50 protein-coding genes (2 of these 50 running past the window's edge) are annotated in these 57,115 nt (G+C 66.9%); 30 read left to right on the forward strand and 20 right to left on the reverse strand.

Annotated features, from left to right (window positions below; translation table 11 throughout):
* The 3 genes in view from AC07PE_RS14075 to AC07PE_RS14085 are tightly spaced (at most 12 nt apart) and all read right to left on the reverse strand, a layout consistent with a single transcriptional unit that may run on beyond the window.
* On the reverse strand, positions 1-661 hold the 5' portion of the coding sequence (locus AC07PE_RS14075) for a LytR/AlgR family response regulator transcription factor (RefSeq protein WP_498765394.1). It extends 128 nt beyond the left edge of the window; the window shows 661 of its 789 coding nt (coding positions 1-661); its start codon is at positions 659-661; its stop codon lies off the left edge, out of view.
* Entirely contained in the window at positions 658-1,548 is an 891-nt protein-coding gene (locus tag AC07PE_RS14080) for a sensor histidine kinase (protein WP_498765396.1), read from the reverse strand. The genes AC07PE_RS14075 and AC07PE_RS14080 overlap by 4 nt, the downstream gene beginning before the upstream one ends.
* 12 nt (positions 1,549-1,560) lie before the next feature.
* Positions 1,561-1,815 (reverse strand): hypothetical protein, encoded by a 255-nt coding sequence (locus AC07PE_RS14085; protein ID WP_498765398.1) that lies wholly within the window; start codon positions 1,813-1,815, stop codon positions 1,561-1,563.
* Positions 1,816-1,981: 166 nt separating this feature from the next.
* Here AC07PE_RS14085 and AC07PE_RS14090 point away from each other — a divergent pair, with 166 nt between their 5' ends.
* The 5 genes from AC07PE_RS14090 to AC07PE_RS14110 all read left to right on the forward strand — a co-directional run bounded on the left by AC07PE_RS14090 (position 1,982) and on the right by AC07PE_RS14110 (position 4,837).
* Complete coding sequence (locus AC07PE_RS14090; RefSeq protein WP_498765400.1) at positions 1,982-2,518, forward strand: DinB family protein; 537 nt, start codon at positions 1,982-1,984, stop codon at positions 2,516-2,518.
* Positions 2,515-3,207: a helix-turn-helix transcriptional regulator gene (locus tag AC07PE_RS14095; RefSeq protein ID WP_498765402.1), complete on the forward strand. Its 693-nt coding sequence runs from the start codon at positions 2,515-2,517 to the stop codon at positions 3,205-3,207. Before AC07PE_RS14090 ends, AC07PE_RS14095 begins: the two co-directional genes overlap by 4 nt.
* Before the next feature lie 60 nt (positions 3,208-3,267).
* A complete protein-coding gene (locus AC07PE_RS14100) occupies positions 3,268-3,885 on the forward strand; it encodes a glutathione S-transferase family protein (RefSeq protein WP_498765404.1) in 618 nt (205 codons plus the stop codon).
* Between the two features lie 111 nt (positions 3,886-3,996).
* Complete coding sequence (locus AC07PE_RS14105) at positions 3,997-4,395, forward strand: VOC family protein (protein ID WP_498765406.1); 399 nt, start codon at positions 3,997-3,999, stop codon at positions 4,393-4,395.
* Positions 4,396-4,429: 34 nt separating this feature from the next.
* Complete coding sequence (locus AC07PE_RS14110) at positions 4,430-4,837, forward strand: VOC family protein (protein ID WP_498765408.1); 408 nt, start codon at positions 4,430-4,432, stop codon at positions 4,835-4,837.
* Here the strand turns inward: AC07PE_RS14110 and AC07PE_RS14115 are convergent.
* The 3 genes from AC07PE_RS14115 to AC07PE_RS14125 are packed head-to-tail and all read right to left on the reverse strand — an operon-like array spanning position 4,819 to position 7,540.
* Positions 4,819-5,373 (reverse strand): GNAT family N-acetyltransferase, encoded by a 555-nt coding sequence (locus AC07PE_RS14115; protein ID WP_498765410.1) that lies wholly within the window; start codon positions 5,371-5,373, stop codon positions 4,819-4,821. The two genes, AC07PE_RS14110 and AC07PE_RS14115, sit on opposite strands and share 19 nt — an antisense overlap.
* A complete protein-coding gene (locus AC07PE_RS14120; protein WP_498765412.1) occupies positions 5,366-6,046 on the reverse strand; it encodes a TetR/AcrR family transcriptional regulator in 681 nt (226 codons plus the stop codon). Before AC07PE_RS14120 ends, AC07PE_RS14115 begins: the two co-directional genes overlap by 8 nt.
* Positions 6,047-6,055: 9 nt before the next feature.
* Complete coding sequence (locus AC07PE_RS14125; protein ID WP_498765414.1) at positions 6,056-7,540, reverse strand: aminotransferase-like domain-containing protein; 1,485 nt, start codon at positions 7,538-7,540, stop codon at positions 6,056-6,058.
* A 168-nt stretch (positions 7,541-7,708) separates the two neighbouring features.
* Here AC07PE_RS14125 and aptA point away from each other — a divergent pair, with 168 nt between their 5' ends.
* The 11 genes from aptA to AC07PE_RS14180 all read left to right on the forward strand — a co-directional run bounded on the left by aptA (position 7,709) and on the right by AC07PE_RS14180 (position 24,880).
* The gene (gene aptA, locus AC07PE_RS14130; protein ID WP_498765416.1) at positions 7,709-9,025 is read left to right on the forward strand and encodes an omega-aminotransferase AptA; all 1,317 of its coding nucleotides are present in this window, start codon (positions 7,709-7,711) and stop codon (positions 9,023-9,025) included.
* Between the two features lie 12 nt (positions 9,026-9,037).
* Positions 9,038-10,534: a CoA-acylating methylmalonate-semialdehyde dehydrogenase gene (locus tag AC07PE_RS14135; RefSeq protein WP_498765418.1), complete on the forward strand. Its 1,497-nt coding sequence runs from the start codon at positions 9,038-9,040 to the stop codon at positions 10,532-10,534.
* 54 nt (positions 10,535-10,588) lie between these two features.
* Positions 10,589-11,962 carry an NAD(P)-dependent oxidoreductase gene (locus tag AC07PE_RS14140; RefSeq protein WP_498765420.1) on the forward strand — a complete coding sequence of 458 codons (1,374 nt, stop codon included), beginning with the start codon at positions 10,589-10,591 and terminating at the stop codon, positions 11,960-11,962.
* Positions 11,950-13,221, forward strand: coding sequence for an NAD-dependent dihydropyrimidine dehydrogenase subunit PreA (preA, locus tag AC07PE_RS14145; RefSeq protein WP_498765422.1), 1,272 nt, complete (start codon positions 11,950-11,952; stop codon positions 13,219-13,221). The genes AC07PE_RS14140 and preA overlap by 13 nt, the downstream gene beginning before the upstream one ends.
* Before the next feature lie 90 nt (positions 13,222-13,311).
* On the forward strand, positions 13,312-14,799 hold the full coding sequence (locus tag AC07PE_RS14150; protein WP_498765424.1) for an NCS1 family nucleobase:cation symporter-1: 1,488 nt from the start codon (positions 13,312-13,314) through the stop codon (positions 14,797-14,799).
* Positions 14,800-14,845: 46 nt separating this feature from the next.
* The gene (gene hydA / locus AC07PE_RS14155) at positions 14,846-16,246 is read left to right on the forward strand and encodes a dihydropyrimidinase (RefSeq protein WP_498765426.1); all 1,401 of its coding nucleotides are present in this window, start codon (positions 14,846-14,848) and stop codon (positions 16,244-16,246) included.
* 12 nt (positions 16,247-16,258) lie between these two features.
* Positions 16,259-17,500 carry a Zn-dependent hydrolase gene (locus AC07PE_RS14160; RefSeq protein WP_498765428.1) on the forward strand — a complete coding sequence of 414 codons (1,242 nt, stop codon included), beginning with the start codon at positions 16,259-16,261 and terminating at the stop codon, positions 17,498-17,500.
* 149 nt (positions 17,501-17,649) lie between these two features.
* Positions 17,650-19,632: an MHYT domain-containing protein gene (locus tag AC07PE_RS14165; protein ID WP_498765430.1), complete on the forward strand. Its 1,983-nt coding sequence runs from the start codon at positions 17,650-17,652 to the stop codon at positions 19,630-19,632.
* Positions 19,633-19,776: 144 nt separating this feature from the next.
* Positions 19,777-21,852: a hybrid sensor histidine kinase/response regulator gene (locus tag AC07PE_RS14170; RefSeq protein WP_498765432.1), complete on the forward strand. Its 2,076-nt coding sequence runs from the start codon at positions 19,777-19,779 to the stop codon at positions 21,850-21,852.
* A 103-nt stretch (positions 21,853-21,955) separates the two neighbouring features.
* Positions 21,956-23,533: a S53 family peptidase gene (locus AC07PE_RS14175; protein ID WP_498765434.1), complete on the forward strand. Its 1,578-nt coding sequence runs from the start codon at positions 21,956-21,958 to the stop codon at positions 23,531-23,533.
* A gap of 57 nt (positions 23,534-23,590) precedes the next feature.
* Positions 23,591-24,880: an NRAMP family divalent metal transporter gene (locus tag AC07PE_RS14180; RefSeq protein WP_498765436.1), complete on the forward strand. Its 1,290-nt coding sequence runs from the start codon at positions 23,591-23,593 to the stop codon at positions 24,878-24,880.
* A 9-nt stretch (positions 24,881-24,889) separates the two neighbouring features.
* Here the strand turns inward: AC07PE_RS14180 and AC07PE_RS14185 are convergent, their stop codons facing one another.
* The 8 genes from AC07PE_RS14185 to AC07PE_RS14220 all read right to left on the reverse strand — a co-directional run bounded on the left by AC07PE_RS14185 (position 24,890) and on the right by AC07PE_RS14220 (position 33,465).
* Positions 24,890-26,095: an ammonium transporter gene (locus tag AC07PE_RS14185; protein ID WP_498765438.1), complete on the reverse strand. Its 1,206-nt coding sequence runs from the start codon at positions 26,093-26,095 to the stop codon at positions 24,890-24,892.
* A gap of 176 nt (positions 26,096-26,271) precedes the next feature.
* On the reverse strand, positions 26,272-27,417 hold the full coding sequence (locus AC07PE_RS14190; protein WP_498765440.1) for a TIGR03118 family protein: 1,146 nt from the start codon (positions 27,415-27,417) through the stop codon (positions 26,272-26,274).
* 72 nt (positions 27,418-27,489) lie between these two features.
* Complete coding sequence (locus AC07PE_RS14195; RefSeq protein ID WP_498765442.1) at positions 27,490-28,188, reverse strand: TorF family putative porin; 699 nt, start codon at positions 28,186-28,188, stop codon at positions 27,490-27,492.
* Positions 28,146-29,456, reverse strand: a complete 1,311-nt coding sequence (locus AC07PE_RS14200) for a S8 family serine peptidase (protein WP_498765444.1) — start codon at positions 29,454-29,456, stop codon at positions 28,146-28,148. Before AC07PE_RS14200 ends, AC07PE_RS14195 begins: the two co-directional genes overlap by 43 nt.
* The gene (locus AC07PE_RS14205) at positions 29,453-30,112 is read right to left on the reverse strand and encodes a zf-HC2 domain-containing protein (protein ID WP_498765446.1); all 660 of its coding nucleotides are present in this window, start codon (positions 30,110-30,112) and stop codon (positions 29,453-29,455) included. Before AC07PE_RS14205 ends, AC07PE_RS14200 begins: the two co-directional genes overlap by 4 nt.
* Positions 30,109-30,669 (reverse strand): RNA polymerase sigma factor, encoded by a 561-nt coding sequence (locus AC07PE_RS14210; protein WP_498765448.1) that lies wholly within the window; start codon positions 30,667-30,669, stop codon positions 30,109-30,111. The genes AC07PE_RS14205 and AC07PE_RS14210 overlap by 4 nt, the downstream gene beginning before the upstream one ends.
* 54 nt (positions 30,670-30,723) lie before the next feature.
* Positions 30,724-32,469, reverse strand: coding sequence for an allantoate amidohydrolase (locus AC07PE_RS14215; RefSeq protein ID WP_498765450.1), 1,746 nt, complete (start codon positions 32,467-32,469; stop codon positions 30,724-30,726).
* 54 nt (positions 32,470-32,523) lie between these two features.
* On the reverse strand, positions 32,524-33,465 hold the full coding sequence (locus AC07PE_RS14220; protein WP_498765452.1) for a LysR substrate-binding domain-containing protein: 942 nt from the start codon (positions 33,463-33,465) through the stop codon (positions 32,524-32,526).
* A gap of 122 nt (positions 33,466-33,587) precedes the next feature.
* On the opposite strand from AC07PE_RS14220, the gene AC07PE_RS14225 reads away from it, so the two are divergent.
* From AC07PE_RS14225 to AC07PE_RS14235, 3 genes are all read left to right on the forward strand, one after another.
* The gene (locus AC07PE_RS14225) at positions 33,588-34,820 is read left to right on the forward strand and encodes a urate hydroxylase PuuD (protein WP_498765453.1); all 1,233 of its coding nucleotides are present in this window, start codon (positions 33,588-33,590) and stop codon (positions 34,818-34,820) included.
* A gap of 7 nt (positions 34,821-34,827) precedes the next feature.
* Complete coding sequence (locus tag AC07PE_RS14230; protein WP_498765455.1) at positions 34,828-36,060, forward strand: ArgE/DapE family deacylase; 1,233 nt, start codon at positions 34,828-34,830, stop codon at positions 36,058-36,060.
* 95 nt (positions 36,061-36,155) lie between these two features.
* The gene (locus tag AC07PE_RS14235) at positions 36,156-36,677 is read left to right on the forward strand and encodes a DUF2726 domain-containing protein (RefSeq protein ID WP_498765457.1); all 522 of its coding nucleotides are present in this window, start codon (positions 36,156-36,158) and stop codon (positions 36,675-36,677) included.
* A gap of 3 nt (positions 36,678-36,680) precedes the next feature.
* On the opposite strand, the gene AC07PE_RS14240 is transcribed toward AC07PE_RS14235, so the two are convergent.
* The 4 genes from AC07PE_RS14240 to AC07PE_RS14255 form a co-directional block, all read right to left on the reverse strand.
* Positions 36,681-38,885, reverse strand: coding sequence for an RIFT barrel domain-containing protein (locus tag AC07PE_RS14240; protein ID WP_498765459.1), 2,205 nt, complete (start codon positions 38,883-38,885; stop codon positions 36,681-36,683).
* Positions 38,886-38,940: 55 nt separating this feature from the next.
* A complete protein-coding gene (locus tag AC07PE_RS14245; RefSeq protein ID WP_498765461.1) occupies positions 38,941-41,346 on the reverse strand; it encodes a S9 family peptidase in 2,406 nt (801 codons plus the stop codon).
* Positions 41,347-41,518: 172 nt separating this feature from the next.
* Positions 41,519-41,662: a hypothetical protein gene (locus AC07PE_RS14250; protein ID WP_498765463.1), complete on the reverse strand. Its 144-nt coding sequence runs from the start codon at positions 41,660-41,662 to the stop codon at positions 41,519-41,521.
* Between the two features lie 14 nt (positions 41,663-41,676).
* Entirely contained in the window at positions 41,677-41,940 is a 264-nt protein-coding gene (locus AC07PE_RS14255) for a hypothetical protein (protein ID WP_498765465.1), read from the reverse strand.
* A 212-nt stretch (positions 41,941-42,152) separates the two neighbouring features.
* On the opposite strand from AC07PE_RS14255, the gene AC07PE_RS14260 reads away from it, so the two are divergent.
* The 8 genes from AC07PE_RS14260 (at position 42,153) to AC07PE_RS14295 (ending at position 52,994) form a co-directional block, all read left to right on the forward strand.
* Positions 42,153-42,785 carry an ANTAR domain-containing response regulator gene (locus AC07PE_RS14260; protein ID WP_498765467.1) on the forward strand — a complete coding sequence of 211 codons (633 nt, stop codon included), beginning with the start codon at positions 42,153-42,155 and terminating at the stop codon, positions 42,783-42,785.
* Complete coding sequence (locus tag AC07PE_RS14265) at positions 42,782-43,945, forward strand: CmpA/NrtA family ABC transporter substrate-binding protein (protein ID WP_498765469.1); 1,164 nt, start codon at positions 42,782-42,784, stop codon at positions 43,943-43,945. The genes AC07PE_RS14260 and AC07PE_RS14265 overlap by 4 nt, the downstream gene beginning before the upstream one ends.
* 195 nt (positions 43,946-44,140) lie before the next feature.
* On the forward strand, positions 44,141-45,433 hold the full coding sequence (locus AC07PE_RS14270; protein WP_498765471.1) for an MFS transporter: 1,293 nt from the start codon (positions 44,141-44,143) through the stop codon (positions 45,431-45,433).
* Between the two features lie 12 nt (positions 45,434-45,445).
* On the forward strand, positions 45,446-47,974 hold the full coding sequence (gene nirB, locus AC07PE_RS14275) for a nitrite reductase large subunit NirB (protein WP_498765473.1): 2,529 nt from the start codon (positions 45,446-45,448) through the stop codon (positions 47,972-47,974).
* Positions 47,975-47,991: 17 nt separating this feature from the next.
* Complete coding sequence (nirD, locus tag AC07PE_RS14280; RefSeq protein ID WP_498765475.1) at positions 47,992-48,339, forward strand: nitrite reductase small subunit NirD; 348 nt, start codon at positions 47,992-47,994, stop codon at positions 48,337-48,339.
* 2 nt (positions 48,340-48,341) lie between these two features.
* The gene (locus tag AC07PE_RS14285; protein WP_498765478.1) at positions 48,342-49,559 is read left to right on the forward strand and encodes an NAD(P)/FAD-dependent oxidoreductase; all 1,218 of its coding nucleotides are present in this window, start codon (positions 48,342-48,344) and stop codon (positions 49,557-49,559) included.
* A 12-nt stretch (positions 49,560-49,571) separates the two neighbouring features.
* Positions 49,572-52,253: a molybdopterin-dependent oxidoreductase gene (locus tag AC07PE_RS14290; protein ID WP_498765480.1), complete on the forward strand. Its 2,682-nt coding sequence runs from the start codon at positions 49,572-49,574 to the stop codon at positions 52,251-52,253.
* A gap of 102 nt (positions 52,254-52,355) precedes the next feature.
* A complete protein-coding gene (locus AC07PE_RS14295) occupies positions 52,356-52,994 on the forward strand; it encodes a head GIN domain-containing protein (protein WP_498765482.1) in 639 nt (212 codons plus the stop codon).
* 6 nt (positions 52,995-53,000) lie between these two features.
* Here the strand turns inward: AC07PE_RS14295 and AC07PE_RS14300 are convergent, their stop codons facing one another.
* The gene (locus tag AC07PE_RS14300; RefSeq protein ID WP_498766063.1) at positions 53,001-53,945 is read right to left on the reverse strand and encodes a LysR family transcriptional regulator; all 945 of its coding nucleotides are present in this window, start codon (positions 53,943-53,945) and stop codon (positions 53,001-53,003) included.
* Between the two features lie 95 nt (positions 53,946-54,040).
* On the opposite strand from AC07PE_RS14300, the gene AC07PE_RS14305 reads away from it, so the two are divergent.
* The gene (locus tag AC07PE_RS14305; RefSeq protein WP_498765484.1) at positions 54,041-55,240 is read left to right on the forward strand and encodes an MFS transporter; all 1,200 of its coding nucleotides are present in this window, start codon (positions 54,041-54,043) and stop codon (positions 55,238-55,240) included.
* Here the strand turns inward: AC07PE_RS14305 and AC07PE_RS14310 are convergent, their stop codons facing one another.
* Positions 55,241-55,891: a glutathione S-transferase family protein gene (locus AC07PE_RS14310; RefSeq protein ID WP_498765486.1), complete on the reverse strand. Its 651-nt coding sequence runs from the start codon at positions 55,889-55,891 to the stop codon at positions 55,241-55,243.
* A 469-nt stretch (positions 55,892-56,360) separates the two neighbouring features.
* Between AC07PE_RS14310 and AC07PE_RS14315 the strand changes: the two genes are divergently transcribed.
* On the forward strand, positions 56,361-57,047 hold the full coding sequence (locus AC07PE_RS14315) for a dual OB domain-containing protein (RefSeq protein ID WP_498765488.1): 687 nt from the start codon (positions 56,361-56,363) through the stop codon (positions 57,045-57,047).
* A gap of 33 nt (positions 57,048-57,080) precedes the next feature.
* Positions 57,081-57,115: the beginning of a DUF488 domain-containing protein gene (locus AC07PE_RS14320; RefSeq protein ID WP_498765490.1), read on the forward strand. Its footprint extends 415 nt past the window's final position; only the first 35 of its 450 coding nucleotides appear in the window; its start codon is at positions 57,081-57,083; its stop codon lies off the right edge, out of view.

A 57,115-nucleotide genomic window follows, 5' to 3' on the forward strand; every position in this document is an offset into this window, starting at 1 on the left:
GGGTCGAGCGGTGGATGCGCCAGAACTCGTCCGGGTCGAGCTCCTCGGCCAGCTCCTTCAGGGTTTTGCGGATCAGGAATTCGGCGCTGGCCGTCTGCACCCGCGTGTACTTCTCGTCCGACTGGAAGAACAGCACCTCGCGCGTGCTCACCATGCGCAGGCTGGCGCCGACCTGGGCCTGGATCCAGCGCAGGTAGCCGGTCTTCGGTTTTTCGCTTCCCTTTTTTTCCAGGAGCGAGGTCAGCTTCGCCAGCTGCTGGCCGATGTCCGGCTGCGCGGGCGCGGGCGTTTTTATGCGGCTGCGCAGGCGTTCACAGGTGGTGGCCAGCCGCTCCGCGCTCACCGGCTTCAACAGATAGTCGAGTGCGCCCTGTTCGAAGGCGTCCAGCGCGTACTGGTCGTAGGCGGTGGCGAACACGATGTGCGAACGCCGGTACAGCTGGCGCGCCGCCTCGATGCCGTTCAGGCCCGGCATGCGGATGTCGAGGAAGGCGATGTCGGGCTGGTGCTGTTCGCCGAGGGCCACGGCTTCGACGCCGTTCGCGGCCTCGGCGACGATGCGCAGTTCGGGCCAGACCACGGCCAGGCGCGCGCGCAGCAGGTCGCGCATCGGCGCTTCGTCGTCGGCGATCATGGCGGTGAGGACGCCATCCTTCATCATGCGGTCTCCATCATCTTGTAGGGCAGTTTGATCAGGGCGCAGGCGCCGCCGGCGGGCGGGGTGTGGATTATCAGCTCGGCGTCCGCGCCGTACAGCAGCTGCAGGCGTTCGCGGATGTTGGCCAGGCCGATGCCGTCGTCCGCATGCGGGTCGATGCCAATGCCGTCGTCGCAGACCTCGACGTGCAGCGTGGCGCCGTCGACATAGGCGCGCACGGTGACGGTGCCGCCTTCGATCTTCGGCTCCAGGCCGTGCTTGATCGAGTTCTCGATCAGGGTCTGCAGCATCATGGGCGGGAAGGGCGCGCTGCCGAGGAAGACCGGCACCTCGAAGCGCACGTTCAGGCGTTCCTTCATCCGCGCCTGCATGATGGACAGGTAGGCCTTCGACAGCTCGACCTGCTTGCCCAGCGTGCCGCCGTCGCGGGCGCGCATCTGCGGCAGGGTCGAGCGCAGGTATTCGATCAGGTGGGCATGCACGCGCGCGGCTTCCTGCGGGTCGGTCTCGATCAGCTGGCCGATCAGGGCCAGGGTATTGAACAGGAAGTGCGGCTCGACCTGGGCCTGCAGGGCCGCCATCTGCGCTTCCATCAGGCGCCGTTCCAGCGTGGCGACATTGGCCTGCATGGTGGCTTCCTTCGCCACCAGCTCGGCCTTGCGCTTGCCGCCGGCCAGGACCTTGACGCCGAAGGAGATCAGCACGTACCAGAAGGCCGGTTCGGGCATGTTCAGGATGATGCAGAACACCACCGCCAGGAACCAGGTCAGGAACAGCTGGCGCCAGTCGACCACTGCGAGCCAGTCGAAGAAGCGCCACCACAGCTTGCTGGCTTCGTTGAAGGCGTCGCGCAGGAAGTCGAGCCCGTGATTGATCTGGCTGGCGCGCATGATACGAACTCCTTATTGCTCTCGCACGGTGCGGCGGCGGTCGATGACGAAGGCGCCGGCCACGACCTTCACGCCCATGAAGAGGATGAACAGGAACAGGGCCAGCGGCAGGATGCTGATCACAAACGCCAGCAGGATGCAGCAGGCGATCATGGCCGGCAGCGGCATGGCGGCGATGCTGCGCGCGCCGCGGCGGCAGGCGCGCACGATGTCGCGGGCGACGTCTTCCATGCTGTCCCAGAAGGTGCGGAAATTGGCGCTTTTCATGAGGTGGTACTCCTGTTTCGTTATGCGATGGAGTTACTTTAATGGCGCAATCCGCCGGCTTCTACCGGTGTCCGACGAAGTGCAGGAAACGTGGGATGGCCGGTCATGCAGACAGATAAATGGAATGCTATTGTAATATTGCAAACCGCCAATTTTTCACCGCGCCATGCCTACCAACGCCTATTTTTCCCGGCTCGCCAGCTACAACCAATGGATGAACAGGAAGCTGTACGAGGCGGCGGCTGCCTTGCCGGAAGAAGAGCTGCACCGCGACCGCGGCGCCTTCTTCGGCTCGATCTTTGGCACGCTGAACCATATCGCGATCGGCGATATCCTCTGGTTCAAACGGATAGACCGCTACCTGCCTGGCCTGGTTTCACTCGAGTGCGTGGAACAGCTGCCGCAGCCGGGCTTCCCCAATACGCCGCTGCGCCCGACCCTGGCCGGGCTGGCCGAGCTCAGGGCCGTGCTCGATGAAGCGATCGTCGCCTTCTGCGCCGAAGTGGCCCCCGCCCGGCTGGGCGAAGCCTTCGAGTGGACGTCGACCAAGGGCGGCAGCAACAGGAAAATCCTGGGCCAGGTCCTGCAGCACGTCTTCAATCACCAGACCCACCATCGCGGCCAGGCGACGACCCTGTTTTCGCAGATGGGCATCGATGTCGGCGCGACCGACCTGCTCCTGCTGCTGCCGGACGCGCCATGAGCCGCACCGGCCGCCTGTTCCAGCTGATGGACGCCCTGCGCGGCAACCGCCGCCCGGTCACGGCCGCCCAGCTGGCCGAGAAACTCGGCGTCTCCGAACGCACGATCTACCGCGACATCCAGGCCCTGGCCCAGCTCGGCGCGCCGGTCGACGGCTCGGCCGGCGTCGGCTACATGCTGCGCACCGGCTTCTTCCTGCCGCCGCTGATTTTCGACGCCGACGAGCTGGAAGCGCTGGTGCTGGGCGCGCGCTGGGTGCGCCACCAGGGCGATGCGTCCCTGAGCGAGGCCGCCGAGCGCGCGCTGGCCAAGATCGCCACCGCCACCCCGCGTGACCTGCGCGACCACATGGCGGAGATGAGCCTGTGGGTGCCGGCAGGGCCGCAGCCGTCTGCGCCGGAACCCTTCGTGCAGCCGGCGCGCGAAGCGATCCGGCGCCAGTGCAAGCTGCGCATCGCCTACCGCGACGAAAAGGACGCTGCTTCGGAACGGGTGGTATGGCCCTTCGCGCTGGCCTTCTTCCAGGAGCGCCGCGTGATGGCCGCCTGGTGCGAGCTGCGCGATGCGATCCGCCACTTCCGCATCGACCGCATCGTCAACGCCGAGATGGGCGAGGAGCGCTATCCGACGCCGCGCCATGCGCTGCTGAAGCAGTGGCGGGCGCTGCACGGCATCCCGGATCACTCCTGACAGGATCTGTCATAGCGTCTCGCTAACATTGCCAGATTCCTAACCTGAAAGGACCTGGCAATGCAGCTCTACTATCATCCCATCTCGTCCAATGCGCGCCGCGTCCTGCTGGCGGCCGACCACCTCGGCATCCAGCTCGACCTCATCGAAGTCAACCTGATGAACGAGGGCGACCGCCGCCGCCTGGCCGAAGTCAACGACAACAACAAGATCCCGGTGCTGGTGGACGACGGCTTCGTGTTGTGGGAATCCTGCGCGATCATGCAGTACCTGGCCGACAGCAAGGCGGGCCAGACGGTCTACCCGGCCGACCCGCTGGGGCGCGCCGACGTCAACCGCTGGATGTTCTGGGCCTGCCAGCACTTCGCGCCGGCGGTCAGCGTGATCGCCTGGGAAAACGTGTGGAAGAAGATGGTGACCGGCATCGACGCCGACGTCAACGAACTGGCGCGCGGCGCAGCCGACCTGGCGCGGGCGGCCGAGGTGCTGGACAAGCACCTGGCGCGCCGCCGCTGGCTGGTGTGGGACGGCGTGACCCTGGCCGACTATGCGGTGGCAGCGCCGCTGATGTACCGCGAACGGGCGCGCCTGCCACTGGAGGACTATCCGCACCTGCTGGCCTGGTTCGAGCGCGTGCAGGCGCTGCCGGCGTGGCGCAACACCGAAGCGGTCTGGTGATGAGGGTCTGGTAAAAAATATTTTCACAAGCTTGTCGATTTCCCCCATCATCGTTCGTCGTCAGGATGTAGCAGCCGTTTTCTACTCACCTTTCATCAACATGGGGATGTCATGAACAAGCAAATCTTCGTCAACCTGCCGGTGAAGGACCTGGACAAGTCCAAGGCCTTCTTCGGCGCCCTCGGCTACAGCTTCAACCCGCAGTTCACCAACGACAGCGGGGCCTGCATGGTCATCGCCGAGGGCAGCATTTATGCAATGCTGCTGACCGAACCCTTCTTCAAGACCTTCATCGACAAGCCCATCGTCCAGGCGAAGGAAGCGACCGAAGTGCTGGTCTGCCTGAGCTGCGAGAGCCGCGAGGAAGTCGACGGCCTGGTGGCGAAAGCCATCGCCGCCGGCGGCCGCGCGCCCCGCGCCCCGCAAGACCACGGCTTCATGTACGCCCACGCCTTCGAGGACCTGGATGGCCACATCTGGGAACTGGTCTGGATGGCACCGCAAGCCTGATCCGGATAATTACAATATCAAAAAGGAGAACGTCATGAGCAAGCAAGTCATTTTCAACCTGCCGGTCCGGGACCTGGAAAAATCGAAGGCCTTCTTTGCCAGCCTGGGCTTCGGCTTCAATCCGAAGGTGTCCGGCGACCACGCGGCGATGATGGTCATCGAGGGAGAGAACATCCAGGCCATGCTGACCACCGAAGCCTTCTTCAAGTCCCTGATCGACAAGCCCGTCGTACAGGCGAAGGAAGGCAACGAGGTGATCATCTGCCTGATGTGCGAAAGCCGTGAAGAGGTCGCGAGCCTGGTGGAGAAGGCCGTGGCGGCCGGCGGCCGTGCGCCGCATCCGCTGGAGGACGAGGGCTTCATGGTCAGCCAGGGCTTCGAGGACCTGGACGGTCACCTCTGGAATATGGTCTGGGTGAACCCTCAGGCTTCGTCCCAGTAACGCTTCAGCAGCCCGTAGTTGACCGTGTCCGCAAACTCGCCGAACACGAACCAGCGCTCGGGCATATAACCTTCCTTCCTGAAGCCGACTTTCTCCAGTACCCGGCCCGAGCCGATGTTGCGCGGGTCGATGTCGGCTTCGATGCGGTTCAGGTTCAGGGCGTCGAAGCCGTACTGGATGGCGGCGCGCAGGGCCTCGGTGGCATAGCCCTGGCCCCAGTGGCGGCTACCGAGCGCGTAGCCGATCTCGCAGCGGCGGTTCTGCTCGAAGAAGTGGTGCAGGGAGACGTTGCCGATCAATTCTCCCGTCTCCCGCAACACGATCCCGAAGCGCACGCCGCTGCCGTCTGCGTAGGCGGCGATGGTCGCGGCGATGCCCTGGCGGGCCTGCTCGATGTCGGTCCAGGGTTCGCTGCTCCAGTAGCGCGCGACCACCGGGTCGGAAAACACGGCGTAGTGGCCGGCCACGTCGTCTTCCGTCATCCAGCGCAATTGCAGGCGTTCGGTGTCGTGGGTGGTAGGCTTCAGTTCAGGCATGCTTGTTTCCTTGATCGGTGAGGGACAGTACCATCGCCGTGATGACGCGTTCGGCTTCTTCGAAATCCTGCGCCGTCAACTCTGCGCGCCCCAGCACCAGCGCCATCTGCGCCGAAAAATCCGCATACGACTGCGTCATCGCCCATACGGCAAACAACAGATGCGTCGCGTTGACCGGAGCGATGCGGCCGTCCGCGATCCAGCGCTCGAACACGGCGATGTCCTGGCGCAGCAGCGGCACCACGCGGTGGCGTATCTGCTCGCCGTACATCTTGGCGCCGCCGATCACTTCCATCGCGTACACGCGCGAGGCCAGCGGCTGCTCGCGCGAAAAGCGCAGCTTGGCCGCGACGTAGGCGCGCAGCACGTCGGCCGGATCCTGGCTGGGGTCGGCCAGGCTGGCCATGCGTGCCAGCCAGTCGTCCAGCACGTCGTCCAGCACGCGTTTGTACAGCGCCTGCTTGGTCGGGAAGTAGTACATCAGGTTCTGCTTCGACAGGCCGGCGCGCTCGGCCACTTCCGCGATCGGCGTGCCTTCGAAGCCGCGCTCGGCGAACAGGCGCACCGCTTCGCGCAGGATCGCGGTTTCGACTTCCTCGCGGTGCTGCACGCGCTTGCCGGGCAAGGTGACGCCGGCGGGTTCAAGGCTGGTCTCATTGATTGTCATTGTCATGGCGATGTCTTAGCGGCAGGTGCGAAGGAAATCGAGGAGTAAGGGTTCGGCGGCGTAGGCGACGTTGAAGCGGAACCAGGGCGTGGCCGGCGTTTGCAGGCTGAAGAAGTCGCCGGGCGCGAGCAGGATGCCGGCGCGCAGGGCCTGTTCGGCGATCGTCCTGGCGTTGCGGTCCCGCGTGCCTGGGGCAGTCCAGCCGGCGCTGACGAACATGCCGCCGCGCGGGCGCGCCAGCGGCTGCAGGCCGGCGTCCACCAGGCGCTCCTGGGCGCGCTCGCTGGCCTGCGCAAGCTGCTGCGTCAGGCGCTCGACCTGTCTGCGGTAGGCGCGGTTGCTGACGGCGTCGAACACAGCGCGCTCGTTGACTTCGGAGGTCGTCAGCCCGGTCAGCATCTTCACGCGCACCAGTTCCGGGATCAGCGAGCCGGACGCGCAGATCGAGCCGACCCGCAGCACCGGCGACAGGGTCTTGGAAAAGCTGCCGATGCGGATCACGCGGCGCAGGCCGTCCATTGCTGCCAGCGAGGCTTCGCCGGCGCTGGCGAGTTCGCGGTAAATGTCGTCCTCGACCAGCCAGAAATCGAATTGCTCGGCCAGCGCCAGCAAACGGTGCGCCTGAGCTTGCGACAGCGAGGTGCCGAGGGGATTCTGCAGCACCGTGTTGACGAACATGAGCTTGGGGTGGTGGGCGGCTGCTTCGCGCGCCAGCGCTTCCATGTCCAGGCCGGCCGCGCTGCGCGGGATGCCGACCGGGATGCAGCCGTGATGGCGCACCAGCGCGAGCAGGTTGCTGTAGCCGGGGTCTTCGACGAATACCACGTCGCCGGGACGCGTCAGCGTGCGCAGGACGAGGTCGAAGGCGTGGGTGGCGCCGTGGGTCAGCAGGATCTGTTCCGGCTCGACCGCGCACAGTTCGCCGGACAGGGTCTTGGCCAGGTGCTGCCGCAGGCTCGGGAAGCCGAGCGGGTGGCCGTAGCCGCGCAGGCGGCCGGCCGGAATCTTCATCGCGTGGCGCACCGCGTCCAGGATCGTCGATTCGCCATACCACTCGGGCGGCAGCCAGCCGGCGCCGACCGGCAGCGCTTCGGACTGGCCGGAATAGAGATCCGGGGTGAGGGCGTCGACAGCCGCTGTGGCGGAAGGGGCGCAGGCCTGCTGCGGCGCATCCGGACCGCAGCGGGCCACGAAAAAGCCGGAACCGCGGCGCGAGGACAGCACGCCCAGATGGAGCAGGCGGTCGTAGGATTCGACGACCGTGAAGGTGCTGACGGCGTTGACCTTTGCGAATTGTCGAACCGAGGGCATTTTGGTGCCGACGCGGAGTACCCGGCGATTTACCATCCCGATGATCGCCGCGACGATCTGGTCGACCAGGCTGCCGCGGCGCTGGCGGTCGATGCTCAGCACGGGCCAAGCCGAGCCCGCCTTGCCGTCGTTGGCGGCAAGATCTTGCTCACTCAGGACTTCAAGCTGGTGTTCCCCAGATACAGCCATTGCCGACTCCCTCCGGTGCGACGCCGGCAACTGTACAGGTTATGCTGCCAGTACGGTTGGCGGATTTCGCCGGTTGTGTATATGTGCCGCCCTTGTCTTGCTGACTATTATTGCACGATGATTTTGCCAATTGGTAAATCTTTTGGCTGACCCTAGGGAGAGAGACAGATGAACGAGTCCAAGCCGCAATCGATGTCGTCGTTCTGGATGCCATTCACGAACAACCGCGACTTCAAGGCCAATCCGCGCCTGCTGGTGTCGGCGGCAGGCATGTATTACAAGGACGTCGACGGCAACGCCATCCTCGACGGTACCGCCGGCCTGTGGTGCGTCCCCTGCGGGCATGCGCAGCCAAAGATCATCGCCGCCGTCAGCGAAATGGTCGGCCAGCTCGACTTCGCGCCCACCTTCCAGATGGGCCACCCGGCTGCCTTCGACCTGGCCGAGCAGCTAATGGAATACACCGGCCACAAGTTCGGCCACGTGTTTTATACGAACTCGGGTTCCGAAGCGGTCGACACCGCCTTGAAGATCGCGCTGGCCTACCACAAGGCGCGCGGCGAGGGCGGCCGTACCCGCCTGATCGGCCGCGAGCGCGGCTACCACGGCGTCGGCTTCGGTGGCCTGTCGGTGGGCGGCATTGGCCCCAACCGCAAGAATTTCGGCCCGCTGCTGCCCGGCGTCGACCACCTGCCGCACACGCACAACCTGCTGAAGAACGCGTTCTCGCGCGGCGAGCCGGACTTCGGTGCCGAGCTGGCCGACGAGCTGGAACGCATCGTCGCGCTGCACGACCCGTCGACCATCGCCGCCGTCATCATCGAGCCGGTGTCGGGTTCCACCGGCGTGCTGGTGCCGCCCAAGGGCTACCTGAAGCGTCTGCGCGAAATCTGCACCAGGCACGGCATCCTGCTGATCTTCGACGAGGTGATCACCGGCTTCGGCAGGCTCACCACGCCCTTCGCGGTCGACTACTTCGACGTCGAGCCGGACATGATGACCACGGCGAAAGGCCTGACCAACGGCGTGGTGCCGATGGGCGCGGTGTTCTCGAAAAAATTCATCCACGACGCCTTCATGGACGCGCCGCCGGGCATCGAGCTGGCCCACGGCTATACCTATTCCGGCCACCCGCTGGCCTGCGCGGCTTCGATCGCCACGCTGGAGGTGTTCAAGGAGCAGGGCGTGCTGGAAAACGCGAAAGCGATCCAGCCCTACTGGGAAGACGCGGTGCATTCGCTGCGCGGGCTGCCGCACGTGATCGACATCCGCACCATCGGTCTGGTGGCCGGCATCGAGCTGGAGCCGATCGCCGGCAAGCCGGGTGCGCGTGCCTTTGCCGCCTTCAAGAAGGCCTTCGCGGACGGCATCCTGATCCGCGTGACGGGCGACATCATCGCGCTGTCGCCGCCGCTGATCCTCGAGAAAAAACACATCGACGAGCTGTTCGGCAAACTGGCCGACGTACTCCGGAACCTGGACTAAGCAAAGAACATCATGAACGAGACGATCCAACACTACATCGGCGGCCGCGAGCTTGACGGCGCATCCGGACGCTATGCCGACGTCTACAACCCGGCGCTGGGCCAGCCCTGCGCACGCGTGGCGCTGGCCGCGCCCGAAGACGTGGATGCGGCGGTCGCTGCCGCCCACGCAGCCTTCCCGGCCTGGGCCGCGACCCCGCCGCTGGCGCGGGCGCGCGTGCTTTTCAAATACCTGCAGCTGTGCCAGCAGCAGGTGGACGAATTCGCGGCCCTGGTCACGCGCGAGCACGGCAAGACCTTCGCCGATGCCCAGGGCGAGGTCGCGCGCGGCATCGAGGTGGTGGAGTTCGCGGTCGGCATCCCGCAGTTGCTGAAGGGCGAATTCACCGACCAGATCGCACGCGGCATCGACGCCTGGTCGATGCGCCAGCCGCTCGGCGTGGTCGCAGGCATCACGCCCTTCAACTTCCCGGTGATGGTGCCGATGTGGATGTTCCCGGTCGCCATCGCCTGCGGAAATACCTTCGTGTTGAAACCTTCCGAGCGCGATCCGTCGGCCTCGCTGCTGCATGCACGCCTGCTGAAGGAAGCCGGACTGCCGGACGGCGTGTTCAACGTGGTCCAGGGCGACAAGCTTGCCGTCGACGCGCTGCTCGATCATCCGGACGTGCAGGCGCTCAGCTTCGTCGGCTCGACCCCGATCGCCGAATACATCTACGCCCGCGGCAGCGCAGCCGGCAAGCGGGTGCAGGCGCTGGGCGGCGCCAAGAACCACATGGTCGTGATGCCGGATGCCGACATGGACATGGCGGTGGACGCCCTGATCGGCGCCGCCTACGGCTCGGCGGGCGAGCGCTGCATGGCGATCTCGGTGGCAGTGGCGATCGGCGACGCCGGCGACAAGCTGGTCGAGCGCCTGGCCGAACGCACCAAGGCGCTGAAGATCGGCGACGGCATGAGCGAGGGCGCCGAGATGGGCCCGGTGGTCACGCAGGCGGCCAAGCAGCGCATCGAAAAGCTGATCGGCGAAGGCGTTGAGCAGGGCGCGACCCTGGTGGTGGACGGGCGCGGCTACCGCGTGGCCGGCTGCGAGGACGGCTTCTTCGTCGGCGGCACCCTGTTCGACCACGTGCAGCCTTCGATGAGCATCTACCAGGAAGAGATCTTCGGCCCGGTGCTGTGCGTGGTGCGCATGCCCGACATCGGCAGCGCGCTGGAACTGATCAACAGGAACGAGTACGGCAACGGCGTCGCCGTCTTCACCCGCGACGGCGGCGTGGCCCGCGAATTCGTGCGGCTGGTAGAGGTGGGCATGGTGGGCGTGAACGTGCCGCTGCCGGTGCCGATGGCCTTCAACAGCTTCGGCGGCTGGAAAAAGAGTCTGTTCGGCGACCACCACGCGTATGGGCCGGAGGGGGTCCGGTTCTATACGCGGCACAAGGCGGTCATGCAGCGCTGGCCGAATACGGCGAGCGCTGGCGTGGAATTTGCATTCCCGCAGATGAAGTAGGGCAGCACGGCATTTCCCGCACCACGAAGTAAAACATAAGCAAAGGGATGCACCATGATCGAAACACTTCACTACCTGCCGCAAGCAGGCGGCACGCACGACGCATTGTCCGAACGCTTCACCGATCTCGCCCCGGCGCTCACCGCGCGCCAGGCGGCCATCGAAAGCGCGCGCTGCCTTTATTGCTATGACGCGCCCTGCACGCGCGCCTGCCCGACCGGCATCGACGTCGCCAGCTTCATCCGTAACATCCACGACCACAACATCGACGGCGCCGCCACCACCATCCTGCAGGCGAACATCTTCGGCGGCAGCTGCGCGCGGGTGTGCCCGACCGAGATCCTGTGCGAGGACGCCTGCGTGCGCAACAACGACGCCGAGGGCCAGCCGGTCAAGATCGGCCTGCTGCAGCGCCACGCCATCGACAACGCACAGTTCGACGGCCATCCCTTCAAGCGGGCGCCATCGACCGGCAAGACCATCGCCGTGGTCGGCGCCGGCCCTGCCGGGCTGTCCTGCGCGCACCGCCTGGCCATGCTGGGCCATGACGTGGTCGTGTTCGAGGCGCGCGAAAAATCCGGCGGCCTGAATGAATACGGCATCGCCAAGTACAAGCTGCCGGGTGACTTCGCCCAGAAGGAAGTCGAGTTCCTGCTGTCCATCGGCGGGATCGAGATCCAGCATGGCCGCGCGCTCGGCGTGAACCTGCAGCTGTCCGAGCTGCACGCACGCTACGACGCGGTCTTCCTTGGCCTCGGCCTGGCGGCTAGCCGCGAGCTGGGCCTGACCGGCGAAAACGCGCCGGGCCTGATGGCGGCGGTCGACTACATCGCCACCTTGCGCCAGTCGGACGACCTGTCGGCGCTGCCGGTGCCGCGCCGCGCCATCGTCATCGGCGCCGGCAATACCGCGATCGACATGGCGGTCCAGCTCAAGCGCCTGGGCGCGGAAGAGGTCACTCTGGTTTACCGCCGCGGCTTCGAAGCCATGAGCGCGACCGGCCACGAGATCGACATCGCGAAGGCCCATTTCGTGCGCATGCGCACCTGGGCCGCGCCGCTGGAAGTGCTGCTCGACGATGCCGGCCGCGTGCGCGGCATGCGCTTCGAGGAGACCCGCATGCAGGATGGCCGCCTGGTCGCGACCGGCGGCATCATCGAGATCGCCGCCGACGCCGTGTTCAAAGCCATCGGCCAGGGCATGGGACTGGCCGCGCTGGTCGATCCGCTGGCACGCGAGATCGAACGGACCGACAAGATCGTCGTCGACGCCTGCCTGCGCACCGCGCTGCCGGGCGTGTACGCGGGCGGCGATTGCGTCGCGCCGGGGCAGGACCTGACGGTGCAGGCGGTCCAGCATGGCAAGCTGGCCGCGCTGGCCATCCATCACGATATCCAATCCAAAGCGGAGGCAGCATGGCCGACCTGAGCATCGATTTTTGCGGCATCAAGTCCCCGAACCCGTTCTGGCTGGCCTCGGCGCCGCCGACCGACAAAGCCTACAACGTGGTGCGCGCCTTTGAGGCCGGCTGGGGCGGCGTGGTCTGGAAGACGCTGGGCGAGGATCCGCCGGCCGTCAACGTCTCTTCGCGCTACTCGGCCCTGCATGGCAAGAACCGCGAAGTCATCGGCTTCAACAACATCGAGCTGATCACCGACCGCAGCCTGGCGCTGAACCTGGAAGAGATCACTGCGGTCAAGAAGGCCTGGCCGGACCGCGCCATGATCGTGTCCCTGATGCTGCCCTGCGAGGAAGCGCCGTGGAAGGAAATCCTGCCGCTGGTCGAAGCGACCGGCGCCGACGGCATCGAGCTGAATTTCGGCTGCCCGCACGGCATGCCCGAGCGCGGCATGGGCGCCGCCGTGGGCCAGCAGCCGGACCTGATCGAGCTGGTGACGCGCTGGTGCAAGACTTATACGAAGCTGCCGGTGATCGTGAAGCTGACCCCCAATATCACCGACGTGCGGGCGCCCGCGCGGGCGGCGCTGGCCGGCGGGGCGGATGCGGTTTCGCTGATCAACACCGTCAATTCCATCACCCACCTGGACCTGGACAATATGGTGGCCTATCCGGTGGTCGGCGGGCGCAGCACCCATGGCGGCTACTGCGGCTCGGCGGTGAAACCGATCGCGCTGAACATGGTGGCCGAGATCGCACGTGACCCGGTAACCAGGAACCTGCCGATTTCCGGCATCGGCGGCATCGGCAACTGGAGCGATGCGGCCGAATTCATCGCGCTGGGCGCCGGCTCGGTGCAGGTCTGCACCGCAGCGATGCTGCACGGCTTCCGCATCGTCGAAGAGATGAAGGACGGGCTGTCGCGCTGGATGGACCGCAAGGGCTACGAGAACATCGCCGCCTTCTCGCGCAAGGCCGTGGCCAACACCACCGACTGGAAATACCTGGACATGAATTACCAGGTCATCGCCAGCATCGACCAGGAGAAGTGCATCCAGTGCGGCAAGTGCTACGTCGCCTGCGAAGACACTTCGCACCAGGCGATCGCGCGGCTGGTGGATGGGAATGCGCGCCGCTACGAGGTCAAGCCGACCGAGTGCGTGGGCTGCAACCTGTGCGAGATCACCTGCCCGGTCGAGAGCTGCATCACGATGGTGCCGCAGCCGACCGGCCTGCCGTACATGAACTGGACGCAGGACCCGCGGAACCCGAGAGCAGAGGTGGCGTAGGGTGGGCACACCGTGCCCACGCGAATGCTGGCATGATGTGACCATCCGCGTGGGCACGTAGTGCCCACCCTACCTAGGAGGCTAGAATCGATGAGCATGGACCCAGCCGCACACAACGAACTCTGGAACGAAGACCTGGCCCCGACCGGCGCCGCCCAGCGTACCTGGCGCTGGTATCACTTCGCCGCCCTGTGGGTGGGCATGGTGATGTGCATACCGGCCTACACGCTGTCGGCCAGCCTGATCGAGGCCGGCATGTCGGCCTACCAGGCCGTGTTCACGGTCTTCCTGGCGAACGCCATCGTGCTGCTGCCGATGCTGCTGATCGGGCACGCCGGCACCAAGTACGGAATTCCGTACGCGGTGCTGGCGCGCGCTTCCTTCGGCACGCGCGGGGCGCGGCTGCCGGCCCTGATGCGCGCCATCGTCGCCTGCGGCTGGTACGGCATCCAGACCTGGTTCGGCGGCAGCATGATCTACACGCTGCTGGGCGTCATGGCCGGGCACGAGATCGGCGGCGCGAAAATCGCCGGCCTCGGCATCAACGGTGCGCAACTGGGCTGTTTCCTGGCCTTCTGGGCGATCCAGTTCTACTTCATCGTCCACGGCATGAACGCGATCCGCAAGCTGGAGACCTATACCGCGCCGCTGAAGATCGCGATCTGCTTCGTGCTGCTCGGCTGGGTCTACCAGAAGGCCGGCGGCTTCGGCCCGCTGCTCGATCAACCGTCGGCCTTCGTCGAAGGCGGCAAGAAGGCAGGGCAGTTCTGGCCCACCTTCTGGCCTTCGCTCACAGCCATGGTCGGCTTCTGGGCCACGCTGGCCCTGAACATCCCGGACTTCACCCGCTTCGCGCGCACCCAGCGCGACCAGGTGGTCGGCCAGACCATCGGCCTGCCCGTTCCCATGGGCCTGCTGGCGGCGCTGGCGGTGATCGTCACCTCGGCCACCGTGGTCCTGTACGGTAAAGCCTTGTGGGACCCGGTCGACCTGGCCAGCCGCATGACGGGCGCCGCCGTGCTCATCGCGCTCATCGTGCTGCTGGTCGATACCGTCAGCGTCAACCTGGCTGCCAACCTGGTCGGTCCGGCCTACGACTTTTCGGCGCTGGCGCCGCGCAAGATCTCCTACCGCACCGGCGGCTACCTGACCGCTGGCATCGCGCTGGCCATGATGCCCTGGAAGATCCTGGAATCGACCCAGGGCTATATCTTCACCTGGCTGATCGGCTACTCGGCGCTGCTGGGGCCCATCGCCGGGGTGCTGATCATCGATTACTACTTCATCCGCAAGACCGAGCTGGCGGTCGATCAGCTGTACCGCGAGGACGGCATCTACTCATACGGGAATGGCTGGAACACGGCCGCCATCGTGGCCTTCGTGGCCGGCGTGCTGCCGAATATTCCCGGCTTCCTGAACGCCGCCTTTCCGGAGTCGTTCCCGGACGTCGGCGCCGCATTCAAGACTTTATATACCTATGCATGGTTCGTCGGCATCGCGATCGCCGCGGTGGTGTACGGCCTGATGATGAAGGGCAGGGCGGTGCCGGCCATGGCCGCCGCGCGCCCGCTCGATTGACGACGTACGTGGGCACGGGGTGCCCACCCTACCTGGGGAGATCCACATGTCCGTTTTGATTCGCGGTGGTACCGTCGTGAACGCAGACCGCGCGTTCCGTGCCGATGTCCTGTGCGAGGGTGACAAGATCGTCGCCGTCGGCGAAAACCTCGAGGCGCCGGCCAACGCCACCATCGTCGACGCCGGCGGCCAGTACGTGATGCCGGGCGGGATCGACACCCATACCCACATGCAGCTGCCCTTCATGGGCACGGTCACCGCCGACGATTTCTATACCGGCACCGCGGCGGCCCTGGCCGGCGGCACCACCACCATCATGGACTTCGTGATCCCCGATCCGAAGCAGCCGCTGATGGACGCCTTCCACACCTGGCGCGGCTGGGCGAAAAAGTCGGCCGCCGACTACACCTTCCACGTGGCCGTCACCTGGTGGGACGAGTCGGTGCACGCCGACATGGGCACCCTGGTCAGGGAACATGGCGTCAACAGCTTCAAGCACTTCATGGCCTACAAAAACGCGATCATGGCCGACGACGAGACCCTGGTGAAGAGCTTCCGCCGCGCGCTCGAGCTGGGCGCGATCCCCACCGTGCACGCGGAGAACGGCGAACTCGTCTACCAGCTGCAGCGCGAGCTGCTGGCCAAGGGCATCCGCGGACCGGAAGCGCATCCGCTGTCGCGCCCTCCGGCCGTCGAAGCCGAAGCGGCCAACCGCGCGATCGCCATCGCCGGTGTGCTCGGCACCCCGGTCTACATCGTCCACGTCTCCTGTGCCGAGTCGCTCGAAGCCATCACCCGCGCGCGGGCGCATGGCCAGCGCGTGTACGGCGAAGCCCTGGCCGGCCACCTGGTGATTGACGACAGCGTCTACACCAACCCCGACCCGGCCTTCGCGCGCGCCTTCGTGATGAGCCCTCCGTTCCGCTCCAGCCACCACCAGACCGCGCTGTGGCAGGGCCTGCAGGGCGGGAACCTGCACACCACTGCGACCGACCACTGCACCTTCTGCGCCGAGCAGAAGGCGATGGGCGCCGACGACTTCACGCGCATCCCGAACGGCTGCGGCGGCGTCGAGGAGCGCATGGCCGTGGTCTGGGACGCCGGCGTCAACACCGGCCGCCTGACCCCCTCCGAATTCGTGCGCGTGACCTCGACCAACGCCGCCCAGATCTTCAACATCTACCCGCGCAAGGGCGTGCTGGCGCCGGGCGCGGATGCCGATATCGTGGTGTGGGATCCGGAAGCGACGCGCACCTTGTCCGCGGCGACCCAGCATTCGAAGGGCGGCTTCAACGTGTTCGAAGGTAGGACCGTGCGCGGCGTGCCGACGCATACCCTGGCGGCCGGGAAGCTGGCGTTCGCGAACGGCGACCTGCGCGCCGAAGAGGGGGCGGGCCGGTATGTCGAGCGCCCCGCATTCACCGCCACCACCGCTGCCGCTGCCTGAAGGAGAAAACACATGAACGAACTGCGCATCGACGGCTCCCGCCTGTGGAACTCCCTGATGGAACTGGCGAAGATCGGCGCCACCGATAAAGGCGGCGTCAAGCGCCTGGCCCTCACCGACCTGGATCGCCAGGGCCGCGACCTGGTCGTCCAGTGGGCGAAGGAGGCCGGGCTGAGCATCACGGTCGACAAGATCGGCAACGTCTTCATGCGCCGCGAAGGCGCGAATCCGGCGCTGCCGCCCATCGTCACCGGCAGCCACATCGACACCCAGCCCACCGGCGGCAAGTTCGACGGCAACTATGGCGTGCTGGCAGGGCTGGAAGTGGTGCGCACCCTGAACGACCTCAAGATCAAGACCGAAGCCCCGATCGAGGTCGCGTTCTGGACCAACGAGGAAGGTTCGCGCTTCGTGCCGGTGATGATGGGCTCGGGCGTGTTCTGCGGCGCCTTCAGCCTGGAAACGGCCTATGCCGCGCGCGACGTCGACGGCAAGAGCGTCGGCGAAGAACTCGCAAGGATAGGCTACCAGGGAGAACAGACCCCGGGCGAGCATCCGATCGGCGCCTATTTCGAAACCCATATCGAACAGGGACCGGTGCTGGAAGACGAAGACAAGGTGATCGGCGTGGTGCCTGCCGTGATGGGCCTGTCCTGGTACGACTGCACGGTCGAGGGCATGGAAGCCCACGCCGGCCCGACCCCGATGCATTTGCGCCGCGACGCGCTGCAGGTGGCCACGGCCATCATGCAGGAGACCGTGGCGATCGCCAACCGCTACCCGCCCTATGGCCGCGGCACGGTGGGCATGGTGCAGGTCTTCCCCAACAGCCGCAACGTGATCCCGGGCCGGGTCAAGTTCAGCATCGACCTGCGTAACGTGAACGACGAACTCCTCAACACCATGCACGAGGAGATGACGGCCTTCATCCAGCGCACCAGCAGCGAGACCGGGCTGAAGATCGAGCTGGAACGGGTCTCCTACTATCCGCCTTGCCCCTTCCACCCGGATTGCGTGGGCGCCGTACGGAAGGCCGCCGCCACGCTGGGGTATTCGACCATGGACGTGGTCTCCGGCGCCGGCCACGACGCGATCTACGTGGCGCGCCTGGCGCCGGCCGGGATGATCTTCGTACCCTGCAAGGATGGCATCAGCCACAACGAGATCGAGGACGCGCGGCCGGACCACTTGGAAGCCGGCTGCAACGTGCTGCTGCACGCGATGCTGGAGCGGGCGGGGGTGGTGGCGGGCTAGCACGTAATCGTGCGGCGTGACCGGCGAAATTGTTGCACACTAGTAACAATTTCGTTTCGGATGTTTCCTCTTTAGCCTAAGCGGAAGAAGTCGTAGCATACTGTTCAAAGTTGCTATTCCGATTTCAGTCTCCCGACGGGTGTCAGACGATGCTGACTGGTCATTACGAAACACCGCTGGTCCTCATTTCGATCCTGGTTGCGATCGCCGCTTCCTATGCGGCGCTCAGCCTGGCCGGCCGCGTGAGCGAATCGCGTGGCCGCGCTGTCCTTGCGTGGGTCTTCGGCGGCGCCATCGCCATGGGTTCGGGCATCTGGGCCATGCACTTCGTCGGCATGCTGGCCTTCCGCCTGCCGATCCCGATCGCCTTCGACCTGTCGCTGACCATGGTGTCGCTGCTGCTGCCGATCGCCGCCTCCTGCCTGGCCCTGTGGCAGGTCAGCCGCGCCGAGCTGGGATGGAAGCGCCTGGCCGTCAGCGCGGTGGTGATGGGTATCGGCATCAACGCCATGCACTACACCGGCATGGCCGCCATGCGCATGGAGCCGGGCATCGTCTACGACCCCTGGCTGTTCGCGCTGTCGGTGCTCATTGCCATCGCGGCGTCCGGCCTGGCGCTGTGGATCGCCTTCCGCCTGCGCCATAACGTACCCCATGTGTGGCTGCCGCGGATAGGCGCGGCGATCGTGATGGGGGCGGCCATCGTCGGCATGCACTACACCGGCATGGCGGCCGCCAGCTTCCCGCTGGACAGCGTGTGCATGGCCGCGCGCGGCGGCGTCGATCATGGCGGGCTGGCGACGCTGGTTGTGATCGCGACCTTCGGCGTGCTCGGCTTCGCGATGCTGGCATCCCTGTTCGATGCGCGCCTGGAAGCCAACGCGCGCGTGCTGGAGATCTCGCAGGCCACCGCGATCGAGCGCGAAGACCTGCTCACGCGCGAGCGCGGCGCGCGCGACGAGGCCGAGCGCCTCAGCGCCCTGAAGGACGAATTCCTGGCAACGCTGTCGCACGAGCTGCGCACTCCGCTCAACGCCATTCTCGGCTGGGCCAGCATGCTGCAGCGCGGCGTGAAGGACGAGGAAACCTTCAAGCGCGGCCTCGAGACCATCGAGCGCAATGCGCGCGCCCAGGGCCAGCTGATCGACGACCTGCTCGACATGAGCCGCATCATTTCCGGCAACCTGCGCCTGGACGTGCAGCTGCTGGAGCCGGACAGGGTCGTCGAGGCGGCCCTCGGCACCGTGCATCCGGCCGCGGTGGCCAAGCGGATCGATTTGCGCGTGGACGTCGCCAAAGGACTGGGCCAGGTGCTGGGCGACGCCGGCCGGCTGCAGCAGGTCATGTGGAACCTGCTGTCGAACGCGGTGAAGTTCACGCCCAACGGCGGCATGGTGCAGGTGATGCTGGGCCGCGACGGCCAGGACGTCGTGATCCGCGTGGCCGATTCCGGGATCGGCATCGAACCCGACTTCCTGCCTTATGTGTTCGACCGCTTCCGCCAGCAGGATGCCTCGATCACGCGCAAGCACGGCGGGCTGGGACTGGGCCTGTCGATCGCGCGCCAGCTGATCGAGCTGCATGGCGGGACCATCGGCGTCGCCAGTCCGGGCACGCATGCCGGCACCACCTTTACCGTGCGACTGCCGCTGGCCGAGGCCAAGACCGAGGTGGCGCCGCCGGCCCCACCCGTCACCACCGGGCCGCAAGGGCAGGCGCAGGGCGACCTGGCCGGCGTCAAGGTGCTGCTGGTGGACGACGCCACCGACACCCTCGACGTGCTGCAGCAGATTCTTCAGCACAGCGGCGCCACCATCATGGCCGCATCCAGCGCCGGCAAGGCCCTGGCGCTGCTGGAGCACGAGCGGCCGGACGTGATCGTCAGCGACATCGGCATGCCGGACGTCGACGGTTTCGAGCTGATGCGCCGCATCCGCCGCCGTTCGGCCGGCGCCGGCGGCGCCATCCCGGCGATCGCCCTGACCGCCTTCACGCGCCAGGACGACCGCAACAAGGCCATGCAGGCCGGGTTCAACGACTACCTCGCAAAGCCGGTCGAACCCGCCTCGCTGTTGGCCCACATCGCACAGGCCGTGAGCCGCGGTCCCGCCGAAACGGAAGCCAGCACCTGAGTACCCGAGGGTCTGCGATTCTTGCGCAACAGTTCCCATCATGAAAAGCGCTTTTTTCTTGCTGGGGTGGGGTAGATATGCGCTAATGTGATGAGATACATCATGAGTCGGCAAGCGTTGCCAGTCTGATCCAAGGAGAGTCAATTGGAACAGGGAATCATGCTCATCATCCCGGGTGCGGCCTGCGCCATCCTGGTCGTGGCGCTCGTGGCGCTGGCCGTGGCCTTGCGGCGCGAACGCGCGGCCTGCCGCGAACGGCTCGCGCGCTACCAGATCGATGTCGACGCCATGGAAAAGGTCTACGTCGACGCGCCGCTGGGTCTGGCCATGCTCGACCGCGACCTGCGCTATATCCGCATCAACCGTTATCTCGCCGATATCAACGGCGTCGCCGTGGGCGACCACGTGGGCAAATCGCTGCGGGAGATCATCCCCCACCTGGCGGCGCAGGCAGAGGAACAGCTTGGGCAGGTGATCCGGACCGGCAAACCCATACTTGGCATCGTCCTCGGCGGCGAGGTCGCTTCGCAGCCCGGCGTCGAGCGCTTCTGGCGCGAGAACGTGTATCCGATCATGGCGCCTGACGGTGCGGTGCTTGGCGTGAACGTCACCGTCGAAGAGATCACCGGCGAGAAGCGCCTCAACGACGCGCTGCAGGACAGCGAGCGCCGCGAACGCGAGCGCGCCGCGGAGCTGGAAGCCCTGATGGACGCCGTGCCCGCCGCGATCTTCATGACCCGCTCCCCGCGTTGCGAGGACGTCACCGGGAACCGCGAAGTCATGCGGATGCTGCGCATGCGCCCGGGCGAGCCCATTTCGCTCGCATCGCCTGGAGAACATTCGTACAAGCTGCGCCGCCACGGCAAGGACTGCGCGATCGACAGCCTGCCCCTGCAGATGGCCGCTGCCGGCATCCCGGTGCGCGGCGACGAGCTCGAGGTGCATTTCGAGAATGGCGAGATCGTGCATATCCTGGTCAATGCCGCGCCGCTGCGCGACGCCGCCGGCGACCTGGCCGGCGCCGTCAGCTCCTTCGTCGACATCACTGCGCAGAAGCAGGTGTCAGGCCTGCTGCGCGAAGACAGCCGGCGCAAGGACGAGTTCATCGCGACCCTGGCGCACGAACTGCGCAATCCGCTGGCCGCGATCCGCACCGCCCTCGACCTCATGAAGGTATCGCCGCCCGGGGCGCCGGCGCTGGGGCGGACGCACGAGATCATGGATCGCCAGCTCGGACACCTGGTGCGCCTGATCGACGACCTGCTCGACGTCAGCCGCATCAATACCGGCAAGCTGGAACTGGTCAAGGAAAACGCGATGCTCGCCGAGGTGATCGACAGCGCGCTGCAGGTCAGCGGTCCCTGCATCGCCGCCGCCGGCCACACGCTCGAGCTCCAGCTGCCGCCGGAACCGTGCAGCGTGAAGGTCGACCGTGTCCGCATCGAGCAGGTATTGACGAACCTTCTGACCAACGCCGCCAAGTACACGCCGGCCGGCGGCCACATTCGCGTGAGCGCCGCGGCGGAAGGCAGGCTGGCGGCGATCCGCATTGCCGACAATGGGATCGGCATCGACGCGGCCACCTTGCCCACGCTGTTCGAAGTCTTCAGCCAGGCCGAGTCGGGACGCGCGATGCGCCGCGGCGGCATCGGCATCGGCCTGTGCCTGGCGCGCCGGCTGGTGACGCTGCACGGCGGCACGCTCACGGCCAGCAGCGGCGGCCCCGGGTGCGGGAGCACCTTCACGATCCGCCTGCCGCTGTCCGCGGCGTCACCGCCTGTCCCGGCCCCGGCCCCGGCGCAGGCCTCCAGGCCGGACGGCTGCCTGCCGGCCACCCGGCGCCGCATACTCGTCGTCGAGGACAATCCCGACCTTGCACGTTCCTTCTCCATGCTGCTGGCCAGTTGCGGCCACGAGGTCGAACTCGTGCACACGGGGGCCTCGGCCATCGGGCGCGGCCCGCTGTTCCGGCCCGAGATCGTGTTCATGGACCTGGGGCTGCCGGACATCGGCGGCTGCGACGTGGCGCGCGCCTTCCGCCAGGATGAGGCCATGCGCGGCGCGTTCCTGGTTGCCGTCACCGGGTGGGGCGCCTTGAACGACCGTGAGGCGACCGGCCGCGCCGGTTTCGACATGCACCTGACGAAGCCCGTCGGCATCGATGCGATCGTGGAGGTGCTTGCCCGCCTGCCGCTGGCACACGCCGAGGAGATGGCCTGACGCCAGGCGGTGCTTGGCGCCGATCAAACACATCCTCGACGTGGACGCGCACACTGGCTGATGCTGTGCCCTTCCAGTCCGTGCCACTACAACGAGGTCAAACATGGTCAAACTCCCTGGCAGCATGCCGGCTCCCATGGCCGACGCGCATTCCATCGGCCCGGTGCCGGCCGACGAACGATTCGAGATCACCGTGGCCGTGCGCGGCCGCGCGGCGCCCCAGCTGCATGGGATGCAGGCCGCGCTGCCGCAGCGCCGCTACCTGACGCGCGAGGAATACGCGGCCGCGCACGGCGCCAGCGAAGCCGACCTGGATGCCGTCGCCGACTTTGCCCGCAAGGCCGGCATGGCCGTGGTCGAGCGCAGGCCGGCGGCGTGCAGCATCGTCCTGTCGGTCACCGCGGCCCAGGTCGGCGCCGCCTTCCATACCGGGATCGAGCGGGTCGAGCATGCGGCCGGCATCTCGCGCCGCCGCACGGCGCCCGTGCAAGTGCCGCCGGAACTGGCCGACATCGTCGTCGGCGTGTTCGGGATCGAGGACACGCCCATCGCGCGTCCCTACTACCGCTTCGCCACCCCGCCGATGCAGGCCGCCGACGAGCGCGCCGCCGCAGCCGCCTTCACCCCGCCCGACATCGCCACGCTCTACGATTTCCCGCAGGGGCTGGACGGCAGCGGCCAGTGCATCGCCATCATCGAACTCGGGGGCGGCTACCGGACCTCGGACCTGAACGCCTACTTCCGCAGCCTGAACCTGCCGACGCCGAAAGTCACGGCGGTGTCGGTGGACGGCGGCCGCAACAGCCCCTCGCTGCCGTGGAGCGCAGACGCCGAGGTGATGCTCGACATCGAGATCGCCGGTGCGGTGGCGCCGGGCGCGTCGATTGCCGTCTACTTCGCGCCGAACAGCGAGCAGGGCTTCCTGGACGCCATCGGCGCGGCGGTGCACGACAGCGTCAACAAACCTTCGGTGATCTCGATCAGCTGGGGTGCGCCGGAGAAGGACTGGTCGGAACAGGGCCTGCAGGCCATGGACCAGGCCTTCCAGGCAGCGGCGACGCTGGGCGTGACGGTGTGCTGCGCCTCCGGCGATGCCGGCTCCAGCGACCAGAATCCGCAGAATGGCACGCCGGATGGCCTGATGCATGCCGACTTCCCGGCATCCAGCCCTTACGTGCTGGCTTGCGGCGGCACCCGCCTGGTCGCCAACGGCGGCGCCATCGACAGCGAAACGGTGTGGAACGACGACGTCCAGACCAGCGCCACCGGCGGCGGCGTCAGCGACGTGTTCGAGCTGCCGGCTTATCAGGACAGTGCGAACGTGCCGCGCTCGGGCAACGCGGGCAGGCGCATCGGACGCGGCGTGCCCGACGTCGCCGGGAATGCCTCGCCCTCGACCGGCTACCGGGTGCGGGTCGACTTCCTGAACTTCGTGGTGGGCGGCACCAGCGCCGTCTCGCCGCTGTGGGCGGGCCTGGTGGCACGCTTCAACCAGCGCCTGGCGACGCCGGTGGGCTGGCTCAATCCGCTGCTCTACGGGCCGGTGGCCGGCACCGGCGCCTTCCGCGACATCACCTCGGGGAACAATGGCGCGTATGCGGCGGCGCCGGGCTGGGACGCCTGCACCGGCTGGGGTTCGCCGGTCGGCAGCAGGCTGCTGGCGGCGCTCCAGGCCTCATAGTCGTGTTGCGTGCGGCCGCGTACGGACGGCCCCGGCGCCGTCCGGCACACTGCACGCATGGAATCCAGTGAGCTTGACAAGCCGTCACCGGAAGCCTCGGCCAGGCTCTCGAAGCTGGGGCCGGGGCTGATCACCGGCGCGGCCGACGATGACCCGAGCGGCATCGCGACCTATTCGCAGGCCGGCGCCCGCTTCGGCTTCAACCTGTTGTGGACACTGCTGCTCACCTATCCGCTGATGGCGGCGATCCAGGTCATCAGCGCGCACATCGGCCGGGTCACCGGGCGCGGGCTGGCCACCAACCTGCAGCGCTTCGCACCGCGCCAGCTGGTCTGGCTGATCGTTGGCCTGCTGCTCATCGCGAACGTCATCAATATCGCCGCCGATATCGCGGCGATGGGCGACGCCATGGTGCTGGTCGCGCCCGGCAAGTCCCATTACTACGCAGTGGCGTTTGGCGTGCTGTCGGTGCTGCTGCAGGTGTTCGTGCCTTACCAGCGCTACGTCAACCTGCTGAAGTGGCTGACGCTGGTGCTGCTGGCCTACGTCGCCACGGTGTTCGTGGTGCGCGTGCCCTGGGCCGAGGTGCTGCGCTCGACGGTATGGCCGCAGCCGGTGTGGCACAAGGAATACCTGACCACCATCGTCGCCGTGTTCGGCACCACCATCAGCCCCTACCTGTTCTTCTGGCAGGCCGCCCAGGAAGTCGAGGAGCTGCGCGCCGACGCCGACGCCCAGCCGCTGCGGCGCGCGCCCGAACAGGTCAAGGCGCAGTTCCGGCGCATCCGCTTCGACACCCTGGTCGGCATGGCGGTTTCGAACCTGGTCGCCTTCTTCATCATGCTGACCACCGCGACGACCCTGCATGCGCATGGCGCAGTCGACCTGCAGTCATCGGCCCAGGCGGCGTCGGCGCTGAAGCCTGTCGCCGGCGAGCTGGCCTTCATGCTGTTCGCGGCCGGCATCGTCGGCACCGGCCTGCTGGCGATTCCGGTGCTGGCCGGGTCGGCCGCCTATGCGATGGCCGGCACCTTCCACTGGAAGAGCAGCCTGGAAAGTAAGTTCTCGGCCGCGCGCAAGTTCTACGCCATCATCATCGTCGCCACCCTGGCCGGCGTCGGCATCAACTTCGTTCCGATCGATCCGATCAAGGCGCTGTACTGGAGCGCGGTGCTGAATGGGGTGATCGCGGTGCCGGTCATGGTGATCATGATGGCGGTGGCCTCCAGCGACAAGATCATGGGCAGCCTGAAGATCAAGGGCCGCCTGCGCGCGCTGGGCTGGCTGTGCACGGCGGTGATGGCGGTGGCGGTGCTGTCCATGTTCGGCGCCGCCGTCCTGCACTGATTGCGCCGCTTACTGGAAGGTAGTCTCGCGCTCCGGCGTGGCGCTGATGCGGTGGATGGCCAGGTCGGCGCCGTCGAATTCCTGCTCGGCGTCGAGACGCAGGCCGACCGTCTTCTTCAGCACCCCGTACACGATCCAGCTGCCCAGGACCGCAATCACGATGCCGAGCACGGTGCCGGCAAGCTGCGACAGCAGCGACACCCCGCCCAGGCCGCCCAGCGCGCGGCTGCCGAAGATCCCGGCCGCGATGCCGCCCCAGGCGCCGCACAGGCCGTGCAGCGGCCACACGCCCAGCACGTCGTCGATGCGCCAGCGGTTCTGCGCCAGCGTGAACAGCGACACGAAGATGCCGCCGGCCACCGCGCCGGTGACCAGTGCGCCGAGCGGATGCATGAGGTCGGAGCCGGCGCACACCGCCACCAGGCCGGCCAGCGGGCCGTTGTAGACGAAGCCGGGGTCGTTGCGGCCCATGACGAAGGCGGTCAGGGTGCCGCCGGTCAGCGCCATCAGCGAATTCACGGCCACCAGGCCGTTCATCTTGTCCAGCGTTTGCGCGCTCATCACGTTGAAGCCGAACCAGCCGACGGTCAGGACCCAGGCGCCCAGCGCCAGGAAGGGGATGTTCGAGGGCGGGTGGGCGGCGATGCGCCCGTCCTTGGCGTAGCGGCCGCGCCGCGCACCGAGCAGCAGCACCGCCGGCAGCGCGGCCCAGCCGCCCACCGCGTGCACCACCACCGAGCCGGCGAAGTCGTGGAAGGGGGCTCCAAAGCTGGCCTGCAGCCAGTCTTGGATGCCGAACCTGTTATTCCAGGCGATCCCCTCGAAGAAGGGATAAATGAAGCCGACCAGGATGAAGGTGGCCGCCATCTGCGGGTGGAACTTGGCGCGCTCCGCGATGCCGCCGGAGATGATGGCCGGGATTGCCGCCGCGAAAGTCAGCAGGAAGAAGAACTTCACGAGTTCGTAGCCGTTCTTCGCCACCAGCGTGTCCGTGCTGCCGAAGAAGTGCATGCCATAGGCAATGCCATAGCCGACGAAGAAATAGGCGATGGTCGAGACGGCAAAGTCGATCAGGATCTTCACCAGCGCGTTCACCTGGCTCTTGCGGCGCACGGTGCCCAGCTCGAGGAAGGCGAAGCCGGCATGCATGGCCAGAATCATGATCCCGCCGAGCAGGATGAAAAGCGCGTCGGCCCCGGTTTTGTAGGCATCCATCGGTACTGCTCCCAAAAAGTGCGTTTGTTTTGCTGTAGCACTTCTTGTTAGCAATAAGCGTTCCAATTTGGGGAGCAGAGTGGTGCAGGGATGCACCGCAGGGGCGCAGGCCCTTGGCGGCGCCCTTGTTCGTGTGCGCGTGCACCGCCGTGGTGCACGCGTGCGCCAAAATGGCCCTATTGCAGGTCGATCCGGCCGTACACGCCGTGCGCCTCGTCGCCGGGCCCGGCGGTGTAGAACAGGGTATTGGTGGGCTGGTTGTTGACGCCATTGCCGAAAGCAATGCCCCACAGGCCGTCGATGACGATGGGTGCGCCGCCGCTCCTGGACAGCGTGCCGGCGAAGGCGCCGGTGTCGGCATTGTAGGCGTTGATCTTGCCATCGCCGAAGTTCGCCACCAGCAGCATATTGCCGGCGCCGCCGAAGTTGGCCGGCGCCATCGCCAGACCCCAGGGCGCGTTCAGGGCGCCGCCGTTGTTGACAAGGCGCTTGACCAGCGCGCCGCCGGCATCGAACACGTCGACGATGCCGAGGCCCGCGCCCTTGTTTTCTTCCGTGCTGCCGGCAGCGCGCTGCGCATAGGCGACGTAGATGCGGCCGCCGATGGCCTGGATGCCGAAGGGCGCATAGCCGGCGGGCAGGTTGGGATCGCTGAAGCTGCCGCCGGGCAGCGTCACCGGCTTCCAGGTGCTGTCGTAGACGTCGATCCTGCCGTTGCGGAAATCGGCCGCATACAAATAGCTCGCGCCCGAGAAGCTTGCGGTGGCGAGCCCCTTGTAGACCGCGCCGCCGGCGCCGGTATCGACCGCGACGATGGCGTTGTTGCGGTTGACCGCCGGCGACCAGCCGGACAGCGTGCCGTTTTCGCTGGCGAAGATGAAGGCGCTGCCGCCGCTGACACCGTTCTGCGTCACCTGGAAGGTAGTGCCGCTGTTGAAGACGATACCGGTCGGATTCGATGTGCCCGCGCTGCCCGGCGGGATGGCGACGACCAGGGTTTGCGGTACGCCGTTGCCGTCGTAGAGCGTCGAGGTGGCGCTGCCGTTGTTCGCCACCCAGACGAAGCCGGTCGGGTTGAAGGCGATGCCCCAGGCGTTGACCAGCTTGGGGTCGAGGTGTTCCGCGCCCGTGCCGCTGTCCGCCACCAGGGTACGCGTGACGAAGGCGCTGGCGATGGTGGGCGTGACCACCGGCGGCGGTGTGGTCGACGACATCGGCATGCCGTCGCCGCCACCGCCGCCGCAGGCGACGAGGACGGCGGCCAGGCCGGCGCCGAACAGGCCGGCCTTCAGGCAGGCGGCCGCTTTGGATTGGATGCGCATGATGACTCCTTGATGGCATTGGAGGGAAGGGCATTCGGTTAATGCCGTCCAGGCCCTGCAAGGTTCAATTTGTCAGAAGCGGATGCCGGCGCTGCCGGTTAATGCGCGTGCCCTCGGCGGCCCGTTGCCCGCTTCGCGCAGGAGCGTCTGCCAGCCCAGCTGCAGGCTGACATCGCCCAGCGTGGCGGCCAGCCCGACGCGCAGGTCGGCGCGCGTGTCCGTATCGTCGCCGAAGCTGTGCAGCAGGCCTGCGTGGAAGGTCAGCCTGAGGCGCTCGCCGAGCGGGTGGAAGGCGTTCAGGTCGAGGTAGGCGCTGCGGTTTTCGCCGTAGTAGGCGGGCGACAGGAACAGGCGGGCACTGGCCCGGTCCAGCGCCAGGCCGGCGTGGAATTCGTAGTAGTCGTATTCGTGATCGCGCGAGAAGGAAGCGCGGCTGATGCCGGCGTCCCAGGTGAGGCCGGAAGGCAGCTGGCCTGCGCGGCCGCCGTACACGATCGACTCGGACTGGCGGCGATCGCCCAGGGTGGCCGGCGACAGGAAGCCGCCCAGGTACCAGCCGCCCGGCGCATCGTGATCGACCCGCAGCTGCAACGCCGGATGGGCGCCAAGCGAAATGCCGCGCACCGCGTATTCGGATACCAGGGCCAGGTTGGCGCTGGTCTGGGCTGCGGCGGGCCAGGCCGCACAGGCCAGCGAAAGACAGGCAAGGGCGAGCAGGCCGCGAGGGATTAACGGAGAAGTTCGGCTGTCGTTGCGGCGGTCGAGGGACATAGGCAAACGCATGCTCCGGCGGCGCGCGCAATGGTCGCGCATGCGTCTATGCTACCAGCTTGCTCCTGGCGCGCACCGCCCTCGTGTGCAACCGGGCTGGTACGCGCCGCCGTCACGAAGGCGCGCCGCCATGGCAAGGCCGGCGCAGGGCGCAGCTCGACCAGCAGCGCGGCCAGCCCGGCGACCTGGGCCGCGGCGTACGAGGAACCGGTCACCATGCCCCAGCGCGCCCCGGGCAGCGGCGCCGGGATGTCGGCGTCGGGCGCTTGCAGGGTGCCGTCGGGAAGAGGGCGTCGGTCGCTGGCTGCCGTCACCGCGATCACGCCGGGCCAGGCGGCGGGAAAACCGCCGTCGGCACGCTCCGGGTCCACCGCGGCGACCACGGCGGTGCCGCGCGCCAGGGCGGTGTCGATCAGGGTCTGCAGCAAGCGGTCCGGCGGCCCGCCCAGGCTGAGGTTGATGACCCGCGCATCGTTGATGACGGCGAAATGCAGGGCCTTGCCCAGGGTGAAGCTGTTGCAGCGGGTCTCCTGGCGTGCGGCTTCCCAGCAGGCGCGCAAGGCCATCAGCCTGGCTTGCGGGGCCACCCCGGCGATGCCCAGTCCGTTGCCGGCGCGCGCAGCGACGATGCCGGCCACTGCGGTGCCATGGCTTTCCGCCGCATCCGGAACCGTATCGACGAAATTCTGGCGCAGCGCCACCTGCCCGGCCAGGTCCGGGTGGGCAGCGTCGACACCGCTGTCCACCACCGCCACCACCACCTTGCGCCCGGTGCTGGCGCGGTGCAGCTCGGTCAGGCGCCAGGCGCGCGCGGCCGGCTGCAAGGGTAATAAAGGATCGCCGCCACGGCCGTTCGCGCCGCCAAGGCCGCGGTACTCGTTGACCGCCTGAGCCCAGGCCACGCGCGGGTCGCGCCCGAGCGCGTCGAGCACGCGCGCCAGCGGTGCGCTGCCCGGGTCTTCCATCACGAAACAGTCGATGCCGATCGCCGGCATCGGCCAGTCGTCCACCAGCTTGAGCCCGTAGGCCGCGGCCAGCTCCGTGGCCTGGCGGCGCCGCGCGGCGCGGGTGCCGTCGTCGGCATAGCCGCCGCCATAGCTGCTGTCCGGCCGGTAGTGCGGCGGCGGCAGGCGCAGCATGACCAGCAGCTGGCGCGAGGCGCCGGCCGCAGGCGTGCCGGCTGCAATGGCCTCGGCTGCCTGGACGCCGCAGGGCAGGGCGCAGCAGGCCAGCCAGCATGCCAGGATGGCGGCGAGCAGGGCTTTCAAGGCTGCGTCTCCGCGGCCAGCGGTTCGGCCAGCACGACGGCCGCCTCGGCGCGCAGGCTGGCCAGCACGGCCCTGGTGTCGGCGCCGTCGACCAGCCAGGCATCGCTGGCGGTCGGCCCGCCGGCCAGGTGGCCACCGCTGTCGCGCACGATGCGGCGCAGCTCGCGCTCCGGCGTCTCCGGTCGGAACACGACCACGATGCGGGCGGATGCCGGTGCGGATGCGCCGAGCCCGCGATAGGCGCTGTCCGGTTGCTGCGGACGGACCAGCAACAGGGCCAGCACGGCGATCAGGCAGGCCTGCAGCCCCACGGCGTAACGCAGCCAGCCATGGTCGTTGGCGGCGATGCGCGCGCGCCAGCGCTCCATCACGCCGACCGGTGGCGCGGCCGCGGCCGGCGTCGGGAGCGGGGCGGCGTCGAGGCGCGGCAGCACGCGCGCGAGGGCGCGGTCCACATCGCAGGCGGGCGCCGGGCCGGAGCCGGCGTCATGTACGGCCTGCAGCAGGTCGACGTCCTCGCGGCAGCGTGTGCAGCTGTGCAGGTGGGCGCGCAGCCGTTCCGCCTCGATGCCGTCCAGGCTGCCGTTGACGAGCCAGGGCAGGGCTTCCTGCGCTGCCTTATGCTCATTGCGTTGACTGCCGTCGAGTGCGCTCATGTCCTGGCCTCCAGTTGCCGCCCCAGCAGCAAGGCAAGCCGGCGCCGCGCGTGGAACAGGCGCGTCTTGACCGTGTTGACGGGGCATTCCATGATATCCGCGATCTCCGCATACGCCATGTCGTGATAGAAGGTCAGCTGGAAGGCCGCGCGCTGCTCCAGCGGCAGTGCGGCGAGCGCGGCATCGACCGCATGGCTGAGGCTCAGCTGTTCGAACTGCCATTCCGGCTGCCAGCTCGCGTCGCTCTCCCTGGCTTCCTCGAGGGATTCCAGAGGCTCATCCAGCCCGTGCAAGGCCTTGCACGCCTTGCGGTAGGCGATCGCGAACACCCAGGTCGAGACCTTGCAGCTGCCGTCGTAGCTGTCCGCCTTCTGCCACACCACCAGCATCGTGTCGTTGACGAGCTCCTCGATCAGCGGGACGCTGCGCGTCATGCGGTGCAGGAAGCGCGTCAGGCGCGGGAAATAGGCGCGGTACAGGATTTCGAAGGCGTGACGGTTCCCGGCCGCGATACGGCCGAGCAGCTCCGCCTCCCCATCCGTCTGCCTGTCGCGCATTCGGTCTCCTTGTTGACGGTGAATACCTCCTTGCCGCCAAAAGGTTCAAACGATTCAGCGGTAGTGTCGCAAAAAGTCGAGCAAGACGCGCGCCGCGATGTCGGCATCGTCCGCCGTCATGGTCTCCAGCGGATTATGGCTGATGCCGCCGTTGCCGCAGCGCGTGAACAGCATTGCAACCTCGGTCACGGCCGCCATCGCCATCGCATCGTGGCCGGCGCCGGACAGCAGGTCGAAGCGCGGCAGGCCGGCGCGCTGTACGGCCTCGCCCAGCTGGTCCATCAGGCGCGGGGCGCAGGGCGCGGCTTGGGCCTCGACCAGCTGCTCGACGCTGAATTCGATGCCGCGCCGCGCGCAGATGGCCTCGATGCCGTCCATGACATCCTTCACTGCCGCGGTGCGCTCGGCGTCGGTGGCCGAGCGGATGTCGAGCGACAGGCGGCAGCGGCCCGGCACCACGTTGACCGAACCGTCCGGCACCGCAAGCTGGCCGACCGTGCCGACCAGGGTGCCCTTGCCGGAGCAGCGCTGCTCGACCAGCAGCACGATCTCGGCCGCCGCGGCGGCGGCATCACGCCGCATATACATCGGAGTGGTGCCGGCGTGGCTGGCCAGCCCTTCCAGCTCGACCAGGTAGCGCGAGCTGCCGGCAATCGCCGTGACGACGCCCAGCGCCAGGCCTTTTTCCAGCAGCACCGGCCCCTGCTCGATGTGGACTTCGACATAGCCGAGCAGCTTTGCCGGATCGCGCGCGATGGCCGGGATCTGTTGCGGATCGTGGCCGGCCTGCTGCAGGGCCTCGCGCATCGTCACGCCGGCGGCATCCTGGCGCTCCAGCAGGGACAGGTCGAAATGCCCCGTCACCGCATGGCTGCCGAGGAAGGTGGAACGAAAGCGCACGCCTTCCTCTTCCGCAAAGCCGATGACTTCGAGGTGGTAGGGCAGGCGCTCGCCGCGCGCGTGCAGATCCTTCACGATCGCGATCGGCAGCAGGATGCCGAGGCGGCCGTCGTACTTGCCGCCGTTGCGCACGGTGTCGTAGTGGGAGCCGGTGATCAGCGTTTTCGCAGCCGGGTCGAGGGCGGCGTAGCGGCCGACCACGTTGCCGACCGCGTCGATGTGCACGTCCATGCCGGCATCAACCATCCAGCCGGCGATTCGCGCGGCGGTCTGCAGGTGGCCCGGCGTCATGTAGGCGCAGGTCAGGCCCTGCTCGTCGTCCGAGATGGCGCCGATCTCTTCGCACCATGCCATGATGGCCGGGCCGTAGGCCAGCTCGACGCCCAGCAGCGCGTTCAGGCGGATCTCGGCGATGCGGTGCACCTGGCGCAGCGCTTCCTGCAGCTCGTCCTGGCGGCGCTGCTTGAGGCGCCGCTCGAAGGTCGCGATGATGGCCTGGCGCGTCAGACCCTTGCCGGTCGGGCCCTTCACCGCGAGGATGAAGGGGAAGCCGAACTTGTCGTTGTAGGCGGCGTTCAGGCGGTGGAGAAGCGCGAATTCCTCGGGGCTGCAGCGGTCCAGGCCGGAGGCCGCCTGCTCGCCGGTCGACTCCGCCGTGAGTTCGCCCGCGATCGCGGCCTTGCCGGCCAGCTCCGGGTGGGCGCGCAGCAGGGACAGCTGCTCGTCTTCGCTGGCTTGCGTGACGGCGTCCTGCAGCGCCAGCTTGAGGGCGGCCAGGCTGGCGAAGGGACGGTGGGCGGCGGCGCGCTCCGGAATCCACGGCGAATGCTCGTAGATGCCGCGTAGCTGGTCGACGAAGCTGGCGGTGTCGCAGCTGTTCAGGTGGGCTAGGGTAGTCATGGCGTGATGATAAATCCTGCAGATGTCCCGTTCATATGCTAACCCTGATGATCGTTATTCGGGTTTGACCAGCGCTTTCGCGGCAGCGGTAATCTGGTCCCGCAGCCACTTGTGCTCCGGCGACTGGTGCACCCGCTGATGCCACAGCTGATAGAAGCGCATCGGCGGGAACTTGATCGGCACCGTGAAATTCTTCAGCGGCAGGGTGCGTTCGTAGAAGCGGATAAACTGGCGGCCGGTGGTCAGCACCAGGTCGGTCTGGGTCAGCATGTAGGGGATCAGGCCGAAGTAGGGCGATTCGACCGCCACCTTGCGCTGCAGGCCTTCGCGCTCCAGGAAAGCGTCGATGACGCCGTGGTAGCCCGGCAGCATGGGCGAGGGCGCCACGTGCGGCAGGCTGAGGTAGTCTTCGAGCGTCATCGCGTCGCCAGCAGTGCGCTTGGCGTAGGCGCTGTCGGCGCGCATGGTGCAGATGATCGGATCCTCGAACAGCTTGGAGATGTGCAGGTGGGCGGGCGGCTCGTCCCAGTTGGCGATCACCAGGTCGATCTCGCCGTCCGACAGCATGCGCAGGTAATCCGTGCCGGCGCCCAGGTGGTGAATGGCGACTTTGCTGTTCGGCGCGCCGCGCCGGATCGAGGCCACCACATTCGGCAGGAACTGCGTGTCCAGGTAGTCGGGTGCGGCAATGTGGAAGGTGCGCGCCGCCTGCTCGGGCACGAAGGGCGACTTCTTGATGAACAGGCTCTCGGTTTCGTCGAGGATGCGCTTGGCCGGCTTGAGCAGGCTCTCGCCGTGCTGGGTCGGCACCATGCCGCGCGCGCCGCGCACCAGCAACGGATCGCCAGTCAGCTCGCGCAGTTTGCGCAGCGAAGCCGAGATCGAAGGCTGCGGCTGGTTCAGTTTCAGGGCCACGCGCGACACGTTCTTCTCCACCAGCAGCAGGTAGAGGATGCGGATCAGGTGCAGGTCGAGGTGCTGGGGCAGGCTGCTCATGAAGATTCGATTCGTATATGCGTGTGCTTATGTTGAATATACGGTATTTTTCATGTTGAATAAATGGAAACCGGTTTATCTTGTGGTAATCACGCGCAGTCTGCTCTAGAAAAAGGATTCAAATGGAATACCTGCTTCCCTACGGCCTCGAATGGATGAACCTGCTGGTTCGCTGGCTGCACATCATTACCGGCATCGCCTGGATCGGCGCTTCCTTCTATTTCGTCTGGCTCGACAACTCGCTGCGGCCACCGGCGCCTGGCGGCGAACTGGCGAAGAAGGGCGTGGCCGGCGAGTTGTGGGCGGTGCATGGCGGCGGCTTCTACAACCCGCAAAAATACCTGGTCGCCCCCGCCGAGCTGCCGGCCGACCTGCACTGGTTCAAGTGGGAAGCCTATTCGACCTGGCTGTCGGGCTTCGCGCTGCTGACCATCGTGTATTACTTCAATGCCCAGGCCATGATGGTCGACCGCGGCGTGGCCGACCTGTCGAGCTGGCAGGCGGTGGGCATCGGCCTCGGCAGCCTGGTGGTGGGCTGGGTGGTCTACGACCTGCTGTGCCGCTCGAAACTGGGCAAGCACGACCTGGCCTTCGGCGCCGTCGTCTTCGCCCTGCTGGTCGGCGCGACCTGGGTGCTGACCCACTACCTGAGCGGGCGCGCGGCCTACATCCACGTCGGCGCGATGATCGGCACCATCATGGTCGCCAACGTGGCCATGGTCATCATTCCGGGCCAGCGCAAGATGGTGAATGCGATGATCGCCGGCGAGAAGCCCGACCCCATCTACGGCATCCGCGGCAAGCAGCGCAGCGTGCACAACAACTACTTCACCTTGCCGGTGCTGTTCATCATGATCAGCAACCACTTCGCGATGACCTACCGCCACGAGCATGCCTGGGCGGTGCTGGCCGGGATCATGCTGGCCGGCGTCTTCATCCGCCACTTCTTCAACCTGCGCCACAAGGGCCGGGTCGAATGGCAGTATCCTGCGGTGGGCGTGGTGCTGCTGCTGGCGGTGGCGATCGCGATCGCGCCGAAACCGCCGGCTGCTTCGGCTGCTTCGACCGGCGCCAACGCCAATGTGGGCGCACAGTTTGCCGCGGTCCAGGGCATCATCCAGCAGCGCTGCGTATCCTGCCATGCGGCGCATCCGACGCAGCCCGGCTTCGCCACCGCGCCGGCCGGCGTGATGCTGGACGACCCGCACGGGATCTCGCAGAACGCGCAGCGCATCTACCAGCAGGCGGTGCAGCTGAAGGCCATGCCGCTGGCGAACATGACGAACATGACGGACGCCGAACGCGCCAGGCTTGCAGCCTGGTTCGAGAGCGGCGCCCAAACTGGAACCAATTGAGCTGACCATGGAACAAGCACAAGAAAAACTGCTGCAATGGATCGACGCCCACTTCGACGAAGAGGTGGCTTTCCTGCAGGAGATGATCCGCATCCCGACCGACACCCCGCCCGGCAACAACGCGCCGCACGCGGACGCGGTGGCCGAGAAGGTGGCGGCGTATGGCTGGCAGGCCGAGAAGCACGCCGTGCCCGAGGAGCGCGTGCGCGACTACGGCATGCAGAGCATCACCAACCTGATCGTGCGCCGCCCCTACGCCGCGGGCGGACCGACCGTGGCCCTGAATGCCCATGGCGACGTGGTGCCGCCGGGCGAGGGCTGGACCAAGCCTCCCTACGGCGGCGTGATCGAGGACGGTTTCATCTACGGCCGCGCGGCGGCAGTATCGAAGAGCGACTTCGCCACCTTCATCTTCGCCACGCGCGCGCTCGAATCCCTGGGTGTGCCGCTGAAGGGTGCGCTGGAGCTGCACTTCACCTACGACGAGGAATTCGGCGGCCTGCTCGGTCCCGGCTACCTGCTGGAACAGAACCTGACCAAGCCCGACTTCGTGATCGCCGCCGGCTTTGCCTACGATATCGTCACCGCCCACAACGCCTGCCTGCAGCTGGAGATCACGGTGCACGGCAAGGCCGGCCATGGCGCGATGCCGGAGACGGCGGTCGATGCCTTGCAGGCCGCGACGCGCATCCTGAATGCGATTTACGGCCAGCTGCCCGAGCTCAAGAAGATCAAGTCGCAAGTCCCCGGCATCGATTCCCCCACCATGCTGGTCGGCCGCATCGACGGCGGCACCAACACCAATGTGGTGCCGGGCAAGGTGGTCATGAAGATGGACCGCCGCATGATCCCGGAAGAAGATCCGGTGGCGGTGGAAGCCCAGGTGCGCGCGCTGATCGAGGATGCGGTGAAGGACTGCCCCGGCATCCGCCTCGAGATCCGGCGCCTGCTGCTGTCGCACGCGCTGCGGCCGCTGGCGGGCGGCGAAAAACTGGTCGAGAGCCTGCAGCGCAACGGCCAGGCCGTCATGGGCGAAGCGCCGCAAGCCAAGGGCACGCCGCTGTACGCGGATGCGCGCCTGTACGGCGAGCGCGGCATCCCGGCCGTGCTGTATGGCGCCGGACCGCGCACGGTGCCGGAATCGAATGCCAAGAAGGCGGACGAGAAGCTGAACCTCGAAGACCTGCGCAAGGCGACCAAGGTGGTGGCGCTGAGCTTGCTCGATCTGCTGGGAGAGTGAAGGCGCCGGCCGGCGCCGTGACAAAGCGTGGATTTTCCGGGCCCTCTTGCTTGCTATCCTGCTGATCTTGCAAACGGATAGCAAAGAGATCGGCCATGAATATCGCGTTCTTCGTCTTGCCAGTGCTGCTGGTGCTGGTGCTGCTCATGAAGCTGGTGCTTGCCAATGCAGGCAAGCGCGCGCCGGAGCCGAAATACAAACGCAGCCCCATCATGACGGAGAACGAGCTGGAGTTTTTCGGCCGGCTGGTCGCCGCCCTGCCGGAGCATTACATCTTTCCCCAAGTGGCGATGTCGGCCCTGCTGGCACCCGCCAACACGGACCGCAAGCAGGCGCACAGCGACCGGCTGCGCATCGCACAGCAGCGCATCGACTACGTGGTCTGCAACAGGCGCTGCGAAGTCGTCGCCGTCGTCGAGCTGGACGACCGCACCCATTCGAAGGTGAAGGACCAGCTGCGCGACGGCCGCCTGGAGCAGGCCGGCTTCAGGACGGTGCGTTTCCAGTCGCGCCAGAAGCCGCCGGCGGCCGAGATCCGCGCCGCCATTCTTCCGCCGGCGGTTTCGCCCACCGCGCCGGTCCCGGCCGCCGCCGCTCCTGTCGAAGTACAGGCCTGATTCCTACTGCCGTGCCCCGCGCGGCACGATCGCAAACTGCGGCGCCGTCCCGTAATCGGGCTTGACGCTGCGCGCCATGAACCTGCGCCACGCTTCCTGTCCCGCCTTGCCGCCGACGTCGGCCGCATAGGCCAGCGCCGGCTGCAGGTTGGCGGGAAAGCCGCCGGTGCTGTCCGCGTAGCCGGTCATTTCTCCGCGTTTGAGCTTGAGGGCCTGTGCCAGCTCGCTGCTGTCGCAGTCCAGCCTGGCGATTTCGGGCGGCAGGCTGGCCTTCCAGGCTTCCGCCATGCTCGCGTAGACGGGGGAGGTCGAGGACTCGCGCACGATGAGCGTGTAGATGGAGGCGTTGATCCAGCAGGCGCCGGGCGCCGTCATGCGCAGGATCGGGAACTTCGCTTTCCAGGCCAGCAGGCGCTTGGCATCCTCGAATCCGAAGTCGGCAAGATGGCCCACCGCGGCGGTGAAGAAGTCATCCATCCACGGCGCCACGCCGGTGCCATTGTTGTAGACGAAGGCGTAGCCGTTGGCGATGAAGCCCAGCTTGTTCGCCTTGGGGTTGTCGGTGTACTCGGCGTTGTACCAGTCCAGGTTACTCTTGAGGATGCGCTGGAAGTCCTTCTTCAAGGGATCGGCGTCCGGCGCGATGTAAGCAGCTTCGCCCAGCGTACGCAAGCCCCAGGCCTGGCCGCGCACCTGCTCGGGCTTGAGCAGGCCCTTGATGTTTTCGCGGTAGCTCGGATTGGAATGGAGCACGTCGAACATCGCCCAGAATTCCAGCTCTTCCAGGTAATAGAAGTCGCCGGTCAGCAAATAGGGCAGGTAGGCGAAGGAGGGCTGGTGCGACACGTCCTGCACATAGGGAGTCTTGCAGGCGTCCTTGGGACAGGGCGGGAAGGCTTCCGATTTGCCGGTCTTCGGGTTCCGGGTGTCGCTCGCTTCCCCGACGATGGTCATGTAGGGGAAGTCGATCAGGCTGACGGGCCGGCCGGTGTTGCGGTTGCGGTAGTGCACGGACCAGCTGCCCGCCAGCTCGGCGGTGCCGAGCGTGACTTCCGCGGCGCGCTTGTCCATGCTGAGCAGGTGCATCGCGGCCCAGCCGGGCAGCAGGCCGATGTCGTTGCGCCCGCCGGTGGTCGGCATGTAGGCGACCGCCAGGCCGATGCCCATCGGTTCCGTCTTCGCCCCGTTCCAGCCTGCCTTCAGCTCGGCCAGCGCACGGTCGGCAACCTGCACCGAGCGGTCATAGTTCGGCAGCGCGCGCGAGGCCATCAGATAGGCGCTGTCGTGGCGCAGGTGCACTGCCGGGACCTCGCCCCACCAGAAGGTCTTGCGCCAGCGCGCCTGGTTGTAGTGAACCAGGCCCTGCTTCGCATACGCTTCCTTGCCGCCCACCGTGATCAGGGCGTCGTAGGTTTCGTTGCGCGGGTTCTGCTGGAAAGCCCAGGCGTTCTCGATGCTGACGTCGACGCGCGCCTTGCCCAGCGCGCGGTACCAGCGCACCGCGAAGCGCGCGCTCAGGCGCGGATGCTCCACGCCCTTCTCGTTCCTGAGCGGGGCCGAGACCAGCCACTCGGTCACCAGGGGACCGTCCAGCCAGACCTCGGACTTCTGGCGCAGCAGCTTGTCGGCGGAGGCGGTCCAGGCCTCGCCGGCGATGGTGGCGCTGGCCGTGGCCGTGAAGCCGGCGTCGAGCAAGGCTTGCGCGGAAGCCGGCGCGCCCGGTTTCGCGGCGCCCGCCTTGTTCTTTTCCTTGTTGTGGTCGATGAGCAGCGCCAGCGCCTGCGACCCCGATTTGCCGGCGCCCGGCAGCACGGCGCTGATCACCGCATGCCGCACCGAGCCGTCCGGGTGGGTGGCCTTGACGTCGACCTGCAGCGGCACCGTATGGCCGTCGGGCAGGCGGCCCAGCAGCGCGTCGCTGCGTTTCAGGTCGCCCTGGGCGAACACCTGGCCGAAGCTGAGCGGAATCGGCGTCTTGCCGCCGGCGTCTCCGGTTTCCACGACCACGCCCGTGATGCCGTCGCCCCAGTCCGGCGTGGCCTGTCCCGGCGCTGCAGCCGGGGAGTTGGCCGATCCCGCACCGGTATAGCGCGACTGCAGCACCTTCTGCGCGTCGAGCTGGCCGGTGTCGGGCAGGCTCTGGGCATGGATGGCGGTGGGCAGCAGGCTGGCAAGGAGCAGGACGGACGGCAGGCGGAAGACAGGCATGGGATATCGGCAGCTGAAATGAAAAAGGCGCCCGAAGGCGCCCCGATGATACCGCTTACTGCGCCGTGGATGGCGCCGGCTGCTTGAGCGTGCGCTCGAACAGCTGGTAGATGCGGCGGTATTCATCGTACCAGCTCTCCGGCTGCACGAAGGAATGGCGCTCCATCGGGTAGGGCGCCAGTTCCCAGTTGTCCTTCTTCAGCTCGATCAGGCGCTGGGCCATGCGCACCGAGTCCTGGAAAAACACGTTGTCGTCGACCATGCCGTGCGCGATCAGCAGGTTGCCCTTCAGGTTCTGCGCATACTCGATCGGCGAGGACACTTTATAGGCTTCCGGATCGACATCCGGCGTATTCAGGATGTTGGCGGTGTACTCGTGGTTATAGGTGGTCCAGTCGGTGACCGGGCGCAGCGCGGCGCCCGATTTGAACACCTCCGGTGCGCGCAGCAGCGCCATGAAGGTCATGAAGCCGCCGTAGCTGCCGCCGTAGACGCCGACGTTCTTCGCATCGCCCTGCTGGTTGGCGACCATCCAGTTCACGCCGTCCAGGTAGTCCTCCAGCTCCGGGTGACCCATCTGGCGGTAGATCGCGTTGCGCCATTTGGCGCCATAGCCTTTCGAGGCGCGGTAGTCCATGTCCAGCACCACGTAGCCCTTCTGCACCAGCAGGTTGTGGAACATCTGCTCGCGGAAGTAGGGCGTATAGCGGTGCGAGACGTTCTGCAGGTAGCCGGCGCCGTGCACGAACATCACCACCGGATATTGTTTACCCGGTTCGAGCTGGGCCGGGCGATACAGCTTGGACCAGATCGGCTCCGCGCCATGGGTCGAGGGGACCGCCACGAATTGCGGCTGGATCCAGTCGCGGGCCTTGAAGTCGGCGCTGCGGGTGTCGGTCAGCTTGACCGCCTCGCCTCCATGCGAGGGCAGGGTGGCGATCTGCGGCGGCAGGTAGGGGCCGGAGTAATGGACCAGCAGCTTGCGCTGGTCCGGCGACAGGCGGAAGTCCTCGACGCCGCCATCCAGGCTGCTGACTTCACGGGTGGCGCCATCCTTCGCATTGACGGCGCAGACCTCGTAGGTACCCGGGGTCTTGCGGTTGCAGAGCAGCCAGGCGGTGTCGCCATCGCGCGACCAGGCCACGTCCGAGGCTTCCCACTTGCCGGAGGTGAGGGCACGGGTGCGGCCGCCGGCGTCCAGCGTGTACAGGTGCGAGTAGCCGCTTTCCTCGGACAGGTACCACAGGGTGCCGTTGTCCGGCAGCCAGCCGAATTCGCTGTTGTCGAAGTTGACCCAGGCCTGATCCGTCAGGCGGTGCACCGGCTTGAGCGCGGCGCGCGGCAGGTCGACGGTGGCGATCCAGCGGTCCTTGTTGTCGACCGAGCGCAGCATCACCGCGGCATTCGCGCCGTTGCTGCTCCACACGACCGTTTCGCCGCCGAAGCCGATCTTGACCGGGCGGTTGCCCTTGATCGCCTCGAGCTTGTGCTCGGTACGCAGCGCAGCCAGCGGATCGTCCTTGATGCCCGGCAGGACGTCGAAGGACAGGTCCTTCACCTCGCGCGTCTGCAGGTTGACGAGCTTGAGGCCGTGCGGGCGCGGGTCCTTGCGTCCGACGCGGGTGCGCTCGTCCGAAGTCTCTTCGTAGCCCGATTCCGTCACGTAGCGCGGCATCTTGCCGGCGCGGCCCTTGTCGGCGTCCTTCGGACCAGTGACCACCAGCAGCCAGCGCCCGTCCGGCGACAGGTGCGAGGTGACGATCGCCAGCTTGTCGCCGAGGTAGACCGGGGCCGGCGCGCGGGTCGGGTCGGCGCGGCGCTCTTCTTCGGCGCGGTTGCGCTGGGCTTCGCGTTCGTCCTTCTGGCGCTTGAGAGTGGCGATCAGGCGCAGCTGCATGTCGCGTAGCGCGTCCGCTTCCGGAGCGGCATTCGGATCCTTGGCGGCGCGCGGCACTGCCACCGGCGAGATCAGGCGGCTGGCGCGGTCCCAGCTGGCCCAGTCGTCGCCGACGCGGAACTGCACGCTGCGGCCGTCGGCGGAATACTGCACGGCGCCGATGGCGACGCCGCTCGCACGCGAGATCTGCACCAGCTCACCGGTCTTCAGGTCGCGCTCGAACAGGTCGCCGTTGCGCAGCAGGATGGCGCGGGTGCGTTCGCGGTTGTACGCGACGTCGGGGCTGTCGATCTTGGCCAGCTCGGCATCGCTCACTAGCCTGGCCTTGTCGATGCCGGCGGTGGCGTTGGTCTGGAAAATGTCGCGTAGCGGCGAACCGGTGCGCTTCTGTTTGTACAGGACCTGCTTGCCGTCCCAGCTCCACCATGCGGCTTCCACCGGCGTGCCGATCCAGTCGGGATGGGCCATGGCCTGGTCGAGGGTCACCGGCGTGGAGGCCAGGACAGGAGCGGCCAGCAGGGCGGCCAGGACGGTGAGAGCGGAAGCGGAGAGAGGAAGGCGCATCGTCGGTTGTCGGAGTAGAAATTGCAAAAAAACATTCTAGCTCAGCCGACATTAATGCAGGGCGGGAATTCTATATGCATGCGTCGCGTGCATGCGTACGTACGGGCCGTAAACGACGACGCCCGGCCAATGCCGGGCGTGTGGAGAAGCGAGCGGTACGACTGGTCGGTGCTTAGCCGACTTCCTTCATTTGCGGGTGTTCCGCGATCCACAGTTCGGCCGGGGTGGTCACGGACGGGTTGCGGATGAAGAAGACGATGCGGGTGACGATGGCCAGGGCCGAGATGGCGACGGTGACGTATTCGACTGGAGTCATGATGATGTCCTCGATTATTTGGAAGCGAGATTGCGCAGTTCGGCCGACAGGGCCGGGCTATGGGATTCCGCGTCGGCGGCCAGCGACAGCAGTTCGCGGCGGCTCTTCTGGTTGGCGCGGGCGATGGCGATGCTGGCCGGCTGGCCGGCGTCGTGCACGAACCAGCCGCCGTGTGCGGCATACAGTTCGATCGCGAAGTCGCGGATGTTGCGGACGGTCTCTGCAAACTGGTGGCGCAGTCCCTTGTCCTGCGCCTGGGTGATGGTTGCTGTGCTCATGAAGTTCTCCCGATAAATACTGTGATGTTGCGTTGCAGTATAGGTAGACTTCAGAAATAAGGGAACTTTTAGTTCGTGATGTTCTCCATTAGTTTTGTGAATGTTTTCTGGAAGCAAACTGTGGCCGCTCTTTACTCCTGATATACGCATTGGAAATATCTCTCCGGATGCAGTCTCTTGGGTCTGGCCCAAAACTTGCATATCCCTAAGGCATGAATTCGCCCCCTTCCGTTCAGCGTCATCTGCGTATCGTCGTGGTCAACACCACGCCTTGCGTCGGCGAACAGGCCATGGTCGCCCAGGCGCAACGCAACACGGCGCTGCGCATCGGGCTGCTGGAATCCGGTTACGACATCGTCGCCTCGCTGCCCGCCGATATCTTCCTGCCCGAGCGGATCGCCCAGATCCAGCCGGACATGATCATCATCGACAGCGAATCCGACGCCCGCGACGTGCTCGAGCACATCGTGATCGCCACGCGCGACGAGCCGCGCCCCATCGTGCTATTCACCGACGACCAGGACCCGGCAAGAATGGACGCCGCCATCGACGCCGGCGTCTCGGCCTATATCGTGGCCGGGCTGCAGGCCGAGCGCGTGAAACCCGTGCTGGACGTGGCGCTGGCGCGCTTCCGGCGCGAGCGCAAGCTGCTGGACGAACTGTCGGATACCCGCCGCCAGCTGGCCGACCGCAAGCTGGTCGAGCGGGCCAAGGGCGTGCTGATGGCGCGCAGCGGCTTGAGCGAGGAGCAGGCTTTCCAGAAGCTGCGCAGCATGGCGATGAACCGGAAGTTGAAGCTGGGCGAGGTGGCGCAGCGGATTTTGGATGTGGAGGATTTACTTTGACAGGCGAACAAACCATCATTCGCGCCGGCTTCATGCCGCTCACCGACTGTGCGCCGCTGGTGATGGCTTCCGTGCTCGGCCTGGACGAACAATACGGCGTCAAGCTGGCCCTCAGCCGCGAGCATTCCTGGTCGGGCATGCGCGACCGCCTGATCGCGGGCAGCCTGGACGTGGCCCATGTGCTGTACGGACTGCTATATGGCGTGGAGATGGGCATCGGCTCGCGCGCCGTGCCCATGGCCGTGCTGATGAATTTGTCGCGCAACGGCCAGGCCATTACCCTGTCGCGCGCGCTGGCGGAGCAGGGCGTGGTCGACGGACCATCGCTGGCGGCCCACATGCGCCGCAGCCGCCGCAAGTTCACGTTTGCCCATACCTTCCCGACCGGGAACCACGCGATGTTCCTGTATTACTGGCTCGCCGCGGCCGGCATCGATCCGCTGCGCGACATCCAGGCCGCCACCGTGCCGCCGGGGCAGATGGCGGCCAGCCTGGCGGCAGGGCACATCGACGGCTTCTGCGCCGGCGAACCCTGGGGTGCGCTGGCGGTGCTGGACGGCAGCGGGGTCACGGTGGCGGCCAGCCAGGACGTCTGGCCCGACCATCCGGGCAAGGCGCTGGGCGCCACCGCCGCCTTCGCCGACGCCAATCCGCAGGCCTGCCGCGCGCTGGTGGCGGCGCTGCTGGAAGCGGGGCGCTGGATCGACGCCTCGCCCGAACACCGCGACGCCACCGCCGAGATCCTCGCCAGCCCGGCCTGGGTGAACGCCGGCCGCGACATCATCGGCGCGCGCCTGCAGGGCCGCTACGAAGACGGGCTGGGACGGCGCTGGCTCGACCCCGACCCGCTGCACTTCCACGCCCGCGGCGACGCGAACTTCCCCTGGCTGTCCGACGGCATGTGGTTCATGACCCAGCACCGGCGCTGGGGCCTGCTGCGCGAAGACCCGGACTACCTGGCGGTCGCCGCCCGCGTCAACCGGGTCGGCCTGTACCGCGAAGCCGCCGAGCTGGCGGGCGTGGCGGTGCCCGCCGGCCTGTTGCGCTCATCGGTGCTGATGGACGGCAGGGTCTGGAACGGCAGCGATCCGCTGGCTTATATCTCTGCCTTTGACGGTGCAGCGGCGCGCCCTGTTTTCGCGCATGGTGCACCGCAATGAAGCGCATGCGCTGAGCCTTGCGGCCCGCGCCAGAGGGAAGCCCGTCTGGCACGGCTCTTGCAAACACTCCCATCGAGGATCAACGGCGATCCCATGAACTAGAGTTTGACGGACAACGGCGTCCGCTGCACCCGAGCACATGCTGAATGTGCCCGGTTACGCAGCGGGCGCCTTTCTTTTTTTCGGGAGCGATTCATGGCCAAGGCAAATTCGATCAAGCTGTTCTCCTTCAGTACGCCGCAGATGCGTGCTTTTCACCTGACCTGGGTGGCCTTCTTTGTCTGCTTCTTCGCCTGGTTCGCCTGCGCGCCGCTGATGCCGGTCATCAAAGGCGAGTTCCACCTGTCGATGGCGCAGATCGCCGACATCAATATCGCGGCCGTCGCCATCACCATCATCGTGCGCCTGCTGGTGGGCCCGCTGTGCGACCGCTTCGGTCCGCGCAAGACCTATACCGGTCTGCTGGCCCTCGGCGCGATTCCCGCGCTGGGCGTGGCCATGGCCCAGAGCTACGAGAGCTTCCTGCTGTTCCGCCTCGGGATCGGCGCGGTCGGCGCCAGCTTCGTGATCACCCAGTACCACACCTCGGTGATGTTCGGCCCGCGCGTGGTCGGCACCGCCAACGCGGCGGCGGCCGGCTGGGGCAACAGCGGCGGCGGCGTCGCGCAAGCCACCATGCCGCTGCTGATGGGCGCCGTGATCATGCTGGGCGTGAGCGAGACCATGGGCTGGCGCGTGGCCCTGCTGGTGCCGGGCGTGCTGATGCTGGTGATGGCGGTGGTGTACTGGAAGTTCACCCAGGACTGCCCGGAAGGGAATTTTGCGGAACTGCGCGCGGCCGGCATCCCCTTCGAAGCCAGCGGCAAGGGCGGCATGGACAGCTTCCTCGAGGCCTGCCGCAATTACCGCGCATGGCTGCTGTTCGTCACCTACGGCGCCTGCTTCGGCATCGAACTCTTCATCCACAACGTCGCCGCCGTCTATTACGTCGACCACTTCAAGCTCTCGCTGCCCCAGGCCGGCATGGCCGCCGGCAGCTTCGGCCTGCTGGCCCTGTTCGCCCGCGCCCTCGGCGGCTGGCTGTCCGACAAGGCCGCGGCAAAGGGTAGCCTGAACAGCCGCGTCAACCTGCTCTTCATCCTGATGGTGGGCGAGGGCCTGGGCCTGCTGTGGTTCTCGCAGACCGCCAGCGTGGCGCTGGCCATCGTGGCGATGCTGGCCTTCGGCATGTGCACCCACATGGCTTGCGGCGCCACCTACGCGCTGGTGCCCTTCGTGAACCGCAAGGCGCTGGGCGGCGTGGCCGGCATCGTCGGCGCTGGCGGCAACGTCGGCGCGGTGCTGGCCGGCTTCCTGATGAAAGGCACCGGCGACGTGCGCCAGACCCTGTTCATCCTCGGCGGCGCGGTGCTGCTGTCGAGCGCCTGTGCCATCGGCGTGCGCTTTGGCGCCACGGCTGCCGAAGCCCCGGCGCCTGCTGCGGCTTAAAGGATAGGTACCATGAAACTGATCGTCATCGGCCACGGCATGGTGGGCCACAAATTTCTCGAAACCCTGTACGGCGATGCCGGCGCGTCCGCCTTTGACGTGACCGTGCTGTGCGAAGAGCCGCGTCCGGCCTATGACCGCGTGCACCTGTCGGAGTTCTTTGCCGGCCGCAGTGCCGACGAGCTGTCGCTGGTGGTGCCAGGTTTCTTCGAACGTCCCGGTCTGGCGCTGAAGCTGAACGCCAAGGTGATGGCGGTCGACCGCGCGGCGAAAAGCGTGACTTTGGCCGATGGCGAGGTGCTGGGCTACGACAAGCTGGTGTTCGCCACCGGGTCGTCTCCCTTCGTGCCGCCGGTCCCGGGCCGTGAGCGGGACGGCTGCTTCGTCTACCGCACCATCGAAGACCTGGAAGCGATGCTGGCTTGCGGCTCCAGGGCGCGCTCCGGCGTGGTGATCGGCGGCGGCCTGCTGGGCCTCGAATGCGCGAAGGCGCTGCGCGACATGCAGCTCGACACCCACGTGGTCGAATTTGCGCCGCGCCTGATGGCGGTGCAGGTCGACGAGCTGGGCGGCCGCATGCTGCGCGGCCGTATCGAGGAACTGGGCGTGACGGTCCACACGCAAAAGAACACGCTGCGCATCGTCGACGGCGAAGCCGCCACCCACCGCATGGAGTTTGCCGACGGCAGCTTCCTGGAAACCGACATGATCGTGTTCTCGGCCGGTATCCGTCCGCGCGACGAGCTGGCGCGCGCCAGCGGCCTGGAACTCGGCCCGCGCGGCGGCATCGCCATCGACGATGCCTGCCTGAGCTCCGATCCGGACGTGTATGCGATCGGCGAGTGCGCCGCATGGAAGGGCCAGACCTTCGGCCTGGTGGCCCCGGGTTACGACATGGCGCGCACCGTGGCGCGGGCGCTGCTCGGTAAGGAAGGGACTTTTCTAGGTGCCGACATGAGCACCAAGCTGAAACTGATGGGCGTGGACGTGGCCTCGATCGGCGATGCGCACGCGAACACGCCGGGCAGCCGCAGCTTCCAGTTCAGCGACGAGCGCAAGCAGGTCTACAAGAAGATCGTCGTCTCCGATTGCGGCAAGCGCCTGCTGGGCGCGGTGCTGGTCGGCGACGCCGCCGAATACGGCAACCTGCTGCAGACCATGCTGAACGGCCTGAAGCTGCCCGCCGCGCCCGAGTTCCTGATCCTGCCGCAGAGCGAAGGCGGCGTGGCGCCCGCGATCGGCGTGGAGGCGCTGCCGGCAACGGCCCAGGTCTGCTCCTGCAACGCGGTCAGCAAGGGCGCCATCGTCGATGCGGTGGCGGGCGGCGCCTGCGACATCGCAGCGGTAAAAGCCTGCACCATGGCCGGCACCTCCTGCGGCGGCTGCGTGCCGCTGGTGAACCAGATCATGAAGGCCGAGATGGCGAAGGCCGGGCTTGCCGTCAGCAATCACCTGTGCGAGCACTTCCCGTACTCGCGCCAGGAGCTGCACCACCTCGTTCGTATTGGCGGGATCAGGAGCTTCGGCGAGCTGCTGGGCAAGCACGGCAAGGGCCTGGGCTGCGACATCTGCAAGCCGGTCGCCGCGAACATCCTGGCCTCGACCTGGAACGATTTCGTGCTGAAGCCGGAGCACGCCAGCCTGCAGGATTCGAACGACTACTTCCTCGGCAATATCCAGAAGGACGGCACCTATTCCGTGGTGCCGCGCATGCCGGGCGGCGAAGTCACGCCGGACGGCCTGATCGCGGTGGGGCAGGTGGCCAAGAAGTACGGCCTGTACACCAAGATCACTGGCGGCGCCCGCGTGGACATGTTCGGCGCCCGCGTCGACCAGCTGCCGCTGATCTGGGAAGAGCTCATCGCGGCCGGCTTCGGATCCGGCCACGCCTACGGCAAGTCCCTGCGCACCGTGAAATCCTGCGTCGGCTCGACCTGGTGCCGCTACGGCGTCGGCGACAGCATCGGCTTCGGCATCGCGCTGGAGAACCGCTATAAAGGCCTGCGCGCGCCGCACAAGATCAAGTTCGGCGTGTCCGGCTGCACCCGCGAATGCGCCGAAGCCCAGGGCAAGGACGTCGGCCTGATCGCCACCGACAAGGGCTGGAACCTCTACGTGTGCGGCAATGGCGGCATGAAGCCGCGCCATGCCGAACTGCTGGCGTCGAACTTGAATGAAGAAGAAGTCGTGAAGCTGGTCGACCGCTTCCTGATGTTCTACGTGCGCACCGGCGACCGCCTGCAGCGCACCAGCACCTGGCGCGAGAGCCTCGAGGGCGGCCTGGACTACCTGAAGCAGGTGGTGGTCGAGGACAGCCTGGGCATCGCCGCCGAGCTGGAAGCCGACATGCAGCGCGTGGTCGACAGCTATGCCGACGAGTGGAAGAACGCGGTCGAGGACCCGGCCGTGCGTGCGCGCTTCCGCAGCTTCGTCAACGCCGAGGGCGTCGACGACAACGTGGTCTTCATGCCGGAACGCGGCCAGGTGCGGCCCGCGAAACCGGAAGAACGCCGCGTCATCCCCATCATCCGCAGCGCCTGATCTATTAGGAGACAAACATGCATCGCGACATTCAGCTCAACCAATGGAACGCCGTCTGCCCCCTCGATCGCATCGTGCCCGATACCGGCGTCTGTGCACTGCTCAACGGCAGGCAAGTGGCGGTGTTCCGCGTCGGCGCCGAGGAGCCCAGCCTGTTCGCCATCGATAACTACGACCCGAACTCGCATGCGGCCGTGCTGTCGCGCGGCCTGGTCGGCAGCATCGGCGAGCGCGTGGTGGTGGCCTCGCCCATCTACAAGCAGCACTTCGACCTGCGCACCGGCGAATGCCTTGAGGCGCCGCACAACTCGGTGTCCAGCTATCCGGTGCGGGTCCAGGACGGCCAGGTCTGGGTCGGGGCCTGAACATGGACAAGCCATCGCTGGTCGTGATCGGCAACGGCATGGCCGGCATGCGCACGGTCGAGGAGCTGCTCAAGCTCGCCCCCGACATGTACGGCATCACCGTGTTCGGCGCCGAGCCGCACGGGAACTACAACCGCATCCTCTTGTCTCCGGTGCTGGCGGGCGAAAAGACGGTCGACGACATCATGCTGCACACGCGCGAGTGGTATGCGGCGAATGGTATTACCCTGCATGCCGGCGATCCGGTGCTGCGCATCGACCGCAAGCGCCGCATCGTGCATGCGAGGTCCGGCCTGGCGGCGCGCTACGACCGCCTGCTGATCGCCACCGGCTCGAAGCCCTTCATCGTGCCGGTGCCGGGCCATGAGCTGCCCGGCGTGATCGGCTTCCGCGACCTGCACGACGTCGACGCCATGCTGGCGGCCGCGCGCACGGGCGGCAGCGCGGTCGTGATCGGCGGCGGCCTGCTCGGGCTGGAAGCGGCCAACGGCCTGCTGCGCCAGGGGATGGACGTGACGGTGGTGCACGTGACCGCCAGCCTGATGAACCAGCAGCTGGACGGACCCGCCGCCGAGCTGCTGCGCGCCTCGTTGGAGCGGCGCGGCCTGCGCATCCTGCTGAGCCGCCAGACCGCCGCCATCGAAGGGGAGGGGCGCGTACAGACGGTGCGCTTCGCCGACGGCGAGACCGTTCCTGCCGACCTGGTCGTGATGGCGGCCGGCGTGCGCCCCAACGTGGAACTGGCGAAGACGGCCGGCCTGCACGTCGAGCGCGCGATCGTGGTCGACGACACCCTGCAGACCTACGACCCGCGCGTCTACGCGGTCGGCGAATGCGTGCAGCACCGCCGCGCCACCTTCGGCCTGGTGGCGCCGATCTGGGACCAGGCGCGCGTCTGCGCGGCCCACCTGGCAGGCAGCGGCCACCGCCGCTACGTGCAGCAGGCCACCGCCACCAAGCTGAAGGTGACGGGCGTGGACCTGTACTCGGCCGGCGACATCGTCGGCGGCGAGGGCAGCGAAGACCTGGTGCTGCGCGACCGCCGCGGCGGCGTCTATAAACGCTTGGTGGTGAGCGGCCGCCGCCTGACGGGCGCGGTGCTGTACGGCGACGTCGCCGACGGCCCCTGGTACTTCGAACTGATCCAGAACCGCACCGATATCTCGGCCATCCGCAACCAGCTGCTGTTTGGCCAGGCGCAATCCGTGCTTGCGGCCTGACCTGGAGTTTTCATGAAATTGTCCGCCATTCCGACCACCGTTCGCACCACCTGTCCTTATTGCGGCGTCGGCTGCGGCGTGCGCGCCCAGGTCGGCCAGGACGGTTCGCTTGCCATCGCTGGTGATGAGAACCACCCTGCCAGCCAGGGCCGCCTGTGCGTGAAGGGCTCGGCGCTGGGCGAGACCGTCGGCCTCGAGGGCCGTCTGCTGACGCCGATGCTGCGTTCGGAAGAAGGTTTGCGCGAGGCCTCGTGGCCGGAAGCGCTCGACAAAGTGGCCGACGGCTTCCGGAAGATCATCGCCGAGCACGGCCCGGACGCGGTCGCCCTGTATGTGTCGGGCCAGCTTCTGACCGAGGATTACTACGTCGCCAACAAGTTCATGAAGGGCTATGTCGGCAGCGCGAACATCGACACCAATTCGCGCCTGTGCATGTCGGCGGCGGTGGCCGGCCACAAGCGCGCCTTCGGCGAAGACATCGTGCCCGGCTGTTACGAAGACTTCGAGCTGGCCGACCTGGTGGTGCTGGTCGGCTCCAACGCCGCCTGGTGCCACCCGACCCTGTACCAGCGCATCGTCCGCGCGAAGGAAGCGCGGCCGGGTATGCGCGTGGTGGTGATCGACCCGCGCCGCACCGCCACCTGCGACCTGGCCGACCTGCACCTGCCGCTCAAGCCGGGCAGCGACGTCTGGCTGTTCAATGGCTTGCTGAGCTATCTCGCTACCCAGGGCGCGCTGGCCGGCGACTACGTGGAAGCGCATACCGCCTGCATCGAAGACGCGCTGGAGGCGGCCGGCGAAAGCGGCGATCTGCAGGTGGTGGCGAAAGCCTGCCGCCTCGCCCCGCAGCAGCTGCTGGCCTTCTACGAACTGTTCGCGCAGAACGAGAAAACCGTCACCGCCTTCACCATGGGCGTGAACCAGTCCTCCAGCGGCGCCGACAAGGTCAACGCCATCATCAACTGCCATCTCGCCACCGGCCGCATCGGCCGCCCCGGCATGGGGCCGTTCTCGCTGACCGGGCAGCCGAACGCGATGGGCGGCCGGGAAGTGGGCGGCCTGGCGAACATGCTGGCGGCCCACATGGACATCGAGGACCCGTCCCAGCGCGCCGCCGTGCAGGCCTTCTGGGATGCGCCGCGCATGGCGGACAAGCCCGGCCTGAAAGCGGTCGACCTGTTCCGCGCGATCGAGGCGGGCAAGGTCAAGGCCGTGTGGATCATGGCAACCAATCCGCTGGTCAGCCTGCCGGATGCGGACCAGGCCCGGCGCGCCCTGGAAAAGTGCGAGCTGGTGGTGGCCTCCGACATCGTGCTGGGCACCGACACGAATGCGCTGGCCGACGTCCTGCTGCCGGCCCTGGGCTGGGGCGAGAAGGATGGCACGGTCACGAATTCCGAGCGCTGCATCTCGCGCCAGCGTGCCTTCCTGTCGGCGCCGGGGCAGGCGCGGCCGGACTGGCAGATCGTGTGCGACGTCGCGCGCCGCATGGGCTTTACGGGTTTCGATTTCGCGGCGCCGCAGCAGATCTTCGACGAGCATGCGCGCCTGTCCAGCTGGCAGAACGGCGCCAGCGGCCAGCGCCGCCGCGTGTTCGACATCGCCGGCCTGGCCGGCCTGAGCCGCGCGGAATACGATGCGCTGGAGCCGGTGCAGTGGCCCGTGCGCCGGCCCGGAGACCGTGCAAAGCGCCTGTTCGGCGACGGCCGCTTCGCTTACCCGGACGGCAAGGCGCGCTTCGTCGCCACCCGCGCGCGCCTGCCCGAGAACCTGCCGGACGCCGAGTTCCCGCTGGTGCTGAACACCGGCCGCGTGCGCGACCAGTGGCACACGATGACCCGCACCGGCCGCTCCGTCAAACTGGCCGAACACGTGCCGGAACCTTTCCTTGACCTGCACCCGCAGGATGCGCTGCTGTGCGGCGTGAAGGAAGGGGAACTGGCGCGCGTGACCAGCAACTGGGGTTCGAGCGTGGCGCGCGTGCGGCACGGCGGCGGCATCGCGCGCGGCAGCGTCTTCATGCCCATTCACTGGAGCGGGCAGACGGCGTCCGACGCGCGCGTGGGCGCGGTCGTGAACCCGGCGGTCGACCCGGTGTCGGGCGAGCCGGAGTTCAAGCACACGCCGGTGCGGGTCGAGCCTTTCGGCGTGAACTGGTACGGCTTCATTCTCAGCCGCAGCGAGCTGCCGCTGGAGGAGGCGGCCAACTGGACCCGCATCCAGGGCAGTGACTTCGTCCGCTACGAGCTGGCGGGACGCAAGCCCTTCGCCGATGCCGGCAACTGGGCGCGCAAGCTGCTGCAGGTCGAGGACGAAGACGCCGACTGGATCGAGCTCGAGGACCGCAACGGCGGCGTGTACCGCGCGGCCTTCCTGGTCGACGGCCGCATCGAGGCTTGCCTGTTCGTCTCGCAGCGCCAGGATCTGCCGGCGCGGGCTTGGCTGGCCCAGATGTTCGCCAAGGACGGCCTGAGCTCGCAGGACCGCATCGGGCTATTGTCCGGACGGGCGCGTGAGCAGGGCGTGGACCCGGGGCCGACCGTCTGCTCCTGCTTCGGCGTGGGCCGCAACACGATCCGCATCGCCATCGAAAAGCACGGCCTGAAGGATGCGGCTGCGGTTACTGCTTGCGTCAAGGCGGGCGGCAATTGCGGCTCCTGCGTGCCGGAGATACGGGCGCTGCTGGCGCAATAAACGCAGGCCATCCCGCGAAAATCGCAGTTCGTCTCAAACTCCCGGCCGGGCAGGCATGCGATGCCTAGAATGGCTTCATCGTCAATCAACCGAGAGTCTGCGATGCGCTCATTTAGCCCAAGCCTTAGCCTTGCCCTTGCCGCCGCCCTGTCCTTTGCCGCCACCGCCCACGCGGACGACCAGGTGCGCAGCGCGCCGGCCTTCACCTCGATCAGCGTGCACGGTCCGATCAGCGTTACCGTCGATGCCGGCAAGGCGCAGTCGATGACCGTGCGCGGCGACGCCCGTTTCATCAAGGAGCTGAGCAGCGAAGTGGTCAACGGCGAACTGCGCCTGCGCCTGGACGACAAGAGCTACAAGAGCAGGCATGAGGATCCGCGCGTCGTCATCACGATGCCCACGCTGCGTTCGCTGGCGGTCGAAGGCGCCGGCGAGATCAAGCTGAACCAGATCCGTGGCGAACGCTTCGACGTCAACTATCGCGGCGCCGGCCGCATGGAGATCAACGGCGAGGTCAAGGCCTTCAGCATGCGGGCGGAAGGCGTCGGCGAAGTCGATGCCAAGGCGCTGCGCGCGAGCGACACGGACATCCGCTTCCGCGGCGTCGGCGAGGTCAGCGTCTACGCCAGCAACCGGCTCGACGCCGTGGTGCAGGGCATGGGCAACCTGACCTATTACGGCAAGCCTCGCACAGTGAACAAGAAGGCGTCGGGCATCGGTTCCGTCGAAGCCGGCGAATAAGCAGTTTCAGGCCGCGGGCAGGATGCCGAAAGCCTGCGGCACCGCCACCTTCATGATGTCGATGAAGCGCCGCAGCCGCGCCGGATAGAAGCGCGCCGGCGGATACAGCAGGTGGATGGGCAGCGGCGCCGCGCCCCAGTCCGGCGTCAGCTGCACCAGGCGCCCGGCTTCGAGCTCCTCGCGCAGCGCCCAGGACGAGCCGAGCGCCACGCCCACGCCCAGCAGGGCGGCGTTGCGCATCGCGTACAGGTTGTCGGTGTACATGCGCGGCTGAATCGGGAAGCGCAGCGTCTCGCCGCGCTGGCAGTGCGTCAGCGCCACCTCGTTGCGGTAGAAGGTCGACACCGCGATCCAGGGCAGGGCGGCCAGCTGCTCCGGATGCGTCGGCGCTTCGCGGCCTTCCAGCACGGAAGGCGCGCAGACCACGATGCGCGGCACCTCGCCCAGGCGGATCGCCACCACCGACGGATCGGGAATGTCGCCGACACGGATCGCGCAGTCGATGCCCTCGGCGATGAAATCCGGGGTGCGGTCGTGCAGGGTCCAGTCGACCGTCATCTTCGGATAGCGCTGCAGATACTCGGCCAGCGGCGCCACCAGCTGCTGCTGGCCGAAGGCGTGCGGCGCGATCACGCGCAGCAGCCCGACCGGCTCTTCGCCGGCGCCGCGGATCTCGCTTTCGAATTCCTGCCAGCCGGCGATCAGCTCCTTCGCGCGCGTGTAGCAGCGCATACCGTCGTCGGTCAGCTTCATCGCATGGGTGGAGCGCTGCAGCAGGCGCACACCCAGCGATTTCTCCAGCGTCTTGAGGCGCCGGCTGACGGTCGGCTGCGTGGTTTCCAGCAGGCGCGCCGCGGCCGACAGGCTGCCGGCATCGACGATGCGCACGAAGGTTTCCACGAGCATCATACGGTCGGCGGTGGAAACAACGCCATTCAGGTCGAGGTTCATACGTGCATCGTATAACAGTTCGACGTCCGGCGCGTCTACCATGTGCATTCCGGGCTAAGGATAATGGCTCCATCGTCAATCCAGCCAACACAGCCATGAACTCCGCTTCCACTACAGTGAAACCCGCCCAGCCCCATTTATCGTCATCGCTGACCTTTCTGCTGGCCGCCGGCACCGGCCTGACGGTCGCCGCCCTCTATTACAGCCAGCCGACCCTCGGGGTGCTGGCCGGCGACCTGCACGCCAGCCCGCGCGAGATCGGCTGGATCCCGACCCTGACCCAGCTCGGCTACGCGCTCGGCCTGCTGCTGCTCGCGCCCCTCGGCGACCGCTTCGACCGCCGCAACATCATCCTGCTGAAGGCGGCGATCCTGTGCGCGGCGCTGCTGCTGACCGGCTTCGCGCCCGGCCTCGGCGTGCTCCTGGTGGCCAGCCTGCTGGTCGGCCTGTTCGCGACGGTGGCCCAGGACATCGTCCCCGCCGCCGCCACGCTGGCGCCGGCCCATGAGCGCGGCAAGGCGGTCGGCACCGTGATGACCGGCCTGCTGATGGGCATCCTGCTGTCGCGCGTGGTGAGCGGCTTCGTCGCCGAGAACTTCGGCTGGCGCTCGATGTTTGTCGCGGCCGCCGTCAGCGTGGCCGTGCTGGCCGTGGTGCTGGCGCGCGGCCTGCCGCGCTTTGCGCCGACCACCAGCCATCCCTATCCGGAACTCCTGAAATCGCTGCTGCACCTGTGGGTCGAGTATCCGAAGCTGCGCCAGGCGGCGCTGGCCCAGGGCCTGCTGGCGCTCGGCTTCTCGGCCTTCTGGTCGACCCTGGCCGTGATGCTGCACGAGGCCCCGTTCCACCTGGGTTCCGCCGCTGCCGGCGCCTTCGGCCTGGCCGGCGCCGCCGGTGCGCTGGCCGCGCCCTTCGCCGGCCGTCTGGCGGACCGTCACGGCCCGGACTGGGTGCTGCGCATCGCCTGCGGCATCGCCGCGGTGTCGTTTGCGTCCATGCTGCTGATGCCGCTTCTGCCGGTGCAGGGCCAGCTGGCGCTGCTGGCCCTCGCCACGCTCGGCTTCGACCTGGGCGTGCAGGCCAGCCTGATCTCGCACCAGACCATCGTCTACGGCATCGCGCCGGAAGCGCGCAGCCGCCTGAACGCGGTCCTGATGACCTGCATGTTCATCGGCATGTCGGTGGGCGGCCTGCTCGGCGCCCAGGCGCTGGCCAGCTGGGGCTGGACCGGCGTGGTGCTGCTGGCGACCCTGGCTTCGGGCTGCGCTCTGCTGGTGCGCCTGAAAGCGAAATAATCAGCCTGGAAGCGGGGCCGTGTTGACGGCCAGCTGGGCGGCAAACGCCCGTTGATAGGCTGGCCGCGCCTCACCCCGCGCCACATACGCGGCCAGGGTCGGGAACTCTTCCAGCACACCCGATGGCCGCGCCCGCAGCAGCACCGACACCATCAGCAGGTCCCCTGCACTGAACTCGCCGTCCAGCCACTCGGCATCGCCCAGGCGCGCGGCCAGCTGCCGCAGGCGGCCTCGCACCCGGTCCAGCACCAGCGGCAGGCGCTCCGCGGCCCAGGGCTTGTCGCCCTCGAGGATCCGCGCCGTGAAGATCTCGAGGATAGGCGGCTCGATCGTATTCAGCGCGGCGAACATCCAGGTAATCGCCCGCGCCCTCGCATTCGGCTCGACCGGCAGCAGGCCGGGATAACGCTGGGAGAGGTGGAAGACGATCGCGCCGGTCTCGAACAGCGTCAGCCCGTCCTCTTCATAGGTCGGGATCTGGCCGAAAGGATGGATCGCCAGGTGCGCCGGCTCCTTCATCGAACGGTGCGGCACCAGGCGCACCTCGTAGGGCTGGCCGACTTCTTCCAGCGCCCAGCGCACGCGCGTGTCGCGCGCCAGTCCCTTGCCGCCGTCGGGCGAGCGTTCGAAAGCGGTGATGGTGATGGTCATGTGAAGGTTCTCCTTGGTCCGTGGCATGAGCCTACCTGCGAATGGCTCAGCGGGCAATCAGGTCCTTCGCACAGGCTTCGATGTGAGCAGGCTCGCCACCACGGCCACCACCAGGATCAGTCCTACACCGCCCAGTGCGACCCCGACCGGAATCTTGTAGACGTCCAGCAGCAGCATCTTCGCTCCGATGAAGATGAGGATGGCCGCCAGCCCGTACTTCGGCAGATTTAAGCTGCCAGCCTTTAAGTCCCGAGGGATACATTTTGTCGTTACCAGTCAATCCTTAGTCCCCACCCCGGCAGTTGTTGTTCGCGAAGGTTTGTAGGTTATGGCGTACCAGATAGCGTCCGTGCTTTTGGGGAACGGCTCTGCCTCTACAAGTTTTAAATTTGCAACTACTGTTGATAAAAAACATGCAACAGTGCTATTGTAACTTACTGACAATAATCCTTATTACCTGGGAGGTCACATGGCGTACAGTCGCACCATTGTTTGTCTAGCAAATTCAATTAAACATCATCCGAGTAGATGTATTGCAGGTAAGGTTTGGGATGGACATCGCTCAGGAGCATGGATTCGACCGGTAGGCGACTATGCTACTGATGAAGGAGCGATCTCCCCTACAGCATCGCGCCTACAAGACGGAACACAGCCTCAGTTACTTGATATTTTGGAAATTTCATTTCTCGGACCGGTACCGCATGGTTGTCAAGTCGAGAACCATCGGATCGATAACAGTACGTGGCTAAAGCGAGGTAGACTACAATTGGCCGACTTAGCAGCGATGGTAGAAACTCACTCAGATCTCTGGGGCAGTGGAAGCTCAACATGGAACGGAGTTAACGATAGGCTCTCACCTGAACAGGCCGCTCTGCAGCCTGACTCGCTACGACTGATAAGCCCCCGTAACTTTAGACTCATGGTGAGCATCGAAGGTGCCGCGTTTGGTAACCCTAAAAAGGTAATGCGGGCACTATTTGATGTAGGCCAAACTACCTATAATCTGAAGGTTACTGACCCTAGGTTCACTGAACGGAAAAACGACTATGACGAAAATATTCCGTATGCTGTAGACGGCGCCATTATTTCCGTCAGCATAAGTGAGCCTTGGAATGGTTATCATTACAAACTGGTTGCGGCTATATTTGCTCCGTAAGAATCAAATTACCTGATATGCACGGGAACTGTGATGAGTGAAAGTCGAGTCTTATCTATCGGTTTTAC

It is taken from the genome of Telluria sp. GW821-FHT07G12 (genome assembly GCF_059418525.1).

Coding starts and splice junctions, on each gene's coding strand:
- hydA (WP_498765426.1), top strand. CDS start 14,846: ATGTCCGTTTTGATTCGCGGTGGTACCGTCGTGAACGCAGACCGCGCG.
- AC07PE_RS14160 (WP_498765428.1), top strand. CDS start 16,259: ATGAACGAACTGCGCATCGACGGCTCCCGCCTGTGGAACTCCCTGATG.
- aptA (WP_498765416.1), top strand. CDS start 7,709: ATGAACGAGTCCAAGCCGCAATCGATGTCGTCGTTCTGGATGCCATTC.
- AC07PE_RS14285 (WP_498765478.1), top strand. CDS start 48,342: ATGGACAAGCCATCGCTGGTCGTGATCGGCAACGGCATGGCCGGCATG.
- AC07PE_RS14090 (WP_498765400.1), top strand. CDS start 1,982: ATGCCTACCAACGCCTATTTTTCCCGGCTCGCCAGCTACAACCAATGG.
- AC07PE_RS14190 (WP_498765440.1), bottom strand. CDS start 27,417: ATGCGCATCCAATCCAAAGCGGCCGCCTGCCTGAAGGCCGGCCTGTTC.
- AC07PE_RS14305 (WP_498765484.1), top strand. CDS start 54,041: ATGAACTCCGCTTCCACTACAGTGAAACCCGCCCAGCCCCATTTATCG.
- AC07PE_RS14260 (WP_498765467.1), top strand. CDS start 42,153: ATGAATTCGCCCCCTTCCGTTCAGCGTCATCTGCGTATCGTCGTGGTC.
- AC07PE_RS14255 (WP_498765465.1), bottom strand. CDS start 41,940: ATGAGCACAGCAACCATCACCCAGGCGCAGGACAAGGGACTGCGCCAC.
- AC07PE_RS14095 (WP_498765402.1), top strand. CDS start 2,515: ATGAGCCGCACCGGCCGCCTGTTCCAGCTGATGGACGCCCTGCGCGGC.
- AC07PE_RS14140 (WP_498765420.1), top strand. CDS start 10,589: ATGATCGAAACACTTCACTACCTGCCGCAAGCAGGCGGCACGCACGAC.
- AC07PE_RS14100 (WP_498765404.1), top strand. CDS start 3,268: ATGCAGCTCTACTATCATCCCATCTCGTCCAATGCGCGCCGCGTCCTG.
- AC07PE_RS14235 (WP_498765457.1), top strand. CDS start 36,156: ATGAATATCGCGTTCTTCGTCTTGCCAGTGCTGCTGGTGCTGGTGCTG.
- AC07PE_RS14135 (WP_498765418.1), top strand. CDS start 9,038: ATGAACGAGACGATCCAACACTACATCGGCGGCCGCGAGCTTGACGGC.
- AC07PE_RS14215 (WP_498765450.1), bottom strand. CDS start 32,469: ATGACTACCCTAGCCCACCTGAACAGCTGCGACACCGCCAGCTTCGTC.
- AC07PE_RS14250 (WP_498765463.1), bottom strand. CDS start 41,662: ATGACTCCAGTCGAATACGTCACCGTCGCCATCTCGGCCCTGGCCATC.
- AC07PE_RS14185 (WP_498765438.1), bottom strand. CDS start 26,095: ATGGATGCCTACAAAACCGGGGCCGACGCGCTTTTCATCCTGCTCGGC.
- AC07PE_RS14310 (WP_498765486.1), bottom strand. CDS start 55,891: ATGACCATCACCATCACCGCTTTCGAACGCTCGCCCGACGGCGGCAAG.
- AC07PE_RS14125 (WP_498765414.1), bottom strand. CDS start 7,540: ATGGCTGTATCTGGGGAACACCAGCTTGAAGTCCTGAGTGAGCAAGAT.
- AC07PE_RS14110 (WP_498765408.1), top strand. CDS start 4,430: ATGAGCAAGCAAGTCATTTTCAACCTGCCGGTCCGGGACCTGGAAAAA.
- AC07PE_RS14085 (WP_498765398.1), bottom strand. CDS start 1,815: ATGAAAAGCGCCAATTTCCGCACCTTCTGGGACAGCATGGAAGACGTC.
- AC07PE_RS14205 (WP_498765446.1), bottom strand. CDS start 30,112: ATGAGCGCACTCGACGGCAGTCAACGCAATGAGCATAAGGCAGCGCAG.
- AC07PE_RS14180 (WP_498765436.1), top strand. CDS start 23,591: ATGGAATCCAGTGAGCTTGACAAGCCGTCACCGGAAGCCTCGGCCAGG.
- AC07PE_RS14240 (WP_498765459.1), bottom strand. CDS start 38,885: ATGCCTGTCTTCCGCCTGCCGTCCGTCCTGCTCCTTGCCAGCCTGCTG.
- AC07PE_RS14245 (WP_498765461.1), bottom strand. CDS start 41,346: ATGCGCCTTCCTCTCTCCGCTTCCGCTCTCACCGTCCTGGCCGCCCTG.
- AC07PE_RS14115 (WP_498765410.1), bottom strand. CDS start 5,373: ATGCCTGAACTGAAGCCTACCACCCACGACACCGAACGCCTGCAATTG.
- AC07PE_RS14230 (WP_498765455.1), top strand. CDS start 34,828: ATGGAACAAGCACAAGAAAAACTGCTGCAATGGATCGACGCCCACTTC.
- AC07PE_RS14195 (WP_498765442.1), bottom strand. CDS start 28,188: ATGTCCCTCGACCGCCGCAACGACAGCCGAACTTCTCCGTTAATCCCT.
- AC07PE_RS14315 (WP_498765488.1), top strand. CDS start 56,361: ATGGCGTACAGTCGCACCATTGTTTGTCTAGCAAATTCAATTAAACAT.
- AC07PE_RS14220 (WP_498765452.1), bottom strand. CDS start 33,465: ATGAGCAGCCTGCCCCAGCACCTCGACCTGCACCTGATCCGCATCCTC.
- AC07PE_RS14270 (WP_498765471.1), top strand. CDS start 44,141: ATGGCCAAGGCAAATTCGATCAAGCTGTTCTCCTTCAGTACGCCGCAG.
- AC07PE_RS14210 (WP_498765448.1), bottom strand. CDS start 30,669: ATGCGCGACAGGCAGACGGATGGGGAGGCGGAGCTGCTCGGCCGTATC.
- AC07PE_RS14120 (WP_498765412.1), bottom strand. CDS start 6,046: ATGACAATGACAATCAATGAGACCAGCCTTGAACCCGCCGGCGTCACC.
- AC07PE_RS14290 (WP_498765480.1), top strand. CDS start 49,572: ATGAAATTGTCCGCCATTCCGACCACCGTTCGCACCACCTGTCCTTAT.
- preA (WP_498765422.1), top strand. CDS start 11,950: ATGGCCGACCTGAGCATCGATTTTTGCGGCATCAAGTCCCCGAACCCG.
- AC07PE_RS14105 (WP_498765406.1), top strand. CDS start 3,997: ATGAACAAGCAAATCTTCGTCAACCTGCCGGTGAAGGACCTGGACAAG.
- AC07PE_RS14300 (WP_498766063.1), bottom strand. CDS start 53,945: ATGAACCTCGACCTGAATGGCGTTGTTTCCACCGCCGACCGTATGATG.
- AC07PE_RS14165 (WP_498765430.1), top strand. CDS start 17,650: ATGCTGACTGGTCATTACGAAACACCGCTGGTCCTCATTTCGATCCTG.
- AC07PE_RS14175 (WP_498765434.1), top strand. CDS start 21,956: ATGGTCAAACTCCCTGGCAGCATGCCGGCTCCCATGGCCGACGCGCAT.
- AC07PE_RS14150 (WP_498765424.1), top strand. CDS start 13,312: ATGAGCATGGACCCAGCCGCACACAACGAACTCTGGAACGAAGACCTG.
- AC07PE_RS14225 (WP_498765453.1), top strand. CDS start 33,588: ATGGAATACCTGCTTCCCTACGGCCTCGAATGGATGAACCTGCTGGTT.
- nirB (WP_498765473.1), top strand. CDS start 45,446: ATGAAACTGATCGTCATCGGCCACGGCATGGTGGGCCACAAATTTCTC.
- AC07PE_RS14295 (WP_498765482.1), top strand. CDS start 52,356: ATGCGCTCATTTAGCCCAAGCCTTAGCCTTGCCCTTGCCGCCGCCCTG.
- AC07PE_RS14080 (WP_498765396.1), bottom strand. CDS start 1,548: ATGCGCGCCAGCCAGATCAATCACGGGCTCGACTTCCTGCGCGACGCC.
- nirD (WP_498765475.1), top strand. CDS start 47,992: ATGCATCGCGACATTCAGCTCAACCAATGGAACGCCGTCTGCCCCCTC.